Annotated in this window: 49 protein-coding genes and 2 riboswitches (2 of these 51 only partly in view); of the genes, 15 read left to right on the top strand and 34 right to left on the bottom strand. The window is 68.3% G+C overall.

The features are described 5' to 3' along the window. From E6C64_RS16760 to E6C64_RS16750, 3 genes are all read right to left on the bottom strand, one after another. Positions 1-7: the 5' portion of a citrate synthase gene (locus tag E6C64_RS16760; RefSeq protein ID WP_233255691.1), read on the bottom strand. It extends 1289 nt beyond the left edge of the window; 7 of the gene's 1296 nt are visible here — the first part of the coding sequence; it begins with the start codon at positions 5-7; its stop codon lies off the left edge, out of view. Positions 8-156: 149 nt separating this feature from the next. After that, entirely contained in the window at positions 157-480 is a 324-nt protein-coding gene (gene fdxA / locus E6C64_RS16755; protein WP_136428836.1) for a ferredoxin, read from the bottom strand. After that, positions 477-1076, bottom strand: coding sequence for a hypothetical protein (locus E6C64_RS16750; RefSeq protein WP_136428835.1), 600 nt, complete (start codon positions 1074-1076; stop codon positions 477-479). Before E6C64_RS16750 ends, fdxA begins: the two co-directional genes overlap by 4 nt. 173 nt (positions 1077-1249) lie before the next feature. On the opposite strand from E6C64_RS16750, the gene efeU reads away from it, so the two are divergent. From efeU to efeB, 3 genes are all read left to right on the top strand, one after another. Beyond that, positions 1250-2101: an iron uptake transporter permease EfeU gene (gene efeU / locus E6C64_RS16745; protein WP_136428834.1), complete on the top strand. Its 852-nt coding sequence runs from the start codon at positions 1250-1252 to the stop codon at positions 2099-2101. Positions 2102-2222: 121 nt separating this feature from the next. After that, entirely contained in the window at positions 2223-3434 is a 1212-nt protein-coding gene (gene efeO, locus E6C64_RS16735; RefSeq protein WP_136428833.1) for an iron uptake system protein EfeO, read from the top strand. 131 nt (positions 3435-3565) lie between these two features. Further along, entirely contained in the window at positions 3566-4894 is a 1329-nt protein-coding gene (gene efeB / locus E6C64_RS16730) for an iron uptake transporter deferrochelatase/peroxidase subunit (RefSeq protein ID WP_136428832.1), read from the top strand. Between the two features lie 66 nt (positions 4895-4960). On the opposite strand, the gene E6C64_RS16725 is transcribed toward efeB, so the two are convergent. From E6C64_RS16725 to E6C64_RS16715, 3 genes are all read right to left on the bottom strand, one after another. Beyond that, on the bottom strand, positions 4961-5464 hold the full coding sequence (locus E6C64_RS16725) for a hypothetical protein (RefSeq protein WP_136428831.1): 504 nt from the start codon (positions 5462-5464) through the stop codon (positions 4961-4963). A gap of 129 nt (positions 5465-5593) precedes the next feature. Further along, positions 5594-7507 (bottom strand): translational GTPase TypA, encoded by a 1914-nt coding sequence (typA, locus tag E6C64_RS16720; RefSeq protein ID WP_136428830.1) that lies wholly within the window; start codon positions 7505-7507, stop codon positions 5594-5596. Positions 7508-7743: 236 nt separating this feature from the next. Continuing rightward, positions 7744-9429, bottom strand: a complete 1686-nt coding sequence (locus tag E6C64_RS16715) for an ABC transporter family substrate-binding protein (protein WP_158437912.1) — start codon at positions 9427-9429, stop codon at positions 7744-7746. Positions 9430-9538: 109 nt separating this feature from the next. On the opposite strand from E6C64_RS16715, the gene E6C64_RS16710 reads away from it, so the two are divergent. The 3 genes from E6C64_RS16710 to E6C64_RS16700 are packed head-to-tail and all read left to right on the top strand — an operon-like array spanning position 9539 to position 13690. Next, a complete protein-coding gene (locus tag E6C64_RS16710; RefSeq protein ID WP_136428828.1) occupies positions 9539-10525 on the top strand; it encodes an ABC transporter permease in 987 nt (328 codons plus the stop codon). A gap of 7 nt (positions 10526-10532) precedes the next feature. After that, a complete protein-coding gene (locus E6C64_RS16705) occupies positions 10533-11567 on the top strand; it encodes an ABC transporter permease (protein WP_136428827.1) in 1035 nt (344 codons plus the stop codon). After that, positions 11564-13690, top strand: coding sequence for a dipeptide ABC transporter ATP-binding protein (locus E6C64_RS16700; RefSeq protein WP_136428826.1), 2127 nt, complete (start codon positions 11564-11566; stop codon positions 13688-13690). Before E6C64_RS16705 ends, E6C64_RS16700 begins: the two co-directional genes overlap by 4 nt. A 110-nt stretch (positions 13691-13800) precedes the next feature. On the opposite strand, the gene E6C64_RS16695 is transcribed toward E6C64_RS16700, so the two are convergent. From E6C64_RS16695 to E6C64_RS16680, 4 genes are all read right to left on the bottom strand, one after another. Then, on the bottom strand, positions 13801-15540 hold the full coding sequence (locus E6C64_RS16695; RefSeq protein WP_136428825.1) for a dipeptide ABC transporter ATP-binding protein: 1740 nt from the start codon (positions 15538-15540) through the stop codon (positions 13801-13803). Beyond that, positions 15537-16502 (bottom strand): ABC transporter permease, encoded by a 966-nt coding sequence (locus tag E6C64_RS16690; RefSeq protein WP_136428824.1) that lies wholly within the window; start codon positions 16500-16502, stop codon positions 15537-15539. The genes E6C64_RS16695 and E6C64_RS16690 overlap by 4 nt, the downstream gene beginning before the upstream one ends. Further along, entirely contained in the window at positions 16492-17421 is a 930-nt protein-coding gene (locus E6C64_RS16685) for an ABC transporter permease (protein WP_136428823.1), read from the bottom strand. Before E6C64_RS16685 ends, E6C64_RS16690 begins: the two co-directional genes overlap by 11 nt. Positions 17422-17531: 110 nt before the next feature. Next, positions 17532-19151 (bottom strand): peptide ABC transporter substrate-binding protein, encoded by a 1620-nt coding sequence (locus tag E6C64_RS16680; RefSeq protein WP_136428822.1) that lies wholly within the window; start codon positions 19149-19151, stop codon positions 17532-17534. 273 nt (positions 19152-19424) lie between these two features. Between E6C64_RS16680 and E6C64_RS16675 the strand changes: the two genes are divergently transcribed. After that, on the top strand, positions 19425-20240 hold the full coding sequence (locus E6C64_RS16675; RefSeq protein WP_136428821.1) for a CPBP family intramembrane glutamic endopeptidase: 816 nt from the start codon (positions 19425-19427) through the stop codon (positions 20238-20240). Between the two features lie 172 nt (positions 20241-20412). Here the strand turns inward: E6C64_RS16675 and gcvP are convergent, their stop codons facing one another. From gcvP to gcvT, 3 genes are read right to left on the bottom strand one after another with little or no spacing between them, the layout of a single operon-like run. After that, positions 20413-23367 carry an aminomethyl-transferring glycine dehydrogenase gene (gcvP, locus tag E6C64_RS16670; RefSeq protein WP_136428820.1) on the bottom strand — a complete coding sequence of 985 codons (2955 nt, stop codon included), beginning with the start codon at positions 23365-23367 and terminating at the stop codon, positions 20413-20415. Beyond that, positions 23364-23738 carry a glycine cleavage system protein GcvH gene (gene gcvH, locus E6C64_RS16665; RefSeq protein ID WP_136428819.1) on the bottom strand — a complete coding sequence of 125 codons (375 nt, stop codon included), beginning with the start codon at positions 23736-23738 and terminating at the stop codon, positions 23364-23366. The genes gcvP and gcvH overlap by 4 nt, the downstream gene beginning before the upstream one ends. Position 23739: 1 nt before the next feature. After that, positions 23740-24954: a glycine cleavage system aminomethyltransferase GcvT gene (gene gcvT / locus E6C64_RS16660; protein WP_136429297.1), complete on the bottom strand. Its 1215-nt coding sequence runs from the start codon at positions 24952-24954 to the stop codon at positions 23740-23742. A gap of 94 nt (positions 24955-25048) precedes the next feature. Continuing rightward, positions 25049-25159, bottom strand: a riboswitch (glycine riboswitch). Between the two features lies 1 nt (position 25160). Then, positions 25161-25297: riboswitch (glycine riboswitch) on the bottom strand. A gap of 198 nt (positions 25298-25495) precedes the next feature. Here gcvT and E6C64_RS16655 point away from each other — a divergent pair. Further along, positions 25496-26428: an SDR family oxidoreductase gene (locus E6C64_RS16655; protein ID WP_136428818.1), complete on the top strand. Its 933-nt coding sequence runs from the start codon at positions 25496-25498 to the stop codon at positions 26426-26428. Between the two features lie 59 nt (positions 26429-26487). Here the strand turns inward: E6C64_RS16655 and E6C64_RS16650 are convergent, their stop codons facing one another. After that, positions 26488-27387, bottom strand: coding sequence for an alpha/beta hydrolase fold domain-containing protein (locus tag E6C64_RS16650; RefSeq protein ID WP_136428817.1), 900 nt, complete (start codon positions 27385-27387; stop codon positions 26488-26490). 19 nt (positions 27388-27406) lie between these two features. Further along, positions 27407-28015, bottom strand: coding sequence for an LON peptidase substrate-binding domain-containing protein (locus E6C64_RS16645; RefSeq protein ID WP_136428816.1), 609 nt, complete (start codon positions 28013-28015; stop codon positions 27407-27409). Between the two features lie 113 nt (positions 28016-28128). Between E6C64_RS16645 and E6C64_RS16640 the strand changes: the two genes are divergently transcribed. Then, entirely contained in the window at positions 28129-28521 is a 393-nt protein-coding gene (locus E6C64_RS16640) for a PPOX class F420-dependent oxidoreductase (protein ID WP_136428815.1), read from the top strand. A gap of 250 nt (positions 28522-28771) precedes the next feature. Here the strand turns inward: E6C64_RS16640 and E6C64_RS16635 are convergent, their stop codons facing one another. Beyond that, positions 28772-31183, bottom strand: a complete 2412-nt coding sequence (locus E6C64_RS16635) for a glycoside hydrolase family 2 TIM barrel-domain containing protein (RefSeq protein ID WP_136428814.1) — start codon at positions 31181-31183, stop codon at positions 28772-28774. Between the two features lie 261 nt (positions 31184-31444). On the opposite strand from E6C64_RS16635, the gene E6C64_RS16630 reads away from it, so the two are divergent. The 3 genes from E6C64_RS16630 (at position 31445) to E6C64_RS16620 (ending at position 33537) form a co-directional block, all read left to right on the top strand. Continuing rightward, on the top strand, positions 31445-32092 hold the full coding sequence (locus E6C64_RS16630) for a TetR/AcrR family transcriptional regulator (RefSeq protein ID WP_158437911.1): 648 nt from the start codon (positions 31445-31447) through the stop codon (positions 32090-32092). Between the two features lie 83 nt (positions 32093-32175). After that, a complete protein-coding gene (locus tag E6C64_RS16625) occupies positions 32176-32838 on the top strand; it encodes a hypothetical protein (protein ID WP_136428812.1) in 663 nt (220 codons plus the stop codon). Positions 32839-32967: 129 nt separating this feature from the next. Then, on the top strand, positions 32968-33537 hold the full coding sequence (locus E6C64_RS16620) for a carboxymuconolactone decarboxylase family protein (RefSeq protein WP_136428811.1): 570 nt from the start codon (positions 32968-32970) through the stop codon (positions 33535-33537). 69 nt (positions 33538-33606) lie between these two features. Here E6C64_RS16620 and E6C64_RS16615 read toward each other — a convergent pair whose 3' ends face one another. The 8 genes from E6C64_RS16615 to E6C64_RS16580 all read right to left on the bottom strand — a co-directional run bounded on the left by E6C64_RS16615 (position 33607) and on the right by E6C64_RS16580 (position 40633). Further along, positions 33607-34074 (bottom strand): hypothetical protein, encoded by a 468-nt coding sequence (locus E6C64_RS16615; protein WP_136428810.1) that lies wholly within the window; start codon positions 34072-34074, stop codon positions 33607-33609. Next, on the bottom strand, positions 34071-34439 hold the full coding sequence (locus E6C64_RS16610; protein WP_136428809.1) for a cupin domain-containing protein: 369 nt from the start codon (positions 34437-34439) through the stop codon (positions 34071-34073). The genes E6C64_RS16615 and E6C64_RS16610 overlap by 4 nt, the downstream gene beginning before the upstream one ends. Positions 34440-34520: 81 nt before the next feature. Then, on the bottom strand, positions 34521-35900 hold the full coding sequence (locus tag E6C64_RS16605) for a flavin monoamine oxidase family protein (RefSeq protein WP_136428808.1): 1380 nt from the start codon (positions 35898-35900) through the stop codon (positions 34521-34523). 139 nt (positions 35901-36039) lie between these two features. Next, complete coding sequence (locus tag E6C64_RS16600) at positions 36040-36261, bottom strand: DUF4177 domain-containing protein (RefSeq protein WP_233255690.1); 222 nt, start codon at positions 36259-36261, stop codon at positions 36040-36042. Between the two features lie 229 nt (positions 36262-36490). Then, on the bottom strand, positions 36491-37699 hold the full coding sequence (locus E6C64_RS16595) for a YncE family protein (protein ID WP_136428807.1): 1209 nt from the start codon (positions 37697-37699) through the stop codon (positions 36491-36493). Between the two features lie 214 nt (positions 37700-37913). Next, on the bottom strand, positions 37914-38195 hold the full coding sequence (locus tag E6C64_RS19150; protein WP_158437910.1) for a DUF1905 domain-containing protein: 282 nt from the start codon (positions 38193-38195) through the stop codon (positions 37914-37916). 118 nt (positions 38196-38313) lie between these two features. Continuing rightward, positions 38314-39387, bottom strand: coding sequence for a redox-regulated ATPase YchF (gene ychF, locus E6C64_RS16585; RefSeq protein WP_136428805.1), 1074 nt, complete (start codon positions 39385-39387; stop codon positions 38314-38316). A gap of 52 nt (positions 39388-39439) precedes the next feature. Further along, positions 39440-40633: a MalY/PatB family protein gene (locus E6C64_RS16580; RefSeq protein WP_136428804.1), complete on the bottom strand. Its 1194-nt coding sequence runs from the start codon at positions 40631-40633 to the stop codon at positions 39440-39442. A gap of 161 nt (positions 40634-40794) precedes the next feature. On the opposite strand from E6C64_RS16580, the gene E6C64_RS16575 reads away from it, so the two are divergent. Next, positions 40795-41379 carry a 3'-5' exonuclease gene (locus tag E6C64_RS16575; protein ID WP_136429293.1) on the top strand — a complete coding sequence of 195 codons (585 nt, stop codon included), beginning with the start codon at positions 40795-40797 and terminating at the stop codon, positions 41377-41379. 126 nt (positions 41380-41505) lie between these two features. Here the strand turns inward: E6C64_RS16575 and E6C64_RS16570 are convergent, their stop codons facing one another. Next, entirely contained in the window at positions 41506-42996 is a 1491-nt protein-coding gene (locus tag E6C64_RS16570) for a CoA-acylating methylmalonate-semialdehyde dehydrogenase (protein WP_136428803.1), read from the bottom strand. A gap of 70 nt (positions 42997-43066) precedes the next feature. Here E6C64_RS16570 and E6C64_RS16565 point away from each other — a divergent pair, with 70 nt between their 5' ends. Next, on the top strand, positions 43067-44530 hold the full coding sequence (locus tag E6C64_RS16565; RefSeq protein ID WP_136428802.1) for a DNA recombination protein RmuC: 1464 nt from the start codon (positions 43067-43069) through the stop codon (positions 44528-44530). A 168-nt stretch (positions 44531-44698) separates the two neighbouring features. On the opposite strand, the gene E6C64_RS16560 is transcribed toward E6C64_RS16565, so the two are convergent. The 8 genes from E6C64_RS16560 to E6C64_RS16525 all read right to left on the bottom strand — a co-directional run bounded on the left by E6C64_RS16560 (position 44699) and on the right by E6C64_RS16525 (position 55483). Beyond that, on the bottom strand, positions 44699-46801 hold the full coding sequence (locus E6C64_RS16560) for an ABC transporter ATP-binding protein (protein ID WP_136428801.1): 2103 nt from the start codon (positions 46799-46801) through the stop codon (positions 44699-44701). Further along, positions 46798-48531: an ABC transporter ATP-binding protein gene (locus E6C64_RS16555; protein WP_136428800.1), complete on the bottom strand. Its 1734-nt coding sequence runs from the start codon at positions 48529-48531 to the stop codon at positions 46798-46800. The genes E6C64_RS16560 and E6C64_RS16555 overlap by 4 nt, the downstream gene beginning before the upstream one ends. 2 nt (positions 48532-48533) lie before the next feature. Next, positions 48534-49160, bottom strand: coding sequence for a TetR/AcrR family transcriptional regulator (locus tag E6C64_RS16550; protein WP_136428799.1), 627 nt, complete (start codon positions 49158-49160; stop codon positions 48534-48536). Positions 49161-49394: 234 nt separating this feature from the next. After that, on the bottom strand, positions 49395-50405 hold the full coding sequence (gene glpX, locus E6C64_RS16545) for a class II fructose-bisphosphatase (protein ID WP_136428798.1): 1011 nt from the start codon (positions 50403-50405) through the stop codon (positions 49395-49397). Positions 50406-50476: 71 nt separating this feature from the next. Then, on the bottom strand, positions 50477-51745 hold the full coding sequence (locus E6C64_RS16540; RefSeq protein WP_136428797.1) for a four-carbon acid sugar kinase family protein: 1269 nt from the start codon (positions 51743-51745) through the stop codon (positions 50477-50479). Between the two features lie 119 nt (positions 51746-51864). Beyond that, positions 51865-53190: an MFS transporter gene (locus tag E6C64_RS16535; RefSeq protein ID WP_136428796.1), complete on the bottom strand. Its 1326-nt coding sequence runs from the start codon at positions 53188-53190 to the stop codon at positions 51865-51867. A 95-nt stretch (positions 53191-53285) separates the two neighbouring features. Beyond that, entirely contained in the window at positions 53286-54026 is a 741-nt protein-coding gene (locus E6C64_RS16530) for a FadR/GntR family transcriptional regulator (RefSeq protein ID WP_136428795.1), read from the bottom strand. 98 nt (positions 54027-54124) lie between these two features. Further along, positions 54125-55483, bottom strand: coding sequence for an NAD(P)H-dependent oxidoreductase (locus tag E6C64_RS16525; protein WP_136428794.1), 1359 nt, complete (start codon positions 55481-55483; stop codon positions 54125-54127). A 206-nt stretch (positions 55484-55689) separates the two neighbouring features. Between E6C64_RS16525 and fbaA the strand changes: the two genes are divergently transcribed. Further along, entirely contained in the window at positions 55690-56715 is a 1026-nt protein-coding gene (gene fbaA, locus E6C64_RS16520; protein WP_136428793.1) for a class II fructose-bisphosphate aldolase, read from the top strand. Between the two features lie 270 nt (positions 56716-56985). On the opposite strand, the gene E6C64_RS16515 is transcribed toward fbaA, so the two are convergent. Next, positions 56986-57421, bottom strand: partial view of a DUF6264 family protein gene (locus tag E6C64_RS16515; protein WP_136428792.1) — the 3' portion only. It continues 128 nt past the right edge of the window; only the last 436 of its 564 coding nucleotides appear in the window; its start codon lies beyond the right edge, outside the window; the stop codon is at positions 56986-56988.

The following is a 57421-nucleotide window of genomic DNA, read 5'->3' as shown; positions in this document are numbered from 1 at the left end:
CGGTCACGGGTACTCCTCGGGTGTCGTGCGAAACGCCCGCGCTCATGGCGCTGAGCGGAAGTACCTACAGCCTAGGCGAGGGGTGCCACAACCACCGCATCGGACAAACGCGCTGCTCCGCAGTTGGAGGCTGACGGACTCGGCTGCGGTCGAAGATCAGGCCGGGCCCTGGGGGGCGAGCGCCTTGATGACGGCGTGGTCGCCCGGGATGACGCCGACCTTGGCCGCGCCGCCCGGCGAGCCGATCTCGTCGAAGAACTCGACGTTGGCCTTGTAGTAGTCGGCCCACTGGCTGGGCAGGTCGTCCTCGTAGTAGATCGCCTCGACGGGGCACGCCGGCTCGCACGCACCGCAGTCCACGCACTCGTCCGGGTGGATGTAGAGCATCCGGTCGCCCTCGTAGATGCAGTCCACGGGACACTCGTCGATGCATGCCCGGTCCTTGACATCGACACACGGCAGGGCGATCACATAGGTCACTGGTGGAGCTCCTCTTCCTTTCCCAGTATTCCATCCGAAGCGGGGTGCCCTGTTCCTGAGCGACTCCGGCCGCGTCGCCACGTCAGCCCGGACGGCCAGGCCAGCACGATCGCGGAGAGCAGAGTGGGTCCGACCGCCCAGACCACTCCGCGGATGTTGGCGGGCAGGATCGCGGATCCCGACGCGGTCGGCAGGGCCAGCAGGGCGACCATCGCGACGACTCCGAGCGCGGCGAGCGCGGCATACACGCGCGACTGCAGAGCGAGGCGCAGCCCGGCGATGAGCAGGACGACGGCGAGGCATGCGGCGATCAGCCCCGTCGGCGCCACGAACGATCCGATCGCGCCGGTCAGCTGATGCGCCAGGGTGCCGATCGTTCCGGTCAGCGCGCCGAGCAGGATCGAGGCGACGATCCCGGCGATTCGCATGCCGAGCGGAGGCTGGTAGTGCCCGTCGAGATCGTCGCGGTTCTCGGATTCCGAGTGATTCAGCGAACCGGTGCGCACCCCATCCTCGGGCGCATGACCACGGGCACCGTCGCGCGAGACGTCACTTGACGTGCGCGCAGGCTCGGGCAGGCGGTCCGGATCGGTCACAGTGGATTGTAGCCAGCCGACCGTCCCGGACTCTGGAGGCGGCAGCCGCGCGGTTGCTGACGATCGCTCCGCACCGGTGGACAGCACGAGAATGCCCGGCTAGCATCGAACCGCTTAGGCAAGCCTTACCAATGTCGTCGGCTGCCCCACCTCTTCTGAACGGCTCTCCCCTCATGCTGGCTAACTACCTCATCGGGCTGCGCGAAGGACTCGAGGCCGGACTCATCGTCGGCATCCTGTTCGCCTACCTGCGCAAGCTCGACCGGCGCGACCTCGCGCCGAGGCTGTGGATCGGCATCGGCGTCGCCGTGCTCGTCTCGCTCGGGACGGGGGCCATCCTCACCTGGGGCCCCTACGGCCTCAGCTTCCAGGCGCAGGAGATCCTCGGCGGCGGCCTCTCCATCCTGGCCGTCGGCCTCGTCACCTGGATGATCTTCTGGATGGCCTCGCACGCGCGGAGCCTGAAGGGCGAGCTTCAGTCTCGCCTCGACCTCGCGGTCGCGGGCTCCGGGATCGGCATCGTCATCCTCGGCATGGTCAGCGTGGGCCGAGAGGGCGTCGAGACGGCCCTCTTCATCTGGGCGACCGTCGCCTCGACCGGGTCGGCAGTCGCCGGCACGGTGGCGGCACTGCTCGGCATCCTGACCTCCTCGGCCATCGCGTACCTGATCTACCGCGGATCGCTGCGGATCAACCTCGGCCGCTTCTTCACCTGGACCGGCGGATTCCTGATCATCGTCGCGGCCGGGGTCCTGCTCTACGGCATCGGCGATCTGCAGGAGGCCGGTGTGCTCCCCGGCTTCGGCCAGCAGGCTTTCAGCCTCGCCGCCGTCATCCCCCCCTCCAGCTGGTACGGGACGCTGCTGCAGGGGCTGTTCAACTTCACGCCCGAGCCGACCTGGGCGCAGGTCACCGCCTGGCTGCTCTACCTGGTCGTGGTCGGGGCGCTGTTCCTCTCACGCGCCCTCCTCCGCCGGCCCGTCACCGTCGCGGCCCTCCCGGTCGATGCGCGGCAGGCCGCCTGATCCGCCTGCGCCCCTCCCCCGCAGCCCCGAGCCCCGAGCCCCAGCCCCAGCCCCAGCACCGATCCACAGCACGATCGCGTCGACCCAGCACCGATCTGACAGAACCGAGGCACAGCCCACCATGACCCTGCGCTCCCGCATCCCCGCAGCCCTGAGCGGGGCGGCCATCGTGGCCATCGCGCTCACCGGCTGCGTCGCCAACAACCCTGCCGGAAGCGACGCGCTCAGCGTGGCCATCGCCGACAATGCCTGCGACGTCTCCGTCTCGACCAGCGCCGCCGGAGCCGTCACCTTCGAGCTCAACAACACCGGCTCCGACGTCAACGAGTTCGAGATCCTCGCCGAGGACAAGCTGCGCATCGTCGGCGAGAAGGAGAACGTCACCCCCGGGCAGACCGTCTCCTACGTCGCCCAGCTCGAGCCCGGCACCTACTACACGGCCTGCAAGTTCCAGCAGGTCGGCTCCCCCATCGGCCTCGCCGAGTTCACCGTGACCGGCGAGAGCCAGGCGCTGTCCGGCGACGAGCAGGCCAGGCTCGATGAGGCCGTCACCAACTACGTCTCCTACATCAAGTCGCAGGCAGGAGAGCTGGTGCCCGCCGTCGCCGCTTTCGCCGAGGCGTACAAGAACGGTGACGACGACACCGCCCGCGAGCTGTTCGCGACGACCCGCGTCTTCTACGAGCGCATCGAGCCGACCGCCGAGGCATTCGGCGACCTGGACCCGAAGATCGACTACCGAGAGGTCGACGCCGTCGCCGAGGGCCTCGACTGGACCGGCTTCCACCGCATCGAGAAGGACCTCTGGCCGCCGGCAGCAGGCGACCTGAACTCCGATGGCACCGACGCGTTCCTCGATTGGGCTCCGTCCACCACGCAGGAGCGGACAGCGTACGCCGACGGCCTCGTCGCCGATGTCCAGGACCTCTACGACCTGGTCTACGCATCCGACTTCTCGGTCACCCTGGGCGACATCTCGAACGGCGCCATCGCCCTGCTCGACGAGGTCGCCGTCGGCAAGATCAGCGGCGAGGAGGACTGGTGGAGCCACAGCGACCTCTACGACTTCGCCGCCAATGTGCAGGGCGCCGAGGTCGCGTTCGGCAACGTCAAGGCGATCGCCGCGGCGTCCGGCGATGACGGAGCCGCACTCGTGACGGAGATCCAGGGCGAGTTCGACGCCCTCGACGCGGCACTCGCCGAGTACGGATCGCTCGACGCCGGGTTCGTGTCCTACGACACGGTCACCGACGCGCAGCGCAAGGTGCTCTCCGACCAGGTCAACGCCCTCGCGGAGCCCCTGTCCAACCTGACCTCGACGGTGCTCGGCTGAGCGCCTGCCCATCTGCACGGATCAGGAGATGTCGCACCGATCCGGGGAATCCCGCCTGATGGGGGCATCTCGACCCTGTCTGGACCGGACTTCGGGGGCAATCCCCGGATCCGTGAAACAGAATGCCTGTGATGACCAAGAAGCCTGACACTGCAGCCGAGACGGAGGCCGTCGACGGGACGACCGCTGAGCCCGTCTCCAAGCCGGGTGTCAGTCGCCGCGGCCTCTTCGGGCTGATCGGCGTCGGCGCTGCCGGCGTGGCAGTCGGCGCCGGCGGTGGAGTGGGCGCCGCCGCGGCGGTCGGCAGCTTCGGCACCCAGGGCACCTCGCGCACCTACGACTTCTTCGGCACGCACCAGGCGGGCATCGTGACGCCGTCGCAGGATCGCCTGCACTTCGCCGTCTACGACATGGCGGCCGGCGCCTCCCCCGACGACCTCATCGCACTCCTGCAGGAGTGGTCGGCAGCCGCGGCGCGGATGACCCAGGGTCTCGAGGTGGGCGAGACGGGCGCGACAGGCGGATCGCTCCTCGCCCCACCGCAGGACACCGGTGAGGCGATCGGCCTGCCCGCGAGCGGTCTCACCATCACGATCGGCTTCGGGCCGAGCCTCTTCACCGCCGCGGACGGCACGGATCGCTTCGGACTGGCGGCATCGAAGCCCGCCCTGCTCGAACCGCTCCCCCGCTTCTCCGGCGATGCGCTGCTGCCCGGCGCGACGGGTGGAGACCTGTGCATCCAGGCCTGCGCCGACGATCCGCAGGTCGCCGTGCATGCCATCCGCAACCTCAGCCGGATCGCGTTCGGCCGCGCCGCGATCCGCTGGTCGGAGCTCGGATTCGGGCGGACCTCGTCGACGTCCACGACGCAGGCGACGGCGCGCAATCTCTTCGGCTTCAAGGACGGAACGCAGAACGTCAAGGCCGAAGAGACGAAGGCGGTCGACGAGCACATCTGGGTGGGCTCCGACGACGGACCAGCCTGGATGGCGGGCGGCTCGTACCTCGTGGCGCGCAAGATCCGGATGATCATCGAGACCTGGGACCGCACACAGCTGCAGGAGCAGGAGAACGTGATCGGCCGGGACAAGGGCGAGGGCGCGCCCCTGTCGGGCGGCACCGAGTTCACGGCGATCGACTTCGGCGCCAAGCTGGCCACGGGCGATCCGGCCGTCCCCGCCGATGCGCACGTGCGCCTCGCGCACCCGGACAACAACGGCGGCGCCCGGCTGCTCCGACGCGGCTACAACTACGTCGCCGGCAACGACGAGCTCGGCCGACTCGACGCGGGACTGTTCTTCATCAGCTTCCAGCGCTCGCCCGAGCAGTTCATCACCGTGCAGCGCAGCCTGTCATCCGACGCGCTCAACGAGTACATCAAGCACGTCGGATCGGCCCTCTTCGCGGTCCCGCCGGGCGCGCGTGCGGGCGGCTGGGTCGGCGAGACCCTCTTCGCTTAAAGATCGAGATGCCACTTTCCGTCCCCATTCCGGAGGTTTGGGGACGGAAAGTGGCATCTCGATCGGTCAGGCCGCGTTCTCGACCGCTGAGGCGTCCTTGCCGACGATGTAGTTGACGGTCCACTTGCCGCCGTCCTCTATCACGATCACCACGGCCGTGTAGGTGCCGTCGGTGTAGACGACTCCGTTGTCCGTCTGGATGGGCGCGCCCTCGGTCCAGCCCGCGTCGGTGAACTTCGCGACGACGGCGTCCTTCACGGCATCGGTCGACGCGGAGCGGATGGTGACGTTCCAGACCTTGGCGTCGTCCTCCCCCAGCCCGATGCCCGCGATGACATCTCCCTCGATCACCGGCACCGCCGTCGGGAAGTCGGACGGCAACTTGTCACCCGCGAGATCGACCCCTCCTCCAGTCGCGTCGCTGACGAAGTCGCCGACCGGATTGCTGGAGCACGCCGCGAGCGAGGGAACGAGGAGCACGACGGCGAGGAGCGCCAGCAGCACGCGCAGCCGCGAGCGCCGACCCTGCGCGGTCGACGGAGAGGCGGAGGCGTGCGTGCGGATCGACATGGCGCACACCCTACAAGCGCACTCGACGGCGCTCAACGTCCCACTCCCACAACGACGAATTGCCACCTTCGGCTCTCAAAACCGGAGTTTCGGAGCCGAAGGTGGCAATTCGAGGCCGTGTGGCAGAGGTCAGGCGGGGGCGTTCTGCTTCTTCAGGCGGCTGGTCGCGCGGGCGCGGGCGTTGGAGTCGAGCTCCACCTTGCGGATGCGGACGAACTCGGGCGTGACCTCGACGCACTCGTCGTCGCGGGCGAACTCGAGGCACTGCTCGAGCGTCAGCTTGCGCGACGGGGTCATGCGCTCGAAGACGTCGGACGTCGACTGGCGCATGTTGGTGAGCTGCTTCTCCTTGGTGATGTTCACGTCCATGTCATCGGCCCGCGAGTTCTCGCCGACGACCATGCCCTCGTAGACCTCCTGGGTCGGCTCGACGAAGAACGACATGCGCTCCTGCAGGGCTGTCATGGCGAACGGGGTGGCGACACCGGCACGGTCGGCGACGATCGAGCCGTTGGTGCGGGTGACGATCTCGCCGGCCCACGGCTCGTAGCCGTGCGAGACGGCGTTGGCGATGCCCGCGCCGCGGGTGATGGTGAGGAAGTCGGTGCGGAAGCCGATCAGGCCGCGCGACGGGACGATGAACTCCATGCGCACCCAGCCGGTGCCGTGGTTGCTCATGCTCTCCATCCGACCCTTTCGGGCGGCGAGCAGCTGGGTGATCGCGCCGAGGTGCTCCTCGGGAGAGTCGATGGTCAGGTGCTCGTACGGCTCGTGGACCTTGCCGTCGACGCGCTTGGTGACCACCTGCGGCTTGCCGACCGTGAGCTCAAAGCCCTCGCGTCGCATCTGCTCGACGAGGATCGCCAGCGCGAGCTCGCCACGGCCCTGGACCTCCCAGGCGTCGGGGCGGCCGATGTCGACCAGCTTGACCGAGACGTTTCCGACGAGCTCGCGGTCGAGGCGGTCCTTGACCATGCGGGCGGTCAGCTTGTGGCCCTTGATCTTGCCGATCAGCGGACTGGTGTTGGTGCCGACCGTCATCGAGATGGCCGGGTCGTCGACCGTGATGGTCGGCAGCGGTCGCACGTCGTTGGGGTCGGCCAGGGTCTCGCCGATGGTGATGTCCTCGAAGCCGGCGACCGCGACGATGTCGCCGGGGCCCGCGGACTCGGTCGGGAAGCGCTCGAGCGCCTTCGTGATCAGCAGCTCGGTGACCCGGACGTTCGCGACGGAGCCGTCGTGCTTGACCCAGGCGACGGTCTGGCCCTTCTTGATGGTGCCGTTGAAGACACGCAGCAGGGCGAGGCGGCCGAGGAACGGCGATGCGTCGAGGTTGGTGACGTGCGCCTGCAGGGGGTGCTCGTCGTCGTAGGTCGGCGCGGGGATGTGCTTGAGGATCGCGTCGAAGAGGGGCTCGAGGTCGTCGTTGTCGGGCAGCGAGCCGTTCTCGGGCTTGTTCCAGCTCGCGGCGCCGTTGCGGCCTGACGCGTAGACGACGGGGACGTCGAGGATCGAATCGAGGTCGAGGTCGGGCACGTCGTCGGCCATGTCGGACGCGAGGCCGAGCAGCAGGTCGTGCGACTCCTCGACGACCTCGTCGATGCGCGCGTCGGGACGGTCGGTCTTGTTGACCAGGAGGATGACGGGGAGCTTGGACTCGAGCGCCTTGCGCAGCACGAAGCGGGTCTGCGGCAGCGGACCCTCGCTCGCGTCGACCAGCAGCACGACGCCGTCGACCATGGACAGGCCGCGCTCGACCTCGCCGCCGAAGTCGGCGTGGCCGGGGGTGTCGATCACGTTGATGGTGATCGGGCCGTCCGTCGCGTGCTTGCCCTTGTAGGACACCGCGGTGTTCTTCGCGAGGATCGTGATGCCCTTTTCGCGCTCGAGCTCATTCGAGTCCATGGCGCGCTCTTCGTGGTGATCGTGATCGTGGAACGACCCCGTCTGCTTGAGCATGGCGTCGACGAGAGTCGTCTTGCCATGGTCGACGTGGGCCACGATGGCCACATTGCGCAGGTCTGAGCGCACGGCTTGTGCCATGGAGGGACTTCCTTAGAAAGAGAGGGCGCCGCGTCTGATCCGATGACCGACAGCGTCTGGCTGAAGGGCGCGACACGGCCCCAGCTGTTCCAGTGTACCCTGTCGGCTCCCATCGGCGGTCGGCGATGCATCCGGACCTCGAGGCGCGGAACTCGGGCTCCAGATCGCCCGCGCCGAGTACGCCGAAGGGCCGGACACCGTGCGGCGTCCGGCCCCTCTGCTGCTGATGCTGCGGGCTACTTGCTGAAGCCGACGATCTTCCAGTCGATGTCAGCGGCTCCCGGGCGGGCGCCGTAGTTGACGATCTTGGGGTCGATCGCGATCACGCGCGGCGACTGGATGATGGGCAGCGAGTGCCCCTCCTCCCAGACCTGCTCGTCGATGTCGTTCCACATCGCGTTCGCCTCGTCGGCGTCGGGGATCTGCACGACCTGGCCGAGCAGGTCGTCGATGTCCGACGTGCCGATCCGCCCGTAGTTCTGGCTCTGCGGGTCGGTGCTGAAGATGCTCGCTCCTGCCGCATAGTAGCCGGTGCCCACCCACGAGAACACGGTCATGTCGAACGCGCCGGGGGTGATGTAGTCGCTGAAGAACGAGTCGACGTCCACCTCGTCGATGCTCAGCTTGACGCCGACATCCGCGAGCTGGGCCTGCACGACCTGGGCGATCTGGTTCGAGGTCGGGATGCCGGCCGGGATGGTCATCGAGACCTCGAGGTCAGCGCCGTCCTTTGAGCGGACCGCTCCGTCTCCGGTCCAGCCGTCGTCCTCGAGGATCTTCTTCGCGGCATCAGGGTCGAAGTCCGCCGCGGGCGACGAGTTGTCGACGTAGCCCGAGTCGGTGCCGAGGAAGATGTGGTTGCCGAGCAGCGAGGTCTCGAAGGGCAGGGTTCCGACGAGCACGTCGGCGATCGACTGGCGGTTGATCGCGTGCTGGAGGGCCTGGCGGATCTTCTCGTCGGCGAGGATGCCCGACGAGCTGAAGTCGATGTGCGAGTACGACGCCGACGGTGCCGCGCGGATGTCCGTGTCGTCCGCGGTGGCGATGCGCTCGTAGCGGTCGCTGGATCCGGCGGAGACGAGGTCGATCTCGTTGTTGAGGTAGGCGTCGATGTCCGCGTCGCCGTCGAGCGCGATGAAGATCACCCGGTCGAGCTTGGGTGCGTCGCCCCACCAGTTCTCATCGGGCACGATCGAGACCGTGCGGGCGGAGGTGTCGAGCTTCTCGAGCTTGAACGGGCCGGCGGTCACCGGGATCGCGTCGGCGTATCCGGTGTTGAACGCTTCGGGCGTCGAGATCTGGCTGGCCGGGTAGAGCGGCGAGAAGAGCGACTTCCAGTCGGAGAACGGCGTCGCATAGGTGACGACGACGTCCTTCGGGTCGGTGCCCTGCTCGACGGAGCCGATCGAGTTGTAGCCCGTCGGGTCGCCGATCAGGTACTCCTCGTTCGTGCCGTTCTGGGCGGTCCACTGGGCCTTGAAGTCGGCTGCGGTGATCGGCACGCCGTCGCTCCAGACCGCGTCGGGATTGATCTTGTACTCGATGACGAGCGGGTCCTCGCTGACCGCCTCGGCGGAGTCGAGCAGATCCGTGTTGAGCGCGGGAGCTCCGTCGAGTCCGATGTTGAAGGTCTTGAGCATGATCGCCTGCTCGATGATCGATGCGTCGTCGAGAGCGCCGTCCACCTGCCCGTAGTTCCAGTTGGTCGGCAGGGAGTCGAGCGGGAAGCGCAGCTCACCGCCCTGCGGGACGTCCGCGGCGTCCATCGGGTTGACGTCGCCTGCGGGGTCGAGCGGCTGCTTGGTCACCTCGGGGGTGGCCTCGCCTCCTGAGGTGCAGCCGGTCAGAGCGAGGGCGATGCCGACGACGCCGGCGATCAGGGCGGGCGCGGTGCGGCGCCGGATTTTTTGCATGCTGTGCATAGAGTCACGATATGCGGGTTGGGGCGCCTGGAATGGGGGCATCCTGAGGATTTACCAATTCGAAACACAGCGATTAGGGAGCATGCTCGTGCATGCATAGGGTGACTGCATGGTGCGCTACCTGGCGAAGCGTCTGGTGTATTACGCGGTGCTGGTCTTCATCGCGACGTCGCTGACCTATCTGCTCGCGTCCCTGTCGTTCAATCCCCGACTGACCTACGAGTCGCGCAATCCCCGCCCTCCGGCCTCGGTCATCGACACCCAGCTCAGCCAGATCGGCGTCAACGATCACGATCCGCTGATCGGTCGCTACCTCACCTGGGCGGGCAAGACCTTCACCGGCGATCTCGGGCTCACCGTGACGCGCAAGGAGATCGACAACGAGTTCTGGGTGCGCCTCGGGATCAGCCTGCGACTGCTGATCATCGGCTCGATCCTCGGCACCGTCCTCGGCGTCCTGCTCGGCTTCTGGAACGCGCTCCGGCAGTACCGACTGTCGGATCGCGTGTCGACCATCCTGTCCTTCGTGCTGCTCTCGACGCCCGTCTTCCTCAGCGCCGTGCTGCTGAAGATCGGCGCGACGGGCCTCAATCAGGCGCTCGGGATCCAGCTGATCAACTACACGGGCGAGGCGACGGCGGGCTTCCAGGGCACCCTCTGGGAGGCGCTCGGCGACCGGGCCGTCCACCTGCTGCTGCCCACGATCTCGATCGCGATCGGCTCCATTGCGATCTACAGCCGCTACCAGCGCGCCACGATGCTCGACGTGCTCGGATCGGACTACATCCGCACCGCTCGCGCGAAGGGGCTGTCCCGGACCCGCGCGACGCTGAAGCACGGCCTGCGGACCGCGCTGATCCCGATGACCACGCTCTTCGCATACGGCTTCCTCGGGATCTTCCTCGGGGCGACGTTCACGGAGAAGATCTTCGGCTGGAACGGACTGGGCGCCTGGTTCATCGAGGGCGTGCAGGCCAACGACGTCAACGTCGTCACCGCGTATTCACTGTTCGCCGCCGTGGTGGTGCTGCTGGCCGGGTTCCTGGCCGACATCGCTAACGCCGCCCTGGACCCGCGCGTGCGCGCCGCCCGCTAGGAGCGAGATGACCTTCTCATCCAACACCGAGATCACCGAGGCCGAGCCAACCCTGCTCCCGCCGCTCGGCAACGACCGTCAGCTGAAGCGGGCACGAGGTGGCCGAGCCGGGATCCTCATCGGCCGGGTCTTCTCGAACCGCGGAGCCGCGTTCGGGGTCGTGGTGCTGATCCTGCTCTTCGCGTTCGCCTTCATCGGCCCGCTGATCAGCGGCTGGAGCTACTCGGAGCTGGACTACACCGCGCTGCGCAAGCCGCCCAGCGCCCTGCACTGGTTCGGCACGAACAACATCGGTCAGGACGTCTTCACCCAGACCGCGCGCGGCATGCAGAAGTCGCTGCTCATCGGACTGCTGGTCGCCCTGTTCAGCACGGCGGTGGCCGGGTTCCTCGGCGCTGCGGCCGGCTACTTCGGCGGCCGGGCCGACCGGATCATCATGCTCGTCGTCGACGTGCTGCTCGTGCTGCCGTCGTTCCTGATCATCGCGATCCTGTCGCCCCGCCTCAAGGAGTACGGCTGGATCGTGCTCGTCGTGCTCCTCGCGGCGTTCAGCTGGATGGTGACGGCTCGGGTGATCCGGTCGATGACGCTGTCGATCAAGGAGCGCGAGTACGTGCGCGCCGCCCAGTACATGGGGATCGGCAGCCTGGCGATCATCTCCCGGCACATCCTGCCGAACGTCGCGTCGTTCCTGATCATCGACGCCACCATCGCGGTCGGCGGCGCCGTGCTGGGCGAGGCGAGCCTGTCGTACTTCGGCTTCGGCGTCCAGGCCCCCGATGTCTCCCTCGGCACCCTCATCGCGGCCAATCAGAACGCGGCCCTCACCTCGCCGTGGCTGTTCTACTTCTCCGCGGCGGGCCTCGTGCTCTTCGCCCTGGCGGCGAACCTCCTGGGCGACGGCCTGCGCGACGCGTTCGACCCGACCTCGGTCGCCGGCAAGCGGATGTCCCGCTCCGCCCGCCGCCGCGGCAGGGCAGCGGCCGACAGCGCACGGACGTCCACCCCCGCCGCCGCTCCTGAGATCGGAACCGCGCGATGACCGCGGCGATGGCGAGCTCGTTCAGCGGGGTCGAGATCGGCGAGGTCGTCCTCGAGGTCGAGAACCTCACGGTCGGCTTCCCGACGCCCAACGGCGTGGTGAAGGCCGTCCGCGGCATCGACCTCACGCTCCGCCGCGGCGAGGTGCTCGGAATCGTCGGCGAATCGGGATCCGGCAAGTCGGTCACGGCCACCGCCATCATGGGGCTGCTCGCCCCGACCGCTGTCGTGGGCGGATCGATCCGGCTCGGCGGAACCGAATTGGTCGGCGCCACCGACAAGCGCCTCAGCGGCCTCCGCGGGGCCAAGATCGCGATGGTCTTCCAGGATCCGCTGTCCGCCTTCACGCCCGTCTACACGATCGGCGACCAGATCGCGGAGACGGTGCTCGCCCACCGCAAGGTGAGCAAGCAGCAGGCGACGGAACGGGCGGTCGAGCTGCTGAAGATCGTGGGCATCCCCGACGCCGAGCGGCGGGTGCGCGCCTTCCCGCACGAGCTGTCGGGCGGCATGCGCCAGCGGGCGATGATCGCGATGGCGATCGCCAACGACCCGGACGTGATCCTCGCCGACGAGCCGACGACGGCCCTCGACGTCACCATCCAGGCCCAGATCATCGAGGTGCTGCGCACCGCCCAGCGGGAGACCGGGGCCGCGCTGATCTTCGTCAGCCACGACCTGGGCGTCATCGCCGGCTTCGCGGACCGCGTGGCCGTGATGTACGCCGGACGCGTGGTCGAGACGGCGACCGTCGACGAGCTGTTCGCGCAGCCGCGGATGCCCTACTCGCTGGGTCTGATCGGAGCCGTTCCCCGGCTCGACCAGAGCGTGCACGAGGCGCTCGTCCCCATCCCCGGCACTCCCCCGTCCCTGCTCGAGTACTCGGGCGGATGCCCGTTCGCAGATCGCTGTCCCATGGTGATCCCCGCCTGCCGCGCGGCGGAGCCCGCCCTACGTGCGCTGCCCGGCGACCCGGACGAATCCCACACGGCGGCTTGCATCCGCTCCGAGGAGATCGTCGAGCGCAGCGCCACCCCGCGCGACGTCTTCCCCACCCCCGAGGTGACGATCGCCGCCCTGGATCGCGTCCCCCGCGACGAGCGCGAGGTCGTCCTGCATGTCGACGGCCTGGTGAAGACCTTCCCGCTCACCGGCGGGGCGGTCTTCAAGCGGCGGGTCGGCACGGTCTGGGCGGTGGACGGCGTCGATCTCGACATCCGCGCCGGCGAGACCCTGGGGCTGGTCGGCGAGTCCGGGTCGGGCAAGAGCACGACCCTCACCGAAATCATGAATCTGCTCCCACCCGAGGCGGGCAGCATCGAGCTGCTCGGCAAGCCGTTCGCCGAGCTCGGGTCGAGCCGAGCCGCGCGCAAGTCACTGCGCTCCGACGTCTCGATCGTCTTCCAGGACCCGATGGCGAGTCTCGATCCCCGCATGCCGGTCGCCGAGGTCATCGCCGAGCCGCTGCGTGCCGCCGGTCGCTCCACGGAGCAGATCGATGCCCGCGTCCCCGAGCTGATGTCGCTGGTGGGACTCGATCCGAACCGGGGCGGACTCTTCCCGCACGAGTTCTCGGGCGGCCAGCGCCAGCGAATCTCGATCGCGCGCGCCCTTGCCGTCGAGCCACGGCTGATCGTTCTGGACGAGCCGGTCTCCGCGCTCGACGTCTCGATCCAGGCCGGAGTGCTCAATCTGCTGGCCGAGCTGCGCGCCCGCCTCGGCCTGTCCTATCTCTTCGTCTCGCACGACCTGTCGGTCATCCGCTACATCGCCGACCGCGCCTCGGTGATGTACCTCGGGCGGACGGTGGAGACGGGCAGTGTGGAGGAGATCTTCGAGCACCCGCTGCATCCCTACACCCAGGCGCTGCTCTCCGCCGTTCCGATCCCGGATCCGGTCAAGGAGCGCAGCCGCGAGCGCATCCTGGTCCAGGGTGATCCGCCGAGCGCGACCACCCGCCAGACCGGGTGCCGGTTCCGCGGCCGCTGCCAGGTGTTCGCAATGCTCGACGAGACCCGTCGCACGAAGTGCGTGGAGGTCGTGCCGCTGCCCGAGCCGCACTGGCGCGTCGGCACCGATCACACGGCCGCCTGCCACTGGCCCGTGGACGTCGATCCGATCTGAGTCCGCCCTCTGGCACGCGCGGATCGGGCTCGACCGCGCGGATCAGGTCATGGAGACCTGATCCGCGCGCGAATGCAGGCACCGGGCCTGATCCGCGAGGTTGCTGTCGGTCAGACGCCCATCTGGATGCCGGCGCCGGGGATGGCGTCGAGCAGCTCTCGGGTGTAGGCCTGCTTCGGGTTGTCGAAGACCTCGTCGGTGGTCGCCGCCTCGACGATCCTGCCCCGCTGCATCACGCAGACGTTGTCGGCGATCACCCGCACGACCGCGAGGTCATGGGTGATGAACAGATAGGTCAGTCCGAGCTCGCCCTGCAGGTCGGCGAGCAGGCGCAGGATCTGGGCCTGGACCAGCACGTCGAGTGCGGAGACCGCCTCATCGAGGATGACGATTTCGGGCTTGAGCGCGAGCGCCCGCGCGATGGCGACGCGCTGACGCTGGCCGCCCGAGAGCTCGTTCGGGTAGCGGCCGGCGATGACCCGTGGCAGCGACACCTGATCCAGCAGCTCGAAGACCCGATCGCGGCGCTCGTTGCGGGTGCCGACGCCATGCGTCTTGAGCGGCTCAGCGATCGTGTTGCCGATGTTGTGCAGCGGGTCGAGCGTGCCGTAGGGATCCTGGAACACCGGCTGCATGCGGCTGCGCAGGTTCAGCAGCGCGCGCCCCTTGAGGGAGGCGACGTCGGTGCCGTTGATGGTGATCGTGCCGCTGGTCGCGTCCTCGAGCTTGAGCAGCAGCTTGGCCACGGTGGACTTGCCGGAGCCCGACTCCCCCACCAGCGCCATCGTGGTGCCCTTGGCGATCGAGAAGGAGACGTCGTCGACGGCCGTGAACTCCGTGCTGCGGAACCCTCCCTGACGGATCTTGAAGTTCTTGGTCAGATGGTCGACCACGATGACCGACTCCGACGGCTTCGCGTCGAGGTTCTCCACCCGCCGCTCGGCGGCGGTGATCAGGTCGACCTTGTCGGACTCGTTGGCCGCGACGTGCTCGATCGAGCCGAGCTCCTGGCCGCTGAACGCGATCCTGCGGGAGGCGAGGCTCGGCGCCGCAGCGATCAGCCGCTGCGTGTACGGGTGCTGCGGGTTCTGCAGGATCTCGACGGACGGGCCCGACTCGACGATCTTGCCCTTGTACATCACGATGAGCTTCTTGGCCCGCTCGGCGGCGAGGCCGAGGTCGTGGGTGATGAAGATGACCGCGGTGCCGGCGTCCTCGGTGAGGGTGGCCAGGTGGTCGAGGATCCTGCGCTGCACGGTGACGTCGAGCGCTGAGGTCGGCTCGTCGGCGATGAGCAGCCGGGGGCTCGCAGCCAGGCCGATGCCGATCAGCACGCGCTGGCGCATGCCGCCCGAGAACTGGTGCGGGAACTGTCGCAGACGCTGGTCCGCGTCGGCGAGGCCGGCCTGCTCGAGCACCTCGATCGCCTTGGCCCTGACCTCCTTCTTCCCCGTCGCGAGGCCGTTGGCCCGGATCGTCTCCTCGACCTGGAAGCCGATGCTCCAGACCGGGTTGAGGTTGCTCATCGGGTCCTGCGGCACGTAGCCGATGAGGCGCCCGCGGATGTCCTCGAGCTCGCGAGGCGACGCCTTCGCGAGATCCCGGCCCTGGAAGAGCACCTCGCCCTCGGTGATCTGGCCGCTGCCGGGCAGCAGGTTGATGATCGCGGCCGCGGTCGTCGACTTGCCGGAACCCGACTCCCCCACGATCGCCACCGTCTCGCCCTCGTGGAGGGTGAGGTCGACGCCGTTGAGCGCCTTGACGACGCCGTTCTGGGTGCGGAACCCGACGTGCAGGTTGCGCACCTGCAGGAGGGGTGCGTCGGCGGTACTCGCTGCGGCTGCGTTCATCGGAGCGCCCTCGCCTTCGGGTCGAGCGCGTCGCGCAGCGCCTCACCCAGGAGGATGAAGCTCAGCACGGTGATGGTCAGCGCCAGGGACGGGTAGATGAGCGTCTGGGGTGCGGTGCGGATGTCCACCTGGGCGGTGGAGATGTCGTTGCCCCACGACATGAACGTGCTGGGCAGGCCGACGCCGAGGAACGACAGGGTCGCCTCGGCCACGATGGCCGCCGCGAGCGACAGCGTCGTGACCACGATCACGGGCGCGATGGAGTTGGGCAGCACGTGCCTCACGAGGATGCGGAACCGCGAGAGTCCGATCGCCGTCGCCGCGGTCACGAAGTCGGCGTTCTTCACCCGCAGGATCTCGGATCGCAGGACCCGAGCCGTCGACGGCCAGGTGAATGCCCCGATGGCGAGCGAGATCACCCACACGTTGCGGTGCTCCGAGAGCACCGACATGACGACGATGGCCGCGAGGATGTAGGGGATCGAGAAGAAGATGTCGCCGATGCGCGACAGCACTGTGTCGACCCAGCCGCCGTAGAAGCCGGCGAAGGCTCCCATGATGATGCCGGTGATCGAGCTGAGCGCGATCACGATGAGGCCGACCGACAGCGAGGTCGATGTGCCGTGCAGGATCCGCGAGTAGATGTCGCAGCCCTGCTTGGTGAAGCCCAGGGGGTGCCCGGCGGTCGGTGCGCCGAGGCTGTTCGACAGGAAGCACTCGTCGTTCGGCGGGGTGTTCGTGAAGACGCCCGGGAAGAGCGCCACGAAGATCACGAAGATGATGAGCGCGCTCGAGATCCAGAACATCGGGCGGCGACGGAGGTCCCGCCACGCATCGATGTAGAGGTTGCTCGGCTTCTCGTCGAGGCTGACGACGTCGACACCGCTGATAGGCGACTCGTCGAGTGCGGCGACGTAATGGTCGGGAGAGAGCACCGTCGGCGCCTTCTGATCACTTGACATAGCGGATCCTCGGGTCGAGCACGGCGTACAGGAGGTCGATCAGGATGTTGACGACCAGATACAGCAGCACCATCACGGTGACGAAGGAGACCACGGTCGGCCGCTCTCCGATGACGATGGCCTTGTAGAGGGTGTTGCCGACCCCTGGCACGTTGAAGATGCCCTCGGTCACCGTCGCGCCGACGAGCAGGATGCCGAAGTCGGCTCCGAGGTTCGTGGTCACCGGGATGAGCGAGTTGCGCAGGATGTGCACGGGGATGACGCGGCTCCGGCGAAGACCCTTGCTGTAGGCGGTGCGCACGAAGTCGTTGCCTGCCGTCTCGATGACCGAGGAGCGGGTGAGCCGGATGTTGAAGGCCACCAGCGAGAACGCGAGTATCAGCGCCGGGAGTATCAGGTCCTGGATGGGAGCACCCGCGCTCACGGTGCTGCGGAACCAGCCGAGCTTGTAGCCGAGGAAGAACTGGCCGAGGAAGCAGAGGACGAAGATCGGCACCGAGATGAGCACGAGGCTGATGACGAGGGTGACCGAGTCGAAGACGCCGCCCTTGCGCAGGCCGCTCCACAGCCCCACCGCGAGGCCGATGATCATCTCGAAGAGGATGGCGAGCGCCGCGAGGCGTGCGGTCACCGGGAAGGTCCGCAGGAGCGTCTCGCCGATCGGCTGACCGGAGAAGGACGTTCCGAAGTCGAGCCGGAACACGTTGCCCAGGTAGTAGAGGTACTGGACGATGAACGGCTGGTCGAGGTGATAGCGCGCCTCGACCTGAGCGAGCACGGCCGGGTTCGGGGTGCGCTCTCCGAACAGCGCCAGCGCCGGGTTGCCGGGCATGGCGAAGACCATGAAGTAGATGAGGAACGTAGCCCCCAGCAGTACCGGGATCGCCTGCAGCAACCTCCGGAGGATGTAGAACGCCACCGTTACCTCGTCTTCATCGCGCCCCGTGATCGATCACGGGATACCTGTGATTCTCGTGCACTCACGCGTGTGGGGCGACAGCCGAAGCTGCCGCCCCACACGGTCGATCACTACTTCTTGGTGATCTGGTAGTACAGCGGCACGGAGTGCCAGTCGATGGCCACGTTGTCCACCAGGGTGCTGTGTCCACCCTGGACCGTCGCGTACCAGAGCGGGATCGCGGGGAGGTCCTTGAAGAGGATCTCCTGCGCCTGCTGGAAGTACGTGTTGGCCTCATCGACCGATCCTGCGGCCGAGCCCTGAGCGAGGAGCGCATCGAACGCGGGGTTCGAGTAGTCGCCGTCGTTCGAGCCCGCGTTGGTCGCGTAGATCGGGCCGAGGAAGTTGAACAGACCGGGGTAGTCGGCCTGCCATCCGGTGCGGAACGCGGACTGGATGCTGCGGTCCGTGATCTCGGTGCGGAACTGGTCGAACGTCGGGACGGCAGTGCCGACCGCGTCGATGCCGAGCACGTTCTTGATGCTGTTCGCCGTCGCGTCGACCCAGTCCTTGTGGCTGGAGTCGGCGTTGTAGGCGATCTCGAAGGTGCCGTCCCACGGTGCGATCGCGTCGGCCTGGGCCCACAGCGACTTGGCGAGGTCCTCGTCGTAGTCGAGCACGTCCGATCCCGTGATGTCCTCGGAGTACCCGTCGATGACCGGCGACGTGAAGTCGTGAGCCGGCGTGCGGGTGTCGTTGAAGATCGTCTTCGTGATCGACTCGCGGTCGATCGCGTGGGAGATGGCCGCGCGTCGCAGCTCACCCTCAGGACCCGAGAAGTGCGGCAGGCGGCTGGGGATGGTGAACGACTGGAAGATGGCGGCCGGCTGGTTGAAGGCGCGGTCTCCGAGGTCGGACTCGAACGAGGTGAGCGATGCGGACGGGATCACATCGAGGACATCGAGGTTGTCCGAGAGGAGGTCGGAGTAGGCGCTGTCCTCGCTCGCGTAGAACTTCAGGACGAGTCCGTCGTTCTGCGGGGCGCGGCCACCGGTGTAGTCCGGGTTCTTCTTGAGGGTGATCTGCACGTCGTGCTGCCACGCGTCGTCACCGTCGAGCATGTACGGGCCGTTGCCGATCGGGGCCTCGCCGTAGGCGTCGATGTCGTCGTAGGCGACGGACGGCAGCGGGTAGAAGGCCGAGTAGCCGAGACGCAGCGGGAAGTCCGCGGTCGGGGCGTTCAGCACCACGGTGAAGGTGTAGTCGTCGACGATGGTGATGTCGAGAGGGCTGTCCTCGTCGTAGCTGAAGCCCGCGATGGGCTCGAAGAAGTACGAGTTGAGCTGCGCGTTGGAGAGCAGGGCGCCGTACTGCCAGGCATCCACGAAGGACTTCGCGGTGACGTCTTCGCCGTTGGTGAAGGTGTTGCCCTCGGCGACCTTGATCGTGAAGGTGACGTTGTCGTCGGTGGTGATCGACTCCGCCATGTCGTTGACGGGGGCGCCGTCGGCGTCGTAGTAGATGAGGCCGGCGTACAGGTTGTCGATGACCTTTCCACCACCGGTCTCGTTGATGTTGGTGGTGAGCAGCGGGCCGCTCGGCTCCGAGCCGTTCGCGGTGATGTAGCTGGCGCTGCCCGAGGCACCCGAGGAGCTCGTGGCTCCGGTGTCACCCGACGAGCAGGCCGCGAGCAGCAGCACCGATGCTGATGCCAGCGCGACTGCTCCCAACCCGAGTTTTCTGAACTTCACTGTGTGTTCCTCCTGATATGCAGAGAGATAGGTGCGGAGGCATGCAGGTATGCCCCGGACGCACCGGCTACCAGTACCCTAGGCGGGCATCCCGAGGGGTGAAAATCGAGGGTAAATATCGTTACCTCCTAGAAACCAACTTCGCGAATGCTTGCGTTGACACAAGGAAGTTGCATCCCTACCCGTCGCGTTGACGATATCCGGCGCGCACGCGCACGTCGCGCGTATTTCAATCGTCAAGACATCTCCCGCACAGCGAGGTCCACCGCGCTCATGACCACCCCTCCGCCGAACGACCTCTCCGACCTGCAGCCCGAGATCGGACCGGCGGCCCGTCGACGGCTGCGGGTCGAGATCGCGATCGTCCTCGCACTGAGCCTTGGCGCCTCTGCGGTGTACGCACTGGTCGCGTTCGTGCACGATCTGGTCGACCTGGTGGTCGCCTCGACGCCGATCTCGGATCAGACGGCGAGCATCAATCCATCCCTGAGCACGCAGGAGGCCTTCGACCTCGTCTACCAGCTGCTCGCCTTCGCCTTCGGTCTCGCTCCTGTCGCGCTCGCGCTGTATCTGCTGTGGCCGCCGGGGCTGTCCCCCTTCGCCCGGTTCGGACTGGACAGGCGGCGTCCCCGCTTCGACCTCGGCGTCGGGCTGCTGCTCGTGCCGATCATCGGCATCCCGGGCATCGGGGTCTTCCTGCTCGGCCGGCTGCTCGGCATCACCGTCGATCTCTCGACGAACGGGCTGGGCGCCTACTGGTGGTCGATCCCGGTCCTCATCCTGTCCGCACTGCGGGCCGCCCTCGTGGAGGAGGTCATCGTCGTCGGCTACCTCTTCACCCGCCTGCGCGAATTCGGCTGGCGCACCTGGGCGATCATCGTGGCGAGCGCGCTGCTCCGCGGGAGCTACCACCTCTATCAGGGCGTCGGTGCGTTCGTCGGCAACGCGGCGATGGGGGTGCTGTTCGGCTGGGTCTACACGAAGTGGGGTCGGACGATGCCGCTGGTCATCACCCACTTCATCCTCGACGTCGTCAGCTTCGTGGGGTACCCGCTGCTCCGGATGTGGTTCCCGGCCCTGCTCAGCTGAAGCTCGAGAGCACCCGGCCCACTTCCGTTGGTCGAGGAGCGACGTCTACGGCGCGTCTCGAGACCGGGTGAGTCGATCCGGAGGCGCAGCCACGCTCCAACCCTCGGATCGACGTACGCGGTCTCGAGACGGCCGTGAACGGCCTCCTCGACCAACGGAGGTGCGGGCGGCCTCAGGCGAAGGCCTCCGGGGGTGGGCAGCTGCAGACCAGGTTGCGGTCGCCGTATGCCTGATCGATCCTCCGCACCGGGGGCCAGTACTTGCCGCGGATCCGCATCGTGCGCACTGACGCATCCGACGAGACGGCGCCGGGATAGACCGCCAGCTCCCTGCTGTACGGATGGGCCCACTCGTCGACGGCGATGGCCTGCGCGGTGTGCGGGGCGTTCCGCAGCGGATTGTCCTCGAGAGGCCACTCCCCGGCCGCCACGCCATCCGCCTCGAGCTTGATCGCGACCATCGCGTCGATGAACCGGTCGATCTCGGCGAGGTCCTCGCTCTCGGTGGGCTCGACCATCAGTGTGCCCGGCACCGGGAAGGACATCGTCGGCGCATGGAAGCCGTAGTCGATGAGCCGCTTCGCGACGTCGTCGACGGAGACGCCCGTCGCGGCCGTGAGCGGGCGGAGGTCGAGGATGCACTCGTGCGCGACCAGACCGTTGTCACCCTTGTAGAGCACCGGATAGTGCTCGCTGAGGCGCACCGCGACGTAGTTGGCGGCGAGCACCGCCGCGCCGGTGGCCTCACGGAGTCCATCGGCGCCCATCATCCGTACGTAGGCCCAGCTGATCGGCAGGATGCTCGGCGACCCGAAGGGCGCCGCGGAGACCGGCCCACCGGTGAACTCGTCCGCTCCGCGCTGCGACTGGGCGTGGCCGGGCAGGAATGGCGCGAGGTGCGCCTTCGCCGCCACCGGGCCGACCCCGGGCCCGCCTCCGCCGTGCGGGATGCAGAACGTCTTGTGCAGGTTGAGGTGCGAGACGTCGCCGCCGAAGTCGCCGAACCGCGCGAAGCCGAGCAGGGCGTTGAGGTTGGCTCCGTCGACGTAGACCTGGCCGCCGGCGTCGTGCACGGCCTCGGTGATGGCGCGCACCTCGTGCTCGTAGACGCCGTGGGTGGAGGGGTAGGTGATCATCAGCGCGGCGAGGTCGTCGGCGTGCGCCGCGATCTTGGCGTGCAGATCGTCGAGGTCGACATTGCCGAGCTCATCGCAGGCGACGACGACGACCTTCATGCCCGCCAGCACGGCCGACGCGGCGTTGGTGCCGTGCGCGCTGGACGGGATGAGGCAGACCAGGCGCTGGGCGTCGCCGTTCGCGAGGTGGAAGCCGCGGATGGCGAGCAGCCCGGCCAGCTCGCCCTGACTGCCGGCGTTCGGCTGCAGCGAGACGGCGTCGTAGCCGGTGACCTCGGCGAGCCACGATTCGAGCTGGCCGATCAGTGCGAGGTAGCCCTGCACGTCCTCCGCGGGCGCGAACGGATGTATCCGCGCGAACTCGGGCCAGCTGACGGCCTCCATCTCGGTGGCCGCGTTGAGCTTCATCGTGCAGGAGCCCAGCGGGATCATCCCGCGGTCGAGTGCATAGTCGAGGTCGGCGAGGTACTTGAGGTAGCGCATCATCCCCGTCTCGGAGTGGTGCGTGTTGAAGATGGGATGGGTGAGATAGCTCGAGGTCCGCCGCAGAGACGCCGGCTCGATTTCTCGGGTGGGCGCGCCATAGCCATGCATCCCGAACGCGGCGCCCGCATCGTGGGTGAAGGCATGTGCCAGCATCGAAGAGATCATCGGGTCTGCGGACGAGACCTCGTCGAGCGCTACTCCGACGGTCGTCTCGTCCACCCGGCGCAGCAGGATGCCATAGCCCCGGAGTCGGGCGATGGTGGCGTCGGAATCGTCCACTCGCACCTGGAAGGTGTCGAAGAAGTGGCGGGTGAGAACCTCGAAGCCGGCCGCGCTCAGTTCGTCTGCGGTCGCGCGGGCAGCCGCGTGCACGGTCTGCGCGATCCACCTGAGCCCGTCGGGTCCGTGGTAGACGGCGTACATGCCGGCCATGACGGCGAGCAGCACCTGCGCGGTGCAGATGTTGCTGGTCGCCTTCTCGCGGCGGATGTGCTGCTCGCGCGCCTGCAGGCTGAGCCGATACGCGGGCTGACCGGCGGCGTCCTGGCTGACACCGACGAGCCGGCCCGGCAGCTGGCGCTCGAGTCCAGCGCGCACGGCCATGTAGCCGGCATGCGGTCCGCCGAACCCCATCGGCACGCCGAAGCGCTGCGAGGTGCCGACCGCCACGTCGGCGCCCAGCTCGCCAGGTGAGGTCAGCAGAGTCAGCGCGAGCAGATCCGCGGCGACCACGACGACGGCGCCCGCCTCCTTCGCGGCGGCGATGACGGCGGAGGGATCCCAGACCGCACCCGAGGCACCCGGGTACTGGATCAGGACGCCGAAGAAGTCGCCGCCCGGCAGCGGCTCGCGCGCGAGGTCGACGGTGATGAGCTCGATCCCCACGGCCTGCGCCCGGTGCGCGAGCAGCGCGGCGCTCTGCGGCAGCGCGTCGGAGTCGACCACGAACCGGGGCGACGCGCTCTTGGAGGCCCGACGGGCCAGCAGCATCCCCTCGACGACGGCGGTCGACTCGTCGAGCATCGACGCGTTCGCGGTGCTGAGGCCGGTCAGGTCGGCGACCATCGTCTGGAAGTTGAGCAGCGCCTCGAGCCGGCCCTGCGAGATCTCGGGCTGGTAGGGCGTGTACGCCGTGTACCAGCTGGGGTTCTCGAGGACGTTCCGCTTGATCACGGCGGGGGTGATCGTGTCGTGGTAGCCGAGGCCGATCATCGATCGGCGCACCGTGTTGCGGCTCGCCAGCGCGCGCAGCTCGGCGATCGCCTCCGATTCCGTCGCGGCGGGCGGGATCACCGAATCGATCTCGCCGACCTGGATGCCGGCGGGCACGGCGGCGCCGAGCAGCTCGTCGATGCTCCGATATCCGACCGCAGAGAGCATCCGCCTCTGCTCGACCCCGTCGGGGCCGATGTGCCGCCGACCGAAGGCGGACGGTCCGTAGGTCGGATGACGAGTCCCCTGCCCCACGGCTGGGCTCGGGGCCGGCAGCACGGAGTCGATGGTCATGACTCGGCCGTGAACGCGGTGTACTCCGCGAGCTCGAGCAGGCTCGGCAGCTCGACGTACTCCACCTTGACCAGCCAGCCCTCCCCCAGTGGGTCGCTGTTCACCAGCTCGGGCGAGTCGACGACGGCGTCGTTGACCTCGGTGATGGTGCCGCTGACCGGCGCGTACAGCTCACCGACCGACTTCGTCGACTCGATCTCGCCGATGACGCGGCCCGCCTCGACGACCGTGCCGACCGCGGGCAGGTCGACGTAGACGACATCGCCCAGCTTGCCGGCGGCGTAGCTCGTGATCCCCACGGTCGCGACGGAGTCGGCCGCCTCGATCCACTCGTGCTCGGTGGTGTACTTCAGCTCGTCTTCGCGGGACATGTCACTGCGCCTTTCGCTGGTAGAAGGGGAGGGCGACGATGGTCGCCGGAATGCGGGTGCCTCGGACGTCCAGGAACAGAGGGGTGCCGGGCGCGCTCCATCCGGGGCTCACGAATGCCATCGCGATGGGATGGCCGAGGGTCGGAGACAGCGCCCCGCTGGTGACCTCGCCCACCACGTCGTCACCTGACGCGGTGGCATGGATCGGATAGCCGGCGCGCGCAGCTCGGCGACCGGTTGCCTCGATGCCGACGAGGACGCGGTAGTCGTCGGCGCGACCGTGCTCGAGGGCGATGACCGCCTCGGCTTCCAGCGCGCCGCGACCGACGAAGTCCGACGGCTTGTCCATGGTCACCGTGCGACCGAGACCGGCCTGCCCGGGCTGGATGGCGGCGCTCAGCTCGTGGCCGTAGAGGGGCATGCCCGCCTCGAGCCGCAGCGTGTCGCGGCTCGCCAGTCCGGCGGGCACGAGCCCCGAGCCGGCGCCGGTCTCGAGCAGGGCATCCCACAGCGCGGGCAGCGCTTCGGGTGAGGTGTAGAGCTCGAAGCCGTCCTCGCCGGTGTAGCCGGTGCGCGCGACGAGGATGCGCCGGCCGAGATACTCGCCCGGGATCGAGCGGTAGTAGTTCAGCGCTTCGAGCGCCTCCCCCGGCGATGCCGCCTCGGGAGCGCTCGCATGCAGATCGAGCCCCTCGAGCTCGGCGAGGATCTCGAGGGACTTCGGGCCCTGGATCGCGATGAGCCCGATGTCGTCGCTCTCGTCCTCCACGACCGCGTCGAAATCCTCGGCCCGCACGCGAAGGGCCTCGGCGACCGCCTCTCGATTGGACGCGTTCGCCACGACCAGATAGCGGTCGGGTCCGTTGCGATAGACGATCAGGTCGTCGACGATGCCTCCGTCGTCGTCGAGCATCAGCGTGTACTTCGCCTGCCGATCGGCGAGCGCGGACATCCGGCCCGAGAGCGCGTAGTCGAGGGCGTTCGCGGCCTGAACGCCGACCACGAGGATCTCGCCCATGTGGGAGAGGTCGAAGAGCCCGGCGGCGGCGCGCACCGCATGGTGCTCGGCCAGGTCGCTCGAGTAGCGGACCGGCATCTGCCAGCCGGCGAAGTCGGTGAAGGTCGCCCCGAGGGCGACATGTCGGTCGTGCAGGGGCGAGAAGCGAGGCGCTGCGTCCTCAGGGGCGCCGCCGTTCGGCGTCGCGTCCTCGGGCATCGAGGCGGCAGCCGCCCCGGCGGGTGGTTCGATGGGTGCGTCGGTCACGAGTTCGTCTCCAGGAATCGGCGCCGAGAGGCGCGCGTCGGTGAGAACTCCCCCTCTGTCATGGCGCCTGAGAGTTTCGCGCCGCACCCGCTCTCGCGAGCGGGCGGCGCTTTCACCGTGGGCGAGGCGCGGTGAGCACGCCTGCTTTCCAGAGTGGCCGGTCCGTCGCGGTACCTATTACCTGAGAGATTGACGGGGAGGTTTGCTCCTTCGGCGTCCGGATCAGCTCGCACTGTGCTTGCGACACCGTGCTTGCGACACTGTGCGTGCGTCCGGACTCTCCCGCGTCGGTCCTGTGGCCCGATGTTCAGTTGTGCAGACGAGGTGCACCTGCGGATCTCGCGAGCCGTGCGGCTCGTTCTGGGAGCCTAGCGCGCGGCACGTTTCGACCGGGTTACGCCGAGGCGTCTCGGACGCCGGCTTCAGGCCGCACACCGTCGGCTCACCCGAAAGCTGGCGGCGGCACCCAGACTCGGTGCGTACTGTCGGCCAGATGTACACCGTCCCCGATCAGACCGGCCGCCGCATCGTCATCACCGGATCCAACAGCGGCACCGGCAGGGAGGCGGCTAAGCGCCTGTCCGCAGCGGGTGCGCATGTGATCATGGCGGTCCGAACGCCCGAGAAGGGCGAGAGGGCTCGAGCGGAGATCCTGGCGGAGTTCCCCCATGCCTCACTCGAGGTGCGCCGGCTAGATCTCGCTGATCTCGACAGCGTCGGCTCGTTCGCGGCAGAGCTGCACAGCCAGGGCGATCCGATCGACGTGCTCATCAACAACGCAGGCGTGATGGCGGTGCCGTCACGGATGACGACGACCGACGGCTTCGAGCTGCAGTTCGGCAGCAACTTCCTCGGCCCGTTCGCGCTGACCAACCTGCTGCTCCCCCTGGTGCTGGCCGGGAACAGCCCTCGGGTGACCACGATGTCGAGCTTCGTCGCCAACTTCGGCCGCATCCGCTTCAGGGATCTGCAGGCCGTGCACTCCTACAACCCGTGGACCGCATATGCCCAGTCGAAGCTGGCGGACATGCTGATGGGCAAGCAGCTGGCGACGCTCGCCGTCGAGAACCGCTGGGACCTGATCAGCACCATCGCCCATCCCGGCTTCACGCGGACCAATCTGCAGTCGGCGGGGATGAACCTCGGGCGAGAGACCCCGCGCAAGAGCCTGATCAGCGGGGAGACGCCGATCCTCCCGTCGCAGGATGTGGAGCACGGCACCGATCCGCTGCTCTTCGCGGCGACGAGTCCGGTCGTCAGCCAGGGCGGCTACTACGGTCCGGGCGAGAAGTTCAACCTCGTCGGACGCGTCACGCGTCAGTCCCTTCCCCGGTCGGCGCGCGGGGTCGACCTCGCGACCTCGCTGTGGTCCGTCGCCGAGGACCTCACCGGCACCGCCGTTCCTGCAGACGCGCTCGTCGCGTAGGACGCCTCGATCCTTCGCCGGCAGCCTCGATCCTTCGCCGGCACGAGGCCTTCGGCGGACTACCTCCCGGTGATCCGCTGGGCCATGACGGCCTGGGCGGCCCGGGCCTCGGGGATGGGCATCAGCGGATAGACGTGCAGCAGGCCCCTCTCGTTGTGGAACTCCACCTCGACGCCGGCGGCGCGTGCCTTGGCGACGAGGTTGAGCGAGTCGGGATAGCAGATGTCTCTGCTGCCGCAGAAGACCGTCAGCGGCGGCAGGCCGGAGGCGTCGCCCAGCAGCGGGCTGACGAGCGGGTCCTCGATCGCGAGCTCCCCGCGCCAGAGCTCCGCCGCGGCCCTCGGTCCTGGCACCGAGAGCGCAGGATCGCGGGGCTCGATCTGGGCGATCCGCGGGTCGGTGAATCGCAGATCGATCGCGGGTGAGATGAGCACGGCCCGACCCGGCAGCACCGCGCCTCGATCGCGCAGCAGCTGCAGCGCCGACAGGGTGATCGCACCGCCGGCGGAGTCGCCCATGGCGGTCACCTCGGAGCCGCCGGCGTCGGTGACGAGCTCCTCGAGGAGCTCGGCGACCCATGGCACGACGGTCGCAGCCGTGCCGTTCGGCGCCCCCGGGAAGATGGGAACGATGAACGTCGCTCCGGTCTCGATCGCGAGGGCGCGGATGAGCATCCAGTGCCGGGGCGAGATCTCGTGGATCCAGGTTCCACCATGCGTGTACAGCACCCGTCGACCGCTCGTCGCCCCGTGCGCGGCCACGGTGTAGACCGGCCACTCGCCATGCCGCTCGAGGGTGATCGCGAGCTGCTCGTCGTAGCCGAACGGCGGCGCGAATGGCCGCGGATCGGCCTGCAGCCGAGCGACATCGGCGAGGGTCCGCTCGGCGGTCGCGTAGATCCGCTTCGATCCGCGCAGTCGCATGATCGCCGGCATCGCGCGGGCGGCGAGGCTCACCATCGGCGCGCTTCGGACGTCGTCATTCCGGCAGCCACAGGGTCTCCTCGAATTCGGTGCAGAGTCGGATGAGCTCGGTGAGGAGCTCTTCGGTACTGGTCGCGGACAGCAGGACCAGCTGATCGAGAGGCCCCAAGGGAGCCACTCCCGCGAGCTGCCAGGTCGCCTCCATCGGGTCGTCCGAGAGCTCGACCTGAGCCGACCAGGTCTGCTCCTCCCACTCGCTGGCGCGAGCGAGGACACGGCGGACGGCCTTCTCGGCGGTCTGCCGCAGCCCGGCGAGCTCGTCCACCCAGACCAGCTCCGGCAGCTCCTCGATCTCCGCGCGCGGGAAGGGATCGTCATCGAGCCATTCGGTGATCCGGATGCGGCGCGCGCCCTGCGCGATCATCAGCACCCCGACCTCGGAAGGCTCGAGCTGGACGATCTGGGCGATGGTGCCGAGCGACATCCGCTTCTCACCGCCGCCGACCTCCTGCCCGCGCTCGATCAGCACGACCCCGAACTCCGACGGCTCGACCTGCAGGATCTGGGCGAGCATCTGCAGGTAGCGCTCCTCGAACACCCGGAGCGGCAGGGGCATGTACGGGAGGAGGACGGAGCCGAGGGGGAACATCGCCAGCTCGCTCATGGGACCAGCGAACCACGTCCCGCCGACAATCGGGTGGGCGGGCTCACATCTCTCAGTGGCTAGCGTCGGATCGGCGCCGAAACGGGCGCCCCACTCGTCGAGACGGAGCCCTCATGCAACTCACCCCCGACCTGCTCGAACTGCTGCACGGGAAGTCGATCTGCTATCTCGCGACGACCATGCCCAAGGGATCTCCGCAGATCACCCAGACCTGGGTGGACACCGATGGCGAGCGCATCATCATCAACACCGTGGAGGGCTTCCAGAAGGTGCGCAACATCCGCCGCGATCCGCGGGTTGCGCTCACCGTCTCGGATCCGGCGAATCCCACCCGGTACATCCAGGTGCGCGGCCGGGTTGTCGACGTCACTGCGGAGGGCGGGGCCGAAGGCATCGAGGCGATGTCCCAGAAGTACACCGGCCGCCCGTACCCCTGGTACGGCGGCCGCGACCAGACCCGCCTCATCCTCACCATCGAGGCCGACCACATCTCCGGCGAAGGCTGAGTGGAACGGCCTCGATACGGCGCTGGCGCGCCTGACCGGCCAACGAGATTGCCCGTTGGTCGAGAACGACTCGAACCGCAGGGCCTCGATACGGCGCTGGCGCGCCTACTCGATCACCGAACTGCTCGTTGGTCGAGAACGACTCGAACCGCAGGACCTCGATACGGCGCTGGCGCGCCTACTCGACCACCGAATTGCTCGTTGGTCGAGTAGGGCGTTCACGCCCGTATCGAGGCCCTGCAGTGTCGAACTAGCTGACCGACAGCTCCAGCACCACAGGGTCGAGGCCGTCCGAGGTCACAGTGACCGTGATCGGGCCGACGCCGGTCGGACGGATGACGGCGAGCGCGCGCCCGTCGTAGCTGCGCCAGGTCGCGTCGGCGAAGCGCTGCGTCGTCGAGGGATCCGCGCTCGCCATCCCGGCGAGCACCCCGGATCCGACCACGTCGACCGTCACCTCGCGGTCATCGGCCACCACGAGTCCGCCGGCGGCGTCGCGCAGCTCGATCGCGACATAGGCCAGCTCGGAATCCGTGTCGGACAGGTCGGATAGGTCCACCGAGGCGGCCAGCGTCGTCTCCCCTGCGGTCGCGAGCGCCGTCCGACCGACCTCAGTGCCGCCCGCGTAGGCGACGGCGACGATCTCGCCCGGGCTGTAGACGGTCTCGAACGACGCCAGCCTGGGTCGCACCCCGCCGATCGCTCCGCGGGCGACCTCCGAGCCGTTGACCAGCAGGGCGATCTCGTCCGCGTCGGCGTAGACCTCGACGGTGACGGGCTGCCCCTCGGAGCCCGGCCACGACCAGGAGCCGACGGTGTCGCTCCAGGACCACGGTGACTGCACGGGCAGGAGCTGGCCGTGTCGACTCGGCCTGCCGACGGCGAGGTACGGCTCGCTGCGCAGGCCGAAGACGATCTCCCGGTAGTACGAGATCGGCCGGCGGAACCCGGTGATGTCGAGGTCTCCGGAGACGGCGGTGAGGAAGGGGTACTCGCGCTCGAGCTGCATCGAGCCGTCCTCGCTCGCCGTGTACGCCGGTGCGCCGATTCCGACCTCGCCGAGGTAGTCCCAGCCGACCCAGGTGAAGTCGCCGATGACGTTGGGGCTCCCCTCGACCATCGGCCAGAGGCGGCCGATCTGCGACGGAAAGGTTTCGGACCCGACGATGACCCGGTCTGGGTGCGCTTCGGCGTCGAGCGCGTAGCGGCCCTCGGCGTAGTTCAGTCCGAGCACGTCGAGCGCGGCGCTCGACTCCTCGATCCGCGCGGACGCCGCCTCACTGGAGCCGATCGCGGTGAAGAAGTCGCCGGCCGCCATCGCCTCGTTGAGCCCGCCGAGCTCCTCCATCACGGTCGGCAGCTCGTCGATCACCGCGAGCATGGCGTTCACGCCGTTGGTGACCGGCCGCGTCGGGTCGAGCGCGCGCACGTGATCCGCCATCCGACGTGCCCAGCGGGCGCCGTGCGGGGTGCCGACCTCGGCGATCTCATTGCCGATCGAGTAGAGGATGACGCTCGGGTGGTTCCGATCCTTGGCCACCATCGCGGCGAGGTCGTCGGCCCACCACTGCGGGAACTCGTGCGAGTAGTCGTAGCTGCTCTTGAACCTCGTCCACATGTCGAACGACTCGTCCATCACCAGCATGCCGATGCGGTCGCAGGCGTCGAGCATGGCGACCGACAGCGGATTGTGAGCTGCGCGGATGGCGTTGAATCCCGCCGCCTTGAGCAGCTCGATCCGACGCTCCTCCGCCCGGCCGATCGCCGCGCCGCCGAGCGGGCCGTTGTCGTGGTGGATGCAGGCGCCGCGCAGCAGCACGGGCTCGCCATTGATCCGCAGCCCCTTGCGTGGATCGACGGTGATGGAGCGGATGCCGAATCCGGTCGTGATCGCGTTCTCGCCGGAATCGTCGACGATGCTCGTCCGCGCGGTGTGCAGCGTGGGGCTGTCGGGCGACCAGAGCGCGGCGTCGGCGAGGTAGAGGCGCTGACGGACCACCGCCTGCTCCCCCGGGGCGAGCGTCGACGGCGTCTCCGCTGTCTCCATCCGTGCGCCGCTCGCGTCGGTCACCTCGGTGCGCAGCCGCACCGTCCGGGTGACGAGGCCGGCGTTGGCCACGGTGGTCAGCACGTCGACGACGGCCTGGTCGTCTTCGAGGCGGACCGTCTCGATACGCACTCCGTCGGGCAGCACGTGCACCGCGGGGTCGACGTGCAGCAGGACGGATCGATGCAGCCCGGCACCGGAGTACCAGCGGGAGTCCTGGCCGGTGCGCACCTCGATGCGCAGCGTGTTCTCGGCGCCGAACCTCAGGTACGGCGTCAGGTCGACGAAGAACCGGGCGTAGCCGTCGGCTCGGTTGCCCGCGAACTCCTCGTTGAGGAACACCTGCGCACGGCGCATCGCGCCCTGCAGCTCGAGGCTCACGATGCGACCCTCCCAGTCGGCGGGCACCTCGAAGCGCTTGAGATAGGTGAACGCGCTGGCGGGGTAGTACGCGCCCGCGCCCTTGCCGGGCACATCGGCGGCCCGCGCCTCATCGCGCAGCGCATCGTGCGGCAGGCGCACGGGAGTCTCGGCGATCTTCTCCCCGGTGGCTCCGGCGAAGGGCCCCAGCGGCTTCCGATAGGTCCATCCGTCGTTGAAGGGGTGGATCGCCATGGCGCGTCATCTCCGATTCCGCCAGCGCGGAGCCGTCCGGCGCTGGTCAACAGGCGGCTGGTCCCCGGAACGGAGAGCTCATGGCCGATGGACTTTCACGGTAGTGCGTTCCATACTGAAAATCCACGGGGCACTGGAAATTGGATCGGGGTGGGCATGGACGCATCGAAGGCGGCACCGAAAGACGGCACATCTGCTGCTCCGAGCAGCTCGAACCGGTCCGCCGACGCACCTCGGCCGGCACCGATCAGACTCGGTTCCGTGCCAGCTGGCGCCCCCGAGCCATCCGAGCCGGCCACTCGACCTGCTCGACGCGGGCCCTATCGGAAGTCCCAGCAGACGAGGGAGAGCATCCTCGCTGCGGCGATGGAGGTCTTCCGCATCCGCGGGTTCCGGGCCACCGCGGTCTCCGAGATCGCCGACCGCCTCGGCCTGGATCAATCGAGCATCTTCTACTACTTCCCGAACAAGACGGAGCTGCTGCTGGCGGTCATGCGCGAGCGCGATCGTCAGGCCGACGTCCTGCTCGAATGGATGATGCCGCGATCGCTTTCCGAGATGCCCGACCTGCTGATCGAGCTGGCCGCCCGCAACGCGGCGACCCCCGGGGTCATCGAGCTCTACACGGTGCTCGCGGCGGAGTCGATCACGCCGGACCACCCGCTGGGCGAGTACTTCCGCGACCGGCTGAAGCGCGTTCGGGACGGCTTCACGGTGTGGTTCCGATGGATGGAGGAGAACGGCGCGCTGCGCGACGGGGTCGACCCGGCGCTCGCCGCATCCTCGTTCTTCGCCCTCTGGGAGGGCGCGCAGCTGCACTGGCTGATCGATCCGCCGGAGCTCGACGTCGTCGCCCACCTCCGCCACTTCCTCTCGCTCGTCCTGCGCGACCCGATCGTCTCCACCTGAAGGTCGTGCCGAAGCGATTCGACCTGGAGGACTCGCGGTGCGCGGAGGGGCCCGCGACGCCGAGGCTGGATATCGTCGCGCGTGTGCGCACTCTGATCCGGCCCATGGTCGTCCTCGGCACCGCGCTGATCCTCGTCGGCTGCTCGTCCCCCCAGACCGTCAGCCAGAGTCCCGCACCGGCTGGCACGCCCTCCGCCGAGGCGCCCGCTCCGTCACCGGCCCCGTCGACGGCGCCTTCACCGGCCGCGGATGGTCCGCTCAAGATCTCGCTCGATGGGCTGGCCTACAACGAAGCCGATGTCCCAGACGCTGCTCCGTTCTCCGACGGCGCGGCCGTCGTCGCCCTCATGGAACGCGTCGCGGACGCTCCTCCAGAGGTGACCGAGATCCCGCAGAAGGGATTCACCTCCTACGCCTGGGAAGGTGTGCTGATCTTCGTGAACGAAGCCGGACAGGCCCGGGCCAGATTCACAGCGCCTGCGCTCGGAGGAGTGCGCTTGGAGACCACAGGCGGCATCGCCGTGGGTTCGAGCCGAGCGGAAGCGGTGGCTTCGGGAGCAGTGGACGGCTACGACTCGAACGGCGACGGGATAGCGGAACGCCTCACCCTCGATTCCCGTGAGGCGCCGGGCACCACGTCGTTGGCGGACCCCGGCCTGGTCGGCTCGGACTACATCGAGCTCACCGTCGATGGCGATGTCGTAACGGGCGTCACATCGCCGGCAGACGACTGGAGCGACCTCTGAGTTCGGCCCGGATCGCCCTCCGGTAGTCGCGCCTCCGCGTCGGGCGCAGGCACTGGCGAGCCAGTCCGCCGCGTGCCAGCATGACGCCAGCGGCCGCGCCGTGCGGGTCGCGCAGAGGAAGGCAGGGCGATGACGATCATCCGCACCATCCCGGAAGAGGAGGCGACCGGGGTCGTCGCCGAGCACTACGCCGACGACATCGAGTCGTTCGGGCACGTCCTGCCGCACACGAAGGTCATGATGATGAATCCCGAGGCGGACGCCGCCTGGGAGAGCCTGATCGGAGCGGTGGCCCGTCCGCTCGGGTTCCGTCGCTACGAGCTGGTCACCCTCGCCGCAGCCGAGTCGCTCGGGTCTCAGGCCTGCCGGCTGGCGCATGGACAGCGATCCCGACGCGAGTTCGACGACGCCCAGCTGGAGCGGATCGCCCGCGACTTCCACGACGCCGACCTCACCGAGGCGGAGGTGGCGATGATGGAGTTCGCGGCGAAGCTCAGCACGGACTCTGCCTCGATGACCGAAGCGGACAGCCTGCGCCTGCGCGAGGTCGGCTTCACGGACGTCGAGATCATCAACATCACGCTCACCGCTGCCGCGCGCAACTACTACAGCCGCACGCTGCACGCCCTCGCGGTCGAGGTCGACGTCCCCCAGGCGCTCACTCCTGCCCTGCGCGAAGCCCTGACCGGCACCGCCTAGCTGATCGAGATGCCACTTTCCGTCCCTAAAACCGCCGAATAGGGACAGAAAGTGGCATCTCGATGGTCGTCAGTGCGCGGATCTCGTGATGGCTTCGCGACGCGGCCGATCTTTCGCGAGCCAGGTCCGGAAGTCGCCTACCTCGATGGGTCCCCCGCCGCTGTGGTAGCTGAACTCCGCCCCGAATCGTCCCGACGGATCGGCCCAGCTCGCGGTCGGAAAGGGGGTCGTCAGCAGAAACGAGTTGAGGATCTGCACGTGGGGCGTCCCGGACAGCGGCACGGTGACCAGTGCGGCTGGATGGATGCGGACCTCCTGCAGCCGCGGCGACCCGTCCCGGTACTCGCCGAACTCGAACTCCCCCAGCCACAGCGACCAGGCGACGGCCCCCGCGACCGAGGCGAGGTAGTGCTCATCCAGCGCGCGCAGCAGCACATCGCCACCGCAGGCGTGGTCGGGGAACTCCCACTCGACGATGTGCGACTCGACGTCGTCCCCCATCGCCACGGAATCGCGATCCACGCGGACGATCGTCATGCGGTCAGTTCGCGCACCTGCTGAGTGCGGTCTCCTCCGACGTCCCCGGTGTTGACGGTCCCCTGCGGCTCGAAGAGCAGCGCCTGCACCGGTCCGTCGGCCTTCGGGCAGTGCTCGACGCCCTTGGGGATCACGAAGACGTCGTTCGGGCCGAGCACGACGTCACGATCGCGCAGCTGGATCGTCAGCTCGCCGCTGAGGACCAGGAACAGCTCGTCGGTCTCGGGATGGCTGTGCCAGACGAACTCGCCCTCGAGCTTCACGACCTTCAGGTCGTAGTCGTTGATCGATGCGAGCCGGTGGGGCTGCCACGGCTCGGCGATCGTCGCCAGGGCGGCCAGGGCGTTGCGGACATCGTTCGTCATGGTTCAACGGTACCGAGATCGAAATGCCGCTTTCCGTCCCTAAAACCGCGTTATAGGGACGGAAAGTGGCATCTCGATTGACTAGGCGAGTCGGCCCAGCTCCACCGTCGCGGTGCCGAGCAGCCGCTTGGCCTCTCGGACCCCGCTCCTCATCGCCCCATCGGCATAGCCCACGCGCGCGCTCTGAGTGTGCTCGCCGGCGAAGAGGAGGCGTCCGGCGAGCGGATCTCCCAGCAGGTCGAGGTCGGAGTTTGAGGCGCCCGGCGGAACGTGCGCGTACGCGCCCAGAGCGAAGGGATCGTCCACCCAGCCCGTCACGGCGACGGCGACCGGCTCGGGGCAGGGCAGACCGATCGCGTCCGACAGCATCCCCGTCACCCAGCCGACTGCGTCGGCCCCGGACCGACCGGTGGTGTGATGGGCGGCCGAGTGGAAGACGTGGCATTCCAGGATCGGATTGCCCCGGAACGCGTCGTGGTCGAAGACCCACATCGCCGGTTCGGATGCCTTGGTCGGGAAGAGCACCCCGTGCGACCATCCGACCTCCCGCCAGAAGGGCTCCGCGAACGCCATCGCAACCTTCTCGTACCTGCCGAAGCCGAGCCGGTCGATCGCCTCCGTTCGTTCCGGGGGCAGCGCGGGCGAGACGTCGAGCGCGCCGCTCTTGAGCACGCCGAGCGGCACTGTCACGACGACGTGCGAGCCGGTGAGGGTCTCCCCCGATGCCGACGAGACGACGACCCCCTCGTCGGCGATCTCGATGCTCACCGCCGGCCAGGCCCGCCGGATGTCCAGCCCCGCTGCCATGGCATCGATCGCCGTGACATAGCCGCCGTCGGGCAGATCGCCGAAGAAGTCGCCGTCGTAGGACTCCTGCGTCCAGAGCCACTGCAGCGACATGTCGTCCGCCGCACCTGCTGCGTCGCCTTCGATCATGGCGAGCAGCCCTTGCCGTCCGCGGCGAAGCCGGTCGCCGTCGAGCCCGGTCGTCTCCAGGTATGCCTCGATGCCGTCCGCGACCGAGGCTGTGGGCCCGAGTCGCTCGCGCAGCTCGTCGATCGCCCCTTCGAAGCCCTCGAGCTCGACGTCGAGCGTCAGTCCGATCTCCTCATGAGAGATCGGCAGCCCGGTTGCGCAGTCGAATGCGCTGAGCGTCGCAAGCGGATTGCCCGGCCGCGTCCCGATGCCGACGGAATCGAGGAATCGGCTCATGGGATTGCCGACGGGCTCGTGCACCCACGAACCTCCGAGGTCCACCGGGGCTCCATCGAGGTCGACAGTGTGCAGCCGTCCGCCGATCCGGGAGCGCGCCTCGAGCACCACGCACTCAACGCCGGCGTGCATCAGCGCGTTCGCCACCGTGAGACCCGCGATGCCCGCGCCGATCACCAGAACACGCTCCACGGGCCCGTCGATACCGCCCGGGATCTCGGAGTGTCCATCGTCGAAATCGATCGCCATCGCACCACCCGGGTCGTCGTCTGCGAACTCTAGGGCGTCCGCGGCTTCGGAGGGGGCCCGCTGCTCGATCGAAATGCCACTTCTGGTCCCTAATACGGTCAGATAGGGACCAGAAGTGGCATCTCGATCTGGCGATCAGCTAGGCGATCCGTTCGAACACCATCGTCGCCTGGATGCGATCGCCGCCCGCGATGAGTCCCTTGCTGCCCGATGCGGCGGTCGTAATGGTGTGCAGACGGTAGCCGAGCGCCGCCTGCGCATTGATGGACTTCTCGAGCTCGGTGAGATTGCCGGAGCCTGTGCCCCACATCTTCTCCTTGAGCACGACCTGGATCACGACATAGCTCATACCGTTCGCCACGATGAGCGCCTCGCCTTCTTCCGCGCCCCGATGGCGTTCCCGGAGATCACACCGTTCCACCGCGACAGGGGTGATGGAGGTATGCCGCCGGTGTGTCGAGCCTCAGCTTCGGAAGCGGACCTTCATGACGTCGCAGTCCCCGTCTCGCGATGGGAGCGGATACCGCCCGCTACCGGCGCCAGTCCGCATCCGACTGGTCTCGGTTGTCACCGTCCGTCGGTGCGCGGGCTCAGCTCCGTCGTCTGCGCACGCTCAGGCGGGACATCACGATGAACGCCATTCCGAGGGCGAGCATGGCCGCTCCGATGCCCCCAGCGCTGGCTAGTGCGGTCGCATCCACACCCGTGGATGCGAGCACAGGGCTGCTGTCAGCTGACACGGAGGTCAGTGTCTGATTTTGGGTCTGGATCTGAGTCTGCTGGGGCGCGATCACCGGGTCGGGCGCGAAAGCGAGGGCGCTGAGAGTCCCGGCACCGGTGTTGCCGACGTAGGCGAAATTTCCGCCGGGAGCGAACGCCAGGAGTCGTGCGCCGGCGCCCACGGGAATCGTCGGCAGCAGGGTGTTGGTGGAGACATCGATCACGTCGACGACGCCAGAGGGGCTCGGCACGTAGACGCGGGAGCCATCCGGGCTGAAGGTGACGCTCTGGAGCGAAGCGGCGGCGGCGATGTCGGGGAGAGCAGTGTCGGTCAACACATCGATGGGGGTGATGAAGCCGCCGTTGGCCTGGCTGGCGTAGGCCTTGTTTCCATCGGGGCTGATCGCGACTCCGTACGGCCGGCCCGACAGGGGAATCGTCCGGGTGACCGCGCCGCTGGCCACGTCGATGACAGAGATGTTCGACGTGCCGTAGTTCGCGACATACGCCTTCGCACCATCGGGGGTGAAGGCGACGGCGACCGGTGCCGAGAACGCGCCGGCGATGGGGGCGGCGAAGGTGTTGGTGACCGTGTCGAACACCTGCACCGTGCCTCCGACGTCGGCGACATAGGCCTTCGGCGCAACCGGGTCGAGTGCGATGAAGAATCCGGAGGATGAGGTGCCGGTCGGCGGAAGAGGAACGGTCGTGACGGCATTGTTCGACAGGGTGATCACGCTCACCGATCCCGTGCCGCTGCCGTAGTTGGCGGTGTACGCGGTGAGGCCGTCGGCCGAGATCGCGATGGACAGCGGATCGTGGCCGACCGGGATCGAGGTCCCGATCTGCTGGTTGGTCGCCGGGTCGACGATCGCTACAGCGCTGTCGCCGCTCAGGGTGACGTAGGCCCGGGTGCCGGTCGGGTTGAATGCGATACCGACGGGCTGGGAACCCGCGCCAGAACCTACCTGCACGGTCGGGCCGGGCGTCACGACCGACGCGGATGCCGGGGCGAGGCCGATGGCCATCGAGCCGACGATCGTGATCAGCAGTGCGGGAACGGTGACGACTGCACGCAAAATGCCTCCAAGGCCGTGTGCACCGTATCGGCCTGCCCACCTCGCGAGCGGCGGCGCGCGGTGAGCGAGAAGCAACGCGCGGATTCCGCGAGATCGCAGCTGTCGCTTGGCGGCGATGAGAACACCGTGCAGAGGATGAGGAGGCGGTCGACCGTCGGGCCCAGTCGTCGAAGCGGAGGGGCGGTGTCCCTCCGAAGCGCACGAGCGGGTGCGTCTATCCTTCGCGCTGTGTCAGATGGACGCTCACCGAATCCCCGGCGTGCTTGCCGATTGCATCCTGCACCGACTTCTTGATCGCCAACATGTGTCCACCCTTGTGCGGCAACATCGACGTGGAGATGGTCTCACCATCGACCGTCGCGATGACCTTCACCGCCTTGCCCGTGCCAAGCACCGCGTGGGAGTCGGCCATGATCGCGCAGGTCCACTTGTGCGGTCCCATGTCGCCCTGCAGCACTGACGTGAATGAGTGATCGAGCGGCTGAGCTGTCGTCATGCGGTTCAAGCTAGCCGTAAACACGATGCTGCTGTGAGCCCTCTTCGCAACGTCATCCCGACGCCCCGGCCGGCTCCGCGTCTTCGCCTCAGCTCCTCGGCGCTGCGACACCGCGCTCCTAGTTGTTGAAGCGGAACTCCACGACGTCGCCGTCTTGCATGACATAGTCCTTGCCCTCCATGCGGGCCTTGCCCTTGGCGCGGGCCTCCGCGATCGAGCCGGTGGCGACGAGGTCATCGAAGCCGATGATCTCGGCCTTGATGAAGCCCTTCTGGAAGTCGGTGTGGATGACCCCGGCCGCCTGCGGGGCGGTCCAGCCCTTGCCGATCGTCCAGGCACGCGACTCCTTGGGGCCGGCCGTCAGATAGGTCTGGAGCCCGAGGGTGGCGAAGCCGATCCGTGCCAGCTGATTGAGGCCGCTCTCGTCCTGACCTGTGCTCGCGAGCAGCTCGGCGGCGTCGGCGGGATCGAGGTCGGAGAGCTCCGACTCGATCTTCGCGTCGAGGAAGACCGCCTCCGCGGGCGCGACCAGTGCGGCGAGCTCCGCCTTCTTGGCGGGATCGGTGAGCACCGCCTCGTCCACGTTGAAGACGTAGATGAAGGGCTTGGCGGTGAGGAGGCCGAGCTCGCGGATCGGAGTGGAGTCGAACTTCGCGGCGGACAGCGTCGTACCGCCGTCGAGGATCTTCTGCGCGGCGGTCGCCGCTTCGAGCACCTCGGGGCCGAGCTTCTTGCCCTTGATCTCCTTCTCGAAGCGCGGGATCGCGCGCTCGAGGGTCTGCAGGTCGGCGAGGATCAGCTCGGTGTTGATCGTCTCGAGGTCGCTGGCGGGGTTGATCGCGCCGTCGACGTGCACGACGTCCGAGTCCTCGAAGCCGCGGACGACCTCGGCGATCGCGTCGGCCTCGCGGATGTTGGCGAGGAACTGGTTGCCGAGCCCCTCCCCCTCGCTCGCGCCGCGGACGATGCCGGCGATGTCGACGAACGACACCGAGGCGGGCAGGATCCGCTCGCTGTGGAAGATGCCGGCGAGCACCTCGAGGCGCGGGTCGGGCAGGCTGACGACTCCGACGTTCGGCTCGATGGTCGCGAACGGGTAGTTCGCCGCGAGGACCTGGTTGTTGGTCAGCGCATTGAAGAGCGTCGACTTGCCGACGTTGGGAAGGCCGACGATGCCGATAGTTAGAGCCACGGGGGTCTAGGTTACCGGCGCCCGCTCACCGGCGCTGACCTGCGGTTCCGGCTCAGCGGCGAGGACCGAGCGCTGCGGCCATCCGGCCGACGATCTCGCGCAGGATCGGCTTGGACGTCGCGATGTTGAGTCGCACGTGGCCGGCCCCGACCTCGCCGAAGGTCGCTCCCCCATTGACCCGGACCCCAGCCTGCTCGAGCAGGAGCTCGGCGAAGTCCACGCTGGCGCCGTCCGCGCCCTGATAGGCGGACAGGTCGATCCAGCACAGGTAGGTCGCCTCGAGGGGAGCCACCCGGGCCAGCGGAAGCGCCGATCGGATCTCGGCCAGCAGCACGGCGTAGTTGCCCTCGAGGTAATCCCGCGCGGTGGTCAGCCACTCGCGACCGTCGTTGTAGGCGGCTGTGTTGGCGCGGATTCCCGGAGTGCTCGCGCCGTGGCTGATCAGGCGCGTGATGCGGGCCCAGATCTCGCGATCCCGGTCGTTGCTCATGATGAGCTGCGCGCATTTCAGCCCCGCGAGGTTCCAGGCCTTGGATGCTGAGGTCGCGGTGATGGCGACCCGCGCCGCTGCCTCGGAGACGCTGGCCAGCGGGGTGTGCCGGTTGCCGAAGAGGGTGAGCGGAGCGTGGATCTCATCGGAGAAGATCCGGGCGCCGTGCGAGTCGACGAGGTCGGCGAGCGCCTCGAGCTCATCGCGGCGATAGACCTTCCCGGTCGGGTTGCCGGGATTGGCGAGGATGACGAGTCCCGCGCCGGCGCCGAGCTCGGCGTCGATCCGGCCGAGGTCGAGGCTGAAGCCCGCGCGCTCGTCGCGGAGCATCGGCACCTCGATCACGTCACGGCCGAGGGCGCCCGGCACGAAGAGGAACGGGTGGTAGGCCGGTGTCGGAACGATCACGGCGGCTCCCGGTGCGGAGAAGTCCGTGATGGCCACCTGCAGTCCGGCGATCACATCGGGCAGGAGTGCGACATCGGCGGTGTCGATCCGCCAGCCGTACTCGTCGGCGTACCAGCGGGCGGTGGCCGCCGTCAGCTCGGCGATCATCGCCGGCGATGCGTAGCCGAACTCCAGGTCGCGGGCGGACCGCTGCCATGCCTCGAGCACCGGCGGCGCCGTGCCGAAATCCATCTCGGCGACCCAAGCTCCGAGCACCTCGGGATGGGCGGTGGGATCCCACTTCGCACTGGCGCGACCGCGCAGCTCATCGGCGGTGAGCGCATCCCACTCGTCTGGTTCGCCGGTCACTGGTGTCCTCTCGGCCGGGTCGGGCACAGCTGCCGGATCAACGCTACCCACCACGCCACCGAGGATCCGACCGTCGAGCTGGAGGACGGCTGCGGGTTGCCGCGGGAGCGGCGGGGCGGGGTCGCGGCGTCGGAGGTAGGTGCGAGCCTCATGGCGTGACGATGGATTTCACCGCGATCGATTTCGAGACCGCCAACCGCTCCAGCGCCTCCGCCTGCTCGGTCGGGCTCGTGAAGGTGCGCGACGGCAGAGTCGTCGAGCGGGATTGGTGGTACATCCGTCCACCGGCAGGGCACGGTGGATTCCTCGAGTGGAACACCAGGATCCACGGCATCGAGGAGCGCGACATCGAGACGGCGCTCGTCTGGCGCGAGCAGCTGCCCGATCTCGTGGAGTTCGCCGGAGACGACGTGCTCGTCGCACACAACGCCGGTTTCGACATGGCCGTGATCCGGGCTGCCTGCGAGGCGAGCTTCATGCCGACTCCCAGCTACTCGTACCTCTGCAGCCTCCAGGTCGCGCGGCGCACCTACGCGCTCGAGTCGTACCGGCTGCCGATCGCCGCGATGGCGGCCGGCTTCGAGGACTTCCGGCATCACGATGCGATGGGAGACGCCGAGGCGTGCGCCGCGATCGTCATCCACGCCGGGCGCCGCCACGGGGCGGATGGCATCCTCGACCTCGCCGCGATCACCCGTGCCCGGATCGGCCGCATCGGCAGCCTGCTCGACGTCGCCGTTGCCTGACGAGCGCTCGGCCTCCCGACAAAGCGCATCGCCGCGGACACAACGCTGCGCTGAGGACGAAACGCGGCCGGGTACCAGCGCGTTTTGTCCGCAACGCCGCGTTGTGCGTTCGAGCGGCTCGGCGGGTCAGGCGTTCTGGGGGAAGCCCAGGTTGATGCCGCCGTGGCTCGGGTCGAGCCAGCGGGCGGTGACCGCCTTCTGCCGGGTGAAGAAGTGGAACGCGTCGGGGCCGTACGCCTTGGCGTCGCCGAACAGCGAGTTCTTCCAGCCGCCGAACGAGTAGTACGAGACGGGCACCGGAATCGGCACGTTGATGCCGATCATGCCAACCTCGACCTCGTTCTGGAAGCGCCGCGCGGCGCCCCCGTCGTTGGTGAAGATCGCCGTGCCGTTGCCGTACTGCGATGAGTTGATCAACTCGACGCCCTCCTCATAGGTGGCGACGCGGACGACGGAGAGCACAGGTCCGAAGATCTCGTCGGTGTAGACCCGAGAGGTCGTCGGCACCTTGTCGATGAGGGTGGCGCCCAGCCAGAAGCCGTCGGCCTCGCCGTCGACCTCGATGCCGCGGCCGTCGACGACCAGTTCCGCGCCGTCTTCGACCGCCAGATCGAGGTAGGAGGCGACCTTGTCGCGGTGCTCCTTGGTGATCAGCGGGCCCATGTCGCAGCCGCGGGTGCCGTCGCCGACCTTGAGCCCGGCCACGCGCTCGGTGATCTTGGCGATCAGCTCGTCGGCGACAGGCTCGACGGCTACGACGACGGAGATCGCCATGCAGCGCTCGCCGGCGGAGCCGAAGCCCGCATTGACGGCGGAGTCGGCGACGAGGTCGAGGTCGGCGTCGGGCAGCACGAGCATGTGGTTCTTGGCGCCGCCAAGGGCCTGGACGCGCTTGCCGTTCTTCGCCGCGGTCTCGTAGATGTACTGGGCGATCGGGGTGGACCCGACGAAGCTGATCGACTTGACGTCGGGGTGCTCGAGCAGGCCGTCGACGGCGACCTTGTCGCCGTGCAGCACGTTGAAGACGCCGTCGGGCAGCCCCGCTTCGGTGAGCAGCTCAGCCATCCAGTTGGCTGCGGACGGGTCCTTCTCGCTCGGCTTGAGCACAACGGTGTTGCCGGCCGCGATGGCGATCGGGAAGAACCACATCGGCACCATGGCCGGGAAGTTGAAGGGGCTGATGATGCCGACGACGCCCAGGGGCTGGCGCAGGGAGTAGACGTCGACGCCGGTCGACACGTTCTCGCTGAAGTCGCCCTTCATCAGGTGCGGGAAGGACAGCGCGAATTCCACGACCTCGAGGCCGCGCGCGATCTCGCCGGCAGCGTCGGAGAGGACCTTGCCGTGCTCGGAGGTGAGGATGGCTGCCAGCTCGCCCTTGCGCGCGTTGAGCAGCTCGCGGAAGGCGAACATGATGGTGGATCGCTTGGCGATCGAGGTGTCGCGCCAGGCGGGAAACGCAGCCTTGGCGGCGGCGACGGCCGCTTCGATCTCGGCCTCGTCCGCGAGCACCACGTCGCGCTGCTTGACGCCCTGTGCGGGGTCGAACACGGGACCGGTGCGGCCGCTCGCGCTGGGGTGGTTCTTTCCGTCGATCCAGTGCTCGATGAGGCTCATGCGATCACTCTATTAGCGGCGCGCGGGGCCACTGGAACGCGGTGTCGGAGGGCACCGCGACACTGTCCCCATGGATCCCGTCCTCACCCTCCTCGTCGGCCTCGCGCTCGGCGCCGGCATCGGTGCGCTGCTCGCCTCGCTCGCTGCGCGCGGCCGCCGATCCAGCGCTGAGAGCCCCGAGCTCTCCGCCGCCCGCCATGCTGCCGAGCTCGACCGGCTGCGCGCGGAAGAGGCAGTGAGCCGGGCGTCGCTGCAGGCCGAGCTCGCCGGCGCACAGGCCAGCGCGCACGGCCTGCGCGAGCAGCTCGGCGCGGCTGAGGATCGTCTGCTCGAGTTCATGGAGCGCACCGAGGCCGAGCGCGAGGCCCGCGCCCGACACGAGGCCGACGAGAGCAGAGTGCTCCAGGCGCTGAGTCCGGTGCAGGAGTCCTTGCGGATGATGCAGACCAAGGTCGACGAGCTCGAGACCCAGCGGGCTCAGCAGCACGGCGAGATCGCCCAGCGGCTGCGCACTGCCGCGGAGTCCGAGGAGCGACTGCGCAGCACCGCGGAGTCGCTCGCATCGGCGCTGCGTTCCAACAGCACGCGGGGCGTGTGGGGCGAGACCCAGCTGCGCAGCGTCGTCGAGGCCGCCGGCCTGCTCCAGCGCGTCGACTTCGACGTGCAGTCCAGCATCAGCTCCGATGCCGGAGCCGGACGCCCCGACATGATCGTCCGGCTGCCCGGGGGCAAGAGCATCGCCGTCGACGCGAAGGTCCCGTTCACCTCATACATCGAGGCGGCCGCGATCCCCGTCACCGCGTCGGATGCCGAGCTCGCCCGCAAGGCGCTGCTGATGAAGGCGCATGTGAAGGCGGTCCGCGATCACATCACCGCCCTCGGTTCGAAGGCCTACTGGGACGGACTCGAGGCGAGCCCCGAGATGGTCATCGCCTTCATCCCGAGCGAATCGCTCGTCTCGTCCGCGCTCGAGGCCGACCCGTCGATCATGGAATTCGCCTTCAGCAAGCGGGTGGCCCTCTCCTCCCCCGTGACCCTGTGGTCGGTGCTCAAGACGGTGGCCTTCAGCTGGCAGCAGGACGTCGTCACGCAGGAGGCCAAGACCCTCTTCGACCTCAGCAAGGAGCTCTACGGACGACTGTCCACGATGGCGGGGCACGTCGACAAGCTGGGCCGCTCCATCGAGCGCAGCGTGAAGGACTACAACGTCTTCGTCGGATCGCTCGAGCGCCAGGTGCTGCCCTCCGCCCGCAAGCTCAACGCCCTCGATGAGTCGAAGCTGCTCGCCGAGCTGACGCCGATCGAGGAGACCAAGCGCGAGCTGACCGCCATCGAGCTCACCTCCCCGCTGGATGAGACCGAGGACCTCGACCTCGTGGACTACGAGACCGCGCCGGCCCCCATCGCTGCGATGGATGCCGTGTCGGCGTCCGATGCCCGTCGCCTCCGCGAACTCGATGCGGTCGCACCGGCAGCCGACGCGATCGATCCCTTCTCTCCCCTGCCCGCTCGCCAGGACAGGCGCACCGCCTGATCCCCGACGGTCTCGCCTCCTGGTGACCTGACGCGAATGGCGGGTGCACGAAGCGTCAGTTGACCCGAGTGGCGGGTGTCAGGCGTCACCACCCACCATTCAGGTCATGTCACCGGCAACGCCGTCAGATGAACGCGTGGCGCGGACTGTCGTGATCCGCGCCCGTCCCTACGCCATCCCTGCCGGAGCCGCTTCCGCCGGAGCGGCCTCAGCGCGAGCCGCTTCCGCCGGAGCGGCCGCCTCGGCGGCCGCCGATCCGTCCTCATCGTCGGCCGGCGCCGCGAACTGGGCCCGATACAGCCGCGCGTAGGCGCCATCCGCCAGCAGGAGCTCGTCATGGGTGCCCTGCTCCACGATGTGCCCTGCCTCCATCACGAGGATGAGATCGGCATCGCGGATCGTGGAGAGCCGATGCGCGATCACGAAGCTCGTGCGGTCCCGACGCAGCTCGGCCATCGCCCGCTGGACGAGCAGCTCGGTTCGTGTGTCCACCGAGCTGGTCGCCTCGTCGAGGATGAGCACGCTGGGTCGGGCGAGGAAGGCCCGCGCGATAGTGATCAGCTGCTTCTCACCGGCACTCACATTCGACGCCTCGTCATCGAGCACGGTGTCGTAGCCGTCCGGCAGCGCATGCACGAACCGGTCGACGTAGCTGGCGCGCGCGGCCTCGAGCAGCTCCTCCTCCGTCGCCTCGGGGCGGCCGTAGAGCAGGTTGTCGCGGATGGTGCCGCCGAAGAGCCAGGTGTCCTGCAGCACCATGCCCGTGCGGGAGCGGAGGTCGTCGCGGGTCATGGCCGCGATGTCGACCCCGTCGAGGGTGATCCTGCCCTCGTCCACCTCGTAGAAGCGCATGACGAGGTTCACCAGGGTGGTCTTGCCCGCGCCGGTCGGTCCGACGATCGCGACCGTCGATCCGGGCTCGGCGATGAGCGAGACATTCTCGAGCAGGGGCACGTCGGGCGCGTATCGGAACGAGACGTCCTCGAAGGCGAGCCGTCCGGTCCGCGTCAACGGCGAGACCGCGGGCACGGGATCAGCTATCTGCTCGGGCGCATCGAGCAGCTCGAAGACTCGCTCGGCGCTCGCGACGCCCGACTGCAGCAGGTTGGCCATCGAGCCCAGCTGGGTGAGCGGCTGGGTGAACTGTCGGGAGTACTGGATGAAGGCCTGCACGTCGCCGAGGGACATGGAGCCCCCCGACACCATGAGTCCGCCGACGACGGCGATGGCGACGTAGACGAGGTTGCCGACGAACATCGACGCCGGCATGATCAGGCCGCTGATGAACTGCGCACCGAAGCTCGCCGCGTAGAGCTTGTCGTTCGTCTCACCGAACCGGTTCATGATGTCGCGCTGCCGCCCGAAGACCTTCACGAGCGCGTGCCCGCTGAACGCCTCTTCGATCTGCCCGTTCAAGACGCCCGTCTCGCGCCACTGGGCCACGAATCTCTTCTGCGAGCGCTTGCCGATGACGGTGACGAGGCCGAGCGTCAGCGGGATGGTGATGAGGGCGATGAGTGCCAGCAGCGGGGAGATGAAGAACATCATCGCCAGCACGCCAACAACGGTCAGCAGCGAGGTGATCAGCTGGCTCATCGTCTGCTGCAGGCTCTGCGAGATGTTGTCGATGTCGTTGGTGACCCGGCTGAGCAGCTCGCCGCGCGGGGTGCGGTCGAAGTAGCTGAGCGGAAGGCGGTGGATCTTCGCCTCCACCTCCTCGCGCAGGCGATAGACCGTGCGCTGGGTGATCCCGTTGAGCACGTAGCCCTGGAGATATCCGAAGATCGACGCGAAGACGTAGAGCAGCAGCACGATACCGAGCACCATGCTCAGCCGGCTGAAGTCGATGCCGGCGCCCGGGTCGAGGGTGAGTCCGCGAATGAGATCGGCCCGCTGCGTGTCGCCGCTCGCCTCGAGCTGGGCGATCACCTCGGCCTTGGTCGCCCCGGCCGGCAGCTGCGACGAGATCACGCCCTCGAAGATGATGTTGGTCGCGGTGCCGAGCAGCTTGGGACCGATGACGGACAGCACCACGCTGATCACGCCGAGCGCGACGACGATGATCACTCCCGCGCGCTCCGGGCGCAGGCGTGCGAACAGACGCTTGGCGGACGGGACGAAGGACATCGCCTTCTCGGCCGGCATGCCCATCCCGCCGAAGGGACCGCCACGGCCAGGGCCGCCGCCCATCGGCGGACGGACGGGCGCCCGCGATGCGGATGCCGGTGCGGATGACGTTCCGGACGACGATCCTGTTGCCGGCGCGCTCATGCCGCCTCCTCCACTGCCAGCTGGCTGGCGACGATCTCGGCGTACTCCGCCGAGCTCTCGAGCAGCTCCTCATGGGTGCCCGAACCGACGACTCTGCCGTGGTCGAGCACGATGATCCGATCCGCGGACAGGACCGTCGCCACCCGCTGGGCCACGACGATGATCGTGGCATCCCCGACCGAGCGGGCGAGCGCAGCCCGCAGCCGTGCGTCTGTCGCGGTGTCCAGCGCCGAGAACGAGTCGTCGAAGAGGTAGATCTCCGGTCGCTTCACGAGCGCTCGGGCGATCGCCAGCCGCTGGCGCTGACCGCCGGACACGTTGGTGCCGCCCTGCGCGATCGGGGCGTCGAGCCCGCCGGGCATGGCCTCGACGAAGTCCCGTCCCTGCGCGATCTCGAGCGCCTCCCAGAGCTGCTCGTCCGTGGCATCCGGGTCGCCGAAGCGCAGGTTGCTCGCGACCGTGCCCGAGAACAGGTAGGGGCGCTGGGGCACGATTCCCATCCGGCTGTGCAGCAGATCGGGGTCGAGCTCGCGCACATCCACGCCGTCGACCAGCACGGCGCCGCCCGTGACGTCGAACAGGCGCGGGATCAGGTTGACGAGGGTGGTCTTGCCGGCGCCCGTGCTGCCCACGATGGCCGTGGTCTGTCCGCGATGCGCGGAGAAGCTCACCTCGTGCAGGACCGGCTGCTCGGCGCCGGGGTAGCTGAAGGTCGCGCTGCGGAGCTCCACCTCGCCGTGCGAGCGGAACTCGGTGATGGGCTCCACCGGCGGAACGACGGAGGTGTCCGTTCCCAGCACCTCGCCGATCCGACCCGCGGACACGGAGGCCCGGGGGGCGAGCACGCCGATGAAGGTCGCCATCATGACCGCCATCAGGATCTGGATGAGGTAGCTGAGGAACGCGGTCAGCGCCCCGACCTCCATGCCACCGTCCTGGATTCGGTAGGCGCCGAACCAGAGCACGGCCACGCTCGAGACGTTGAGGATCAGCAGCACGGTCGGGAACATCAGGGCGAACAGCCGCCCCGCGAAGACCGCGGTCTCGGTGACCGCGGCGTTGGCGTCGGCGAAGCGGCCGACCTCCTCGTCCTCGCGGACAAACGCGCGGACTACCCGGATGCCGGTGAGCTGCTCGCGCAGCACGCGGTTGACGGTGTCGATCCGCGCCTGCATCTTCTGGAACTGCGGAACCATGCGGGAGATGATCAGGCCGACCGCGACGAGCAGCACCGGGATCGCGACGACGAGGATCCAGGACAGCTGGACGTCCTCGCGCAGGGCCATGATCACCCCGCCGATGCTGAGGATGGGCGCGGACACGAGCAGGGTGCAGGTCATCAGCACCAGCATCTGCACCTGCTGCACGTCGTTCGTCGACCGGGTGATCAGCGATGCGGCGCCGAATCGGGAGACCTCGCGCTCGGAGAAGTCGCCGACGTGGGAGACGATGCTGGCCCGCATGTCGCGGCCGACGCGCATGGCGATCTTCGCGCCGAAGTAGACGGCTGCGACTGCGCAGACGACCTGCACGAGGGTGATCCCGAGCATGATCGCGCCGATCCGCAGGATGTAGCCCGTGTCACCCACCGCGACGCCGTTGTCGATGATGTCGGCGTTCAGGCTCGGCAGGTAGAGGGAGGCGATCGACTGGCCGATCTGGAACACGACGACGCCGACCAGCAGCGGCCAATGGGGACCGACGTAACGGCGCAGGATGCGCATGAGCATGTTCAGACCTCGTTCTGGGTGGGTCGGGTGCCGGTGCGGAAGTACGGCTCGCCTTCTCGGGTGGCGCCGAAGACGATCAGATCTGCGAGCTCGGCGGGCGAGAACTCGTGTGCGAAGTTGAGCGGAGGCAGCGCGGATGAGAATGCGACCAGTCGGATGTAGTGAGCCAGGCTGTCGATCGGGATGGCGAGCCGATGCTCGTCCCCCGCGAAGAGCTCCCGAACGACGTCGATCCATTGGCTGCGAGCGGCGTCGGCGACCGGCGGCCGCGATCGCAGACCGAGACCCGACATCACCGACCTGATCTCGGTGAATCTGTCGCCCAGGGCGACGATCACCGCGGCGACCTTCTCCTCCAGTGGCAGATCGAAGGGGATGCTGCGCAGCGCAGCGAGCAGAGGAAGCGGATCGAACAGCCGGGCGATGGCAGCGTTGATCAGCGATTCCTTGTCGCCGAACGCACGGAAGATCGTCCCTTCCGCCAGGCCGGCTGCGTCGGCTATCTGACGGGTCGACACCCCGTAGCCATGCTCGCGGATGAGTGGGAGGACGGCATCGAGGATGGCATCGCGCCGGTCGTCGGGCGCGAGCGGACGTGCGCGGGCTCTCGTCTCGACGTCTTCGACCATTCCGCCACCGTAATGAGTGAGCACTCACTCCGCAACGATGGATACAGGATCATCGACCTGACGTGCGACCTCGTTGATCGAGTAGGGCGCCCCGCCCCCGTATCCAGGCGACTCCGGACGCCAGGCCTCGATACAGCCCAGGCGGGCCTACTCGACCACCGATTGCGCGCCTCAGTCGTTGGTCGAGTAGGGCGCCCCGCGCCCGTATCGAGGCCCTTCGCCCCCAGGACCGATTCAGAGCGGGAGGGAGACGTCCTCGCCGAGCCACTTCTCGGCCAGGTGATCGGCGATGACGCGGCGGATCGTGCCCGAGCGCGCACGCAGCACGATGGACTCGGTGCGGATGATCGGTCCCTTGCGGCGCACGCCGTCGACCAGCCCGCCGTCGGTGACGCCCGTGGCGACGAAAAACGTATTCTCGCTGCGGACGAGCTCGTCGGCGGAGTACACGTAGTCGAACTGGAGGCCGGCATCGAGCCCCTTCTGGCGCTCCTCGTCGGTCTTCGGCGCGAGCCGACCCTGGATCAGGCCGCCGAGCGCCTTGATCGCGCACGCGGTCGCGACGCCCTCGGGGCTGCCGCCGGTGCCGACGCAGATGTCGATCCGGGTCTCGTAGCGGGCCGCGTTGATGCCGCCCGCGACGTCGCCGTCGAGCAGCAGACGAGTTCCGGCGCCGGCCGCACGGATGTCCTCGATCAGCTGCGCGTGCCGGGGGCGGTCGAGGACGGCGACGACCATCTCCTCGACGGCCTTGCCCTTGGCCTTGGCCAGCGCGCGGATATTCTCGCCGATCGGCTTGCGGATGTCGACGATGCCGATGCCCTCGGGTCCGGTGACGATCTTGTCCATGTAGAACACGGACGACGCGTCGAGCATCGAGCCGCGGTCGGCGACGGCGATCATCGACAGCGCGTTCTGACGGCCTGCAGCAGTGAGCGACGTGCCGTCGATCGGATCGACCGCGATGTCGCAGGCAGGCCCGCGGCCGTTGCCGACGTGCTCGCCGTTGTAGAGCATCGGCGCCTTGTCCTTCTCCCCCTCGCCGATCACGACGACGCCGTCGAAGTTCACGGTTCCGAGGAATGCCCGCATCGCGTCGACCGCGGCCTTGTCGGCGGCGTTCTTGTCGCCGCGGCCGATGAACGGCACGGCGCGGATGGCGGCGGCCTCGGTGGCGCGCACCAGCTCCATGGCCAGGTTGCGATCGGGATGCAGGAAGAGCGTTGCCGTGTCGGTGCTGACCATGGGGAAGTCCCTTTCGGGCGACGACGCCCAGTTATCGACCCGGCGGGTGCGTTCTCCCGGGTGCTTGAAGCCTATCGAGCGGATGTGGCGGCCTCAGGCGCGCAGTCGAGCGCCTCGAGCACGCCGATCAGGGCATCGGGACCACCCACATTGCCGGGCACGACGATGTACAGGAGCTCCCGTCCGTCGCGGACGGGGACCGACCAGACCGAGATGCCGGGCAGCACCTGGCCGAGCACCTTGGCGGTGGTCGCCCCCATGCCGACGCGCGCGACCTCGGCCGAGGTGATACCGCCCTTGGAGACGACGACTTCGGCCTCCGGCAGCGCAGCGGCGACCGCCGTGGTGAGGGCGACCATCACCCTCTCCCCGTGGGCGAGCGTGTTGTGCTCGCTGGAGCGGGTCCGGTCGGTCGTCACCACCGCGAATCGTCGCCTGCCAAGGAGGTCCGACGCGACCGTGCCGATGCGGGTGCCGGCGCCCACGGGATCGGCGAGAGCGTCCGCTGTCGGGATGACCGTCGCCGGGCCGAACAGCTCGGAGACCGCCTCGAGTTGCGCGGTGGCGCCGTCGGTGTGCGAGCCGCAGACGAGCAGCGTCGAGCGGGGGGCGTCGACGAGCGGTCGCGCCAGCAGCCCGCTGCTCTCCACCCCGGCGAGCGCGGCGGCCAGTGGCGACGCCGAGCGCACGACGATCGACGTGCCGTTCGCGCGTGCCGACCGGACTGCCGCCGCGACGAGGCGCACGTCGTCTCCGGTCTCGACATCGGGAAGCACGACGGTGCCGGGGGCGGCCGAGGTCAGAGCGGCCGCGAGGCCGCCTGCCCGGACGGCAGGCAGCGGCACGGAGACCGCCGTTCGGCCCGACTTCTCGGCGACGTAGTCCGCGAGCACAGACGTGCCGAACGGGAACACCGGATCGTCTGCGTACTCGGTGAGATGCGCCTCGATGGGCGTTCCTCCGACGGAGACGTAGTGCACGCCGTCGATGGTCGTCCGGCCGCCCTCGGGGAACGCCGGCACGAAGATCAGCACCGACCGGTCGTCGAGGAACACCTCGGACTCGGCGAAGACGTGACCGCGCAGGGTCGAGTCGCCACGGAGCACGAACTGCACCTCCTCCCCCAGTCGCTCGGCCACGCTCAAGCCGATCCGACGCACCTCGGCGACCAGCGCAACGGCCTCCGGCTGGGCGATGGCGCGGCTGTTGGTCAGCACGTAGACGCTGTCCGCATCACGCAGTGCGGTGAACAGCGACTCCTCATCCGATGCGAGCAGCACGGTGACGTTGCTCGCGGACTGGGTGCCGGTGGGGTCGTCGTCGAGGACGATGGTCTTCATTGCTGCCTCTGGGTCGTCGGGACGTGGAGCGCTGAGCGATTCCGGCGCCAGGCGGGCGCCACGTCGGAGGGACGGGACGCACGCGCGCGGCGCCGGAACGCACAGCCGGGTGGGGTGGGTCAGTCGTTCGAGGCGATGTAGGCCTCGACCTCCGCCTTCTGCTTCGCGCCCCAGGTCTCGCGGGTGAGCGCGACACCGACGAGGCCGATCAGGCCGACGGCGAGATAGATCAGCGCGACTCCGCCCCAGCCGGCGCCTACCGCGACCGCGGCGGCGATGAGCGGGATGAAGCCGGAGATGGCGGCGGAGAACTGGTAGCCGAGCGATGCGCCCGAGGTACGGGTGTTGGTGGCGAACAGCTCGCTGAAGTACGCGCCCTGGGTGCCTGCGAGCATGTCGTGGATGACGGGCAGACCGATGATGTAGACGAGCACGATGAGCGCGGGCACACCCGTGTTGACCAGCAGGAACAGCGGGAAGGCGAACGCGACGACGAGGATGCAGCCGATCAGGTAGACCTTCCTGCGACCGATCCGGTCGCTGAGCGATCCCCAGAGGACCGTCATCGGGACGCCGATCGCCGTGGCGATGATCAAGCCGGTCAGCGCGGTGGTGCGATCGGCGAGCTCGGTCGTCGTGATGTAGGAGATCAGGTAGGTGACGATCACGTAGAAGCCGCCGGTCTCGGCGAGGCGAAGCGCGATCACGCGGAGCACGGTGCGCCAGTCGTTCTTGAGCACTGTGAGGATCGGGTTCTTGACGAGCCCGCCCTCGCGCTTGGTCTCGACGAACTCGGGCGACTCCGAGACCTTGAGGCGGATGATGATGCCCGCGATGATCAGCACGGAGCTGAACAGGAACGGCAGGCGCCACGCCAGCTCGCTGTCGAGGTTGGTCGTTGCGAGGAACGCGATGTTCGCCAGGAAGACGCCGAGCGGCACTCCCACCTGCGGGATGGCGGCATACCGTCCGCGCTTGCGCCACGGGGCGTGCTCGAACGTCATCAGGATCGCGCCTCCCCACTCGGCGCCGAACGCGAGGCCCTGCACGATGCGGATGACGGTGAGCAGGATCGGGGCGAGGATGCCGACCTGCGCGTAGGTCGGCAGCAGGCCGATGAGCACCGTAGAGATGCCCATGACGAGCAGTGCTCCGACGAGCACCGGCTTGCGGCCGATCTTGTCGCCGAGGTAGCCGCCGATGATGCCGCCGAGTGGGCGCATGGCGAAGCCGATGCCGAAGGTGAGGAAGCCGAGGAGGACGCCGACGACGGGGTCCTCGCTCGGGAAGAAGACGACGCCGAAGTAGAGCGCGGCGGCTGTGCCGTAGGCGAGGAAGTCGTAGTTCTCGACCGTGGTCCCGACGGCGCTGCCGATGGCGGTCTTGAGTCTGTCCGGCGACCCCAGGGCTGCCTGGGATCCCTTGGACTGGATGGTTGCGGTCATTGCGAGGTTCCTATCTCCTTTGATGTTGACCCAGGGTTCGACCCTGAAGAACTGGCATCAACGGAGGGCCGCCGGGTTTCCGGCGGGGCCGGAGGTCACCCGGAGGCAGTGCCTCCGACGTTGCCGATCTGGTAGAAGCTGTGAATGTGGGCTCGGACGTGCTCGACGGCACCGGCGGAGTCACGACGCGCGATGGCGTCGAGCAGCTGCCGGTGCTCGCTCCGCACGGTGGTCGCGGTGGCCCGCCAGTCGACGAGGCCTGCGTAGGCCTCGATCATCTGGCGATTGATCGCGATGCGGAGTGAGCTCATGAGGTGGGCGGTGAGGGCGTTGCCGGTCGACTCGGCGATCCGGACGTGGAAGGACGTGTCGAGCCGGTTGAATTCGGGCGTCTCGATCTCTGGGTCGTCCATCAGATCGAGGATCGCGGCGAGCTCGGTGATGTCGAGGTCACTGTGGCGATAGGCGGCCTCCGCACAGGACCACGACTCGAGCGCGATGCGCGTCTCGAGGACGTCTCGCTGGCTGAAGTGCCCCAGCGCGAGCTGGAGCTTCAGCAGGTTGACGAAGCCCTCCCCCGGCGAGGACAGCAGGACGGCTCCGCCATCCGCCCCTCCACCGCGACGGATGTCCACCACGCCGAGCGCCTCGAGCACCCGCAGCGATTCCCGGAGCGAGGGGCGTGATACGCCGAGCAGGACCGCGAGGTCCCGCTCGCTCGGCAGATGGTCGCCCGCCTTCAGCCGTCCATCGAGGATCCGATCCTCGATCTGCGACATGACCTGCTCGTACGTGCGGATCCGCTGTACGGGTTCCCAGCCGCTCTCTGCAGACACGCGGGCTCAACTCCTCGACCGACAGTGCGGGACCGGCGGGTCCGCCGACGGAGTTCATCCTAGGCACCGTGGATTTCCGCTGAGACCTGAGCCGGAGCTCAGACCGAGGCCAGGGATTCGGCGCGGAACTCGGACTCGAGCTGCTTGCGCAGCTGCACGGCCGGGAGCGTCTCGTCCGGCGCGACGTCGTCCCAGCTCACCATGCGGTCCTTCGGTACATCGCGGATGAGCTTCATCCCGTGGGCCAGACCGAGCGGCAGAGCATTGTGCTCGAGCGAGATGTGCGCGGGAGCGAGCTTGCCGAAGGCGGTGTACCCGCCCTCGCCATCGAGGATCTCCCCTGCCGTGAGGTCCTTCTTCGCGGTTGTCACGACATCGCCGCGGAAGCCGGTGGGCGATCCCGTGGGCTCTCCGCGGAGCACCGCCGAGGCGATGGAGACCCCGAGCTCGAGCCCGATCATGTGGTACGGCCGGTAGAGCGATCCGTAGCGTCCGGAGTCGTCCGTCTTGACGCCGTACTCGGCGAAGCACTGGGCGGCGTAGTCGGTCTTCGCCTCGAATGTGACGTAGACGCCCCAGCGCAGGTCGCGGACGACCTCGGTGCCGTCGCGGTTGAGGCTCGAGATCAGCTCAACAGTGCCGCGGCGGGAGAGGGTGCCCCCCTTCTCCTTCTCCTTGAGCATCTGGGGCAGATCGTCGACGCCGACAGGAGTGAAGTTGAGTCCCTCGTCCTGCGGGATGAGCCCCGTGCCGTTCGCGACGGCAGCCATCTCGATGGCCGACTTGGTGCCGTCGAGGAAGGAGTTGAACATCTTCGGGTTGAAGTCGCCGGTCGCGAGCTGCTCGTCGGTGAAGCCGTAGTAGTTCCAGACCGTGTCGGGCGTGGAGTAGTTGTACTCGGGCAGGTACTTGGTGCCCTTGCCTGCCGCCACGACGTCGAAGCCGACGGTGCGGCACCAGTCGACGAGCTCGGAGATGAGGGCGGGCTGGTCGCCGTAGGCCATCGTGTAGACGACTCCCGCGGCCCTGGCCTTGCGGGCCAGGATCGGGCCGACCATGCAGTCGGCCTCGACGTTGACCATGACGATGTGCTTGCCGTTGTCGATCGACTTCAACGCGTGGTACGTGCCGACGATCGGGTTGCCGGTGATCTCGAGGATGACCTCGATCTGCGGCACCTCGATGAGCGCGTCGCTCGAATCGGTGATGTAGGTGGTGCCGTCGCGCAGGGCCTCGGCGAACGAGCCGGCGGCGTAGCGATCGGCGGTCCAGCCCGTGCGGGCCATCGCGTCACGCGCCTTGGGCACGTTGATGTCGGCGACGCCGACGACGTGGATGGTGTCGGAGACCGAGGCCTGGGTGAGGAACATCGAGGCGAACTTGCCGGCCCCGATGACTCCGACGCGGATGGGGCCCATGGTGTCCCGGCGCTGCTCGAGCAGGCTGAAGAGGTTCATGAAGGAGCTACTCCTTTGTAGAGATGTGGCGGAAGTACTAGACCGGCGAACCGGCCGGATTAGATGGTCTGACCATCTGACTTACCGATTATGGAGCGATGGTGTGGGGCTTGTCAAGGCGGCCTCGGCGCCCCGCGAAGCCCGATCCGGCGTCGATAGACTCGGACCTGCATCGGCGCGTCGCGCCCCGAATCAAGGAGAGCCCCATGCCCGTCGCCACCCCGGAGCAGTACGCCGAGATGCTCGACCGCGCGAAGATCGAGGGCTTCGCCTACCCCGCCGTCAACGTGTCGTCGTCCTCGACGATCAACTCCGTCCTGCAGGGGCTCACCGAGGCCGGCTCGGACGGAATCATCCAGGTGACCACCGGCGGCGCCGACTACTTCGCCGGACAGTCGGTCAAGAACCGTGCGTCCGGCGCGCTGGCCTTCGCAGCATTCGCGACCGAGGTCGCCAAGAACTACCCGGTCACCGTCGCGCTGCACACCGACCACTGCCCGAAGGATGCGCTGGAGAACTTCGTCCTCCCCCTCATCGCCGCATCAGAGGATGAGGTGCGCGCCGGCCGCAACCCGATCTTCCAATCGCACATGTGGGACGGATCCGCCGTGCCGCTGACCGAGAACCTCGACATCGCGAAGGAGATCATCGCCCGCACGAAGGCGATCAACGCGATCCTCGAGGTCGAGATCGGCGTCGTCGGCGGCGAGGAGGACGGCGTCAGCCACGAGATCAACGAGCACCTGTACACCACGCTCGACGATGCGATCGCGACGATCGAGGCGCTGGGGCTCGGCGAGAACGGCCGCTATATGGCGGCGCTGACGTTCGGCAACGTGCACGGCGTCTACAAGCCCGGCAACGTCAAGCTGAAGCCCGAGCTGCTCGGTGCGATCCAGGCCGGTCTGGCCGAGAAGTACGGTCACGGGCCGAAGCCGCTCGACCTGGTGTTCCACGGTGGATCGGGATCCACCCAGGAGGAGATCACCGAGGCCGTGAGCAACGGCGTCATCAAGATGAACATCGACACCGACACGCAGTACACCTACAGCCGCTCGATCGCCGACACCGTCCTCAAGAACTACGACGGCTTCCTCAAGGTCGATGGTGAGGTCGGCAACAAGAAGGTCTACGACCCGCGCAGCTGGGGCAAGATCGCCGAGTCCGCGATGGCCAAGCGCGTCGTCGAGGCCACCCGGGAGCTCGGCTCGTTCGGCAAGTCCAAGAGCTAGCGAACGGCCTCGATACGGTCCCCAGCGCAAGCGTGCGCCGTGGGCCCAGCGGGGCGCCTCTCGTTGGTCGAGTAGGCGCGCCAGCGCCGTATCGAGGCCGTCCAGGCAGGTCAGCCGGTCTCGAGACGCTCGTTCCTCGCTCTTCGACCAACGGACTGCGTGCATTATCCGTCGGTCGAGTAGGCGCCGTTGCGCCGGATCAAGACCCGACGAGCCGGGCATCCGTTGGTCGAGTAGGCGCGTCAGCGCCGTATCGAGGCCCTCGTCGTCCTACGGCGTCGAGGTCGCGGTCGGCGCCAGCGTCGCCATCTGCTGGTCGATATAGCCGGCCAGGGCGGGATCGCCTGCCATCACCACTCCGATGAGGACCGCGCCGATGATTCCGGCGATCACCCCTGCGCTCAGTGGAGCCCAGAAGGCGAGCCGTCCGGTGCGGAGCCGCGGCAGCGCGATGGCGAACGCGAGGATCAGCAGCACGACGTGCACGACGTTGATCACGATGCCGACGACCGAGGCCACCGAATCGTTGGTGAAGCGTCCGTAGCCCGCCGCCTGGTAGACCTGGTCGAGCGTGCCGCTGAGGTCGAGCATCTGCGGGATCGAGCTGAGCGTCACATACAGGCCGATGGCCAGCAGGAAGACCGTGACGATGACATCCCACCGACGCGGCTGACGCTGTGCGGCCGCCGGCGAATCGGGCTCCGGT

It is taken from the genome of Naasia lichenicola, assembly GCF_004801885.1.
GTDB lineage: Bacteria > Actinomycetota > Actinomycetes > Actinomycetales > Microbacteriaceae > Naasia > Naasia lichenicola.
The sequence above is the reverse complement of the archived record's forward strand: the minus strand, read 5'-3'. Positions and strand labels throughout refer to the sequence as shown.

Coding starts and splice junctions, on each gene's coding strand:
- efeU (WP_136428834.1), top strand. CDS start 1,250: ATGCTGGCTAACTACCTCATCGGGCTGCGCGAAGGACTCGAGGCCGGA.
- efeO (WP_136428833.1), top strand. CDS start 2,223: ATGACCCTGCGCTCCCGCATCCCCGCAGCCCTGAGCGGGGCGGCCATC.
- efeB (WP_136428832.1), top strand. CDS start 3,566: ATGACCAAGAAGCCTGACACTGCAGCCGAGACGGAGGCCGTCGACGGG.
- E6C64_RS16725 (WP_136428831.1), bottom strand. CDS start 5,464: ATGTCGATCCGCACGCACGCCTCCGCCTCTCCGTCGACCGCGCAGGGT.
- typA (WP_136428830.1), bottom strand. CDS start 7,507: ATGGCACAAGCCGTGCGCTCAGACCTGCGCAATGTGGCCATCGTGGCC.
- E6C64_RS16715 (WP_158437912.1), bottom strand. CDS start 9,429: ATGCACAGCATGCAAAAAATCCGGCGCCGCACCGCGCCCGCCCTGATC.
- E6C64_RS16710 (WP_136428828.1), top strand. CDS start 9,539: ATGGTGCGCTACCTGGCGAAGCGTCTGGTGTATTACGCGGTGCTGGTC.
- E6C64_RS16705 (WP_136428827.1), top strand. CDS start 10,533: ATGACCTTCTCATCCAACACCGAGATCACCGAGGCCGAGCCAACCCTG.
- E6C64_RS16700 (WP_136428826.1), top strand. CDS start 11,564: ATGACCGCGGCGATGGCGAGCTCGTTCAGCGGGGTCGAGATCGGCGAG.
- E6C64_RS16695 (WP_136428825.1), bottom strand. CDS start 15,540: ATGAACGCAGCCGCAGCGAGTACCGCCGACGCACCCCTCCTGCAGGTG.
- E6C64_RS16690 (WP_136428824.1), bottom strand. CDS start 16,502: ATGTCAAGTGATCAGAAGGCGCCGACGGTGCTCTCTCCCGACCATTAC.
- E6C64_RS16675 (WP_136428821.1), top strand. CDS start 19,425: ATGACCACCCCTCCGCCGAACGACCTCTCCGACCTGCAGCCCGAGATC.
- gcvP (WP_136428820.1), bottom strand. CDS start 23,367: ATGACCATCGACTCCGTGCTGCCGGCCCCGAGCCCAGCCGTGGGGCAG.
- gcvH (WP_136428819.1), bottom strand. CDS start 23,738: ATGTCCCGCGAAGACGAGCTGAAGTACACCACCGAGCACGAGTGGATC.
- gcvT (WP_136429297.1), bottom strand. CDS start 24,954: ATGCCCGAGGACGCGACGCCGAACGGCGGCGCCCCTGAGGACGCAGCG.
- E6C64_RS16655 (WP_136428818.1), top strand. CDS start 25,496: ATGTACACCGTCCCCGATCAGACCGGCCGCCGCATCGTCATCACCGGA.
- E6C64_RS16650 (WP_136428817.1), bottom strand. CDS start 27,387: ATGGTGAGCCTCGCCGCCCGCGCGATGCCGGCGATCATGCGACTGCGC.
- E6C64_RS16645 (WP_136428816.1), bottom strand. CDS start 28,015: ATGAGCGAGCTGGCGATGTTCCCCCTCGGCTCCGTCCTCCTCCCGTAC.
- E6C64_RS16640 (WP_136428815.1), top strand. CDS start 28,129: ATGCAACTCACCCCCGACCTGCTCGAACTGCTGCACGGGAAGTCGATC.
- E6C64_RS16635 (WP_136428814.1), bottom strand. CDS start 31,183: ATGGCGATCCACCCCTTCAACGACGGATGGACCTATCGGAAGCCGCTG.
- E6C64_RS16620 (WP_136428811.1), top strand. CDS start 32,968: ATGACGATCATCCGCACCATCCCGGAAGAGGAGGCGACCGGGGTCGTC.
- E6C64_RS16615 (WP_136428810.1), bottom strand. CDS start 34,074: ATGACGATCGTCCGCGTGGATCGCGATTCCGTGGCGATGGGGGACGAC.
- E6C64_RS16610 (WP_136428809.1), bottom strand. CDS start 34,439: ATGACGAACGATGTCCGCAACGCCCTGGCCGCCCTGGCGACGATCGCC.
- E6C64_RS16605 (WP_136428808.1), bottom strand. CDS start 35,900: ATGGCGATCGATTTCGACGATGGACACTCCGAGATCCCGGGCGGTATC.
- E6C64_RS19150 (WP_158437910.1), bottom strand. CDS start 38,195: ATGACGACAGCTCAGCCGCTCGATCACTCATTCACGTCAGTGCTGCAG.
- E6C64_RS16575 (WP_136429293.1), top strand. CDS start 40,795: ATGGATTTCACCGCGATCGATTTCGAGACCGCCAACCGCTCCAGCGCC.
- E6C64_RS16570 (WP_136428803.1), bottom strand. CDS start 42,996: ATGAGCCTCATCGAGCACTGGATCGACGGAAAGAACCACCCCAGCGCG.
- E6C64_RS16565 (WP_136428802.1), top strand. CDS start 43,067: ATGGATCCCGTCCTCACCCTCCTCGTCGGCCTCGCGCTCGGCGCCGGC.
- E6C64_RS16560 (WP_136428801.1), bottom strand. CDS start 46,801: ATGAGCGCGCCGGCAACAGGATCGTCGTCCGGAACGTCATCCGCACCG.
- E6C64_RS16555 (WP_136428800.1), bottom strand. CDS start 48,531: ATGCTCATGCGCATCCTGCGCCGTTACGTCGGTCCCCATTGGCCGCTG.
- E6C64_RS16550 (WP_136428799.1), bottom strand. CDS start 49,160: ATGGTCGAAGACGTCGAGACGAGAGCCCGCGCACGTCCGCTCGCGCCC.
- glpX (WP_136428798.1), bottom strand. CDS start 50,405: ATGGTCAGCACCGACACGGCAACGCTCTTCCTGCATCCCGATCGCAAC.
- E6C64_RS16540 (WP_136428797.1), bottom strand. CDS start 51,745: ATGAAGACCATCGTCCTCGACGACGACCCCACCGGCACCCAGTCCGCG.
- E6C64_RS16535 (WP_136428796.1), bottom strand. CDS start 53,190: ATGACCGCAACCATCCAGTCCAAGGGATCCCAGGCAGCCCTGGGGTCG.
- E6C64_RS16525 (WP_136428794.1), bottom strand. CDS start 55,483: ATGAACCTCTTCAGCCTGCTCGAGCAGCGCCGGGACACCATGGGCCCC.
- fbaA (WP_136428793.1), top strand. CDS start 55,690: ATGCCCGTCGCCACCCCGGAGCAGTACGCCGAGATGCTCGACCGCGCG.